Source organism: Streptomyces sp. NPDC044921, assembly GCF_056432865.1.
The window spans coordinates 465,013-522,683 of record NZ_JBWKIF010000002.1; the positions used below are offsets into that span (position 1 = coordinate 465,013).

Annotated in this window: 39 protein-coding genes and 2 pseudogenes (2 of these 41 only partly in view); 17 read left to right on the plus strand and 24 right to left on the minus strand. The window is 74.0% G+C overall.

What is annotated here, in order from left to right; translation table 11 throughout:
- Nucleotides 1-168, plus strand: partial view of a helix-turn-helix transcriptional regulator gene (locus AC07DA_RS04800; RefSeq protein ID WP_479124589.1) — the 3' end only. Its footprint begins 687 nt before the window's first position; only the last 168 of its 855 coding nucleotides appear in the window; its start codon lies off the left edge, out of view; the stop codon is at nt 166-168.
- Between the two features lie 143 nt (nt 169-311).
- Here AC07DA_RS04800 and AC07DA_RS04805 read toward each other — a convergent pair whose 3' ends face one another.
- Nucleotides 312-1,046 carry an NAD(P)/FAD-dependent oxidoreductase gene (locus tag AC07DA_RS04805; protein ID WP_479124591.1) on the minus strand — a complete coding sequence of 245 codons (735 nt, stop codon included), beginning with the start codon at nt 1,044-1,046 and terminating at the stop codon, nt 312-314.
- A gap of 393 nt (nt 1,047-1,439) precedes the next feature.
- Between AC07DA_RS04805 and AC07DA_RS04810 the strand changes: the two genes are divergently transcribed.
- From AC07DA_RS04810 to AC07DA_RS04820, 3 genes are read left to right on the plus strand one after another with little or no spacing between them, the layout of a single operon-like run.
- Entirely contained in the window at nt 1,440-14,645 is a 13,206-nt protein-coding gene (locus tag AC07DA_RS04810; RefSeq protein WP_479124593.1) for an amino acid adenylation domain-containing protein, read from the plus strand.
- 31 nt (nt 14,646-14,676) lie between these two features.
- Nucleotides 14,677-15,396, plus strand: a complete 720-nt coding sequence (locus tag AC07DA_RS04815; RefSeq protein WP_479124595.1) for an RNA polymerase sigma factor — start codon at nt 14,677-14,679, stop codon at nt 15,394-15,396.
- On the plus strand, nt 15,393-16,310 hold the full coding sequence (locus tag AC07DA_RS04820) for a CU044_5270 family protein (RefSeq protein WP_479124597.1): 918 nt from the start codon (nt 15,393-15,395) through the stop codon (nt 16,308-16,310). The genes AC07DA_RS04815 and AC07DA_RS04820 overlap by 4 nt, the downstream gene beginning before the upstream one ends.
- 383 nt (nt 16,311-16,693) lie before the next feature.
- On the opposite strand, the gene AC07DA_RS04825 is transcribed toward AC07DA_RS04820, so the two are convergent.
- From AC07DA_RS04825 to AC07DA_RS04835, 3 genes are all read right to left on the minus strand, one after another.
- Complete coding sequence (locus AC07DA_RS04825; RefSeq protein WP_479124599.1) at nt 16,694-17,374, minus strand: NADPH-dependent F420 reductase; 681 nt, start codon at nt 17,372-17,374, stop codon at nt 16,694-16,696.
- Nucleotides 17,375-17,377: 3 nt separating this feature from the next.
- Nucleotides 17,378-18,406 carry an LLM class flavin-dependent oxidoreductase gene (locus tag AC07DA_RS04830; protein WP_479124601.1) on the minus strand — a complete coding sequence of 343 codons (1,029 nt, stop codon included), beginning with the start codon at nt 18,404-18,406 and terminating at the stop codon, nt 17,378-17,380.
- A 126-nt stretch (nt 18,407-18,532) separates the two neighbouring features.
- Entirely contained in the window at nt 18,533-20,263 is a 1,731-nt protein-coding gene (locus AC07DA_RS04835) for a PP2C family protein-serine/threonine phosphatase (protein WP_479124603.1), read from the minus strand.
- A gap of 183 nt (nt 20,264-20,446) precedes the next feature.
- Here AC07DA_RS04835 and AC07DA_RS04840 point away from each other — a divergent pair, with 183 nt between their 5' ends.
- Entirely contained in the window at nt 20,447-20,914 is a 468-nt protein-coding gene (locus AC07DA_RS04840) for an ATP-binding protein (RefSeq protein ID WP_479124605.1), read from the plus strand.
- 54 nt (nt 20,915-20,968) lie between these two features.
- On the opposite strand, the gene AC07DA_RS04845 is transcribed toward AC07DA_RS04840, so the two are convergent.
- The 10 genes and pseudogenes from AC07DA_RS04845 to AC07DA_RS04890 form a co-directional block, all read right to left on the minus strand.
- Nucleotides 20,969-21,238, minus strand: coding sequence for a VOC family protein (locus AC07DA_RS04845; RefSeq protein WP_479124723.1), 270 nt, complete (start codon nt 21,236-21,238; stop codon nt 20,969-20,971).
- Nucleotides 21,169-21,390, minus strand: a pseudogene (locus AC07DA_RS04850) (OsmC family protein); the annotation flags it as partial. The pseudogene AC07DA_RS04850 and the gene AC07DA_RS04845, both read right to left, overlap by 70 nt.
- A 159-nt stretch (nt 21,391-21,549) precedes the next feature.
- Nucleotides 21,550-22,380, minus strand: coding sequence for an enoyl-CoA hydratase/isomerase family protein (locus AC07DA_RS04855; RefSeq protein WP_479124606.1), 831 nt, complete (start codon nt 22,378-22,380; stop codon nt 21,550-21,552).
- On the minus strand, nt 22,377-23,624 hold the full coding sequence (locus AC07DA_RS04860) for a cytochrome P450 (RefSeq protein WP_479124608.1): 1,248 nt from the start codon (nt 23,622-23,624) through the stop codon (nt 22,377-22,379). Before AC07DA_RS04860 ends, AC07DA_RS04855 begins: the two co-directional genes overlap by 4 nt.
- A gap of 89 nt (nt 23,625-23,713) precedes the next feature.
- Entirely contained in the window at nt 23,714-25,090 is a 1,377-nt protein-coding gene (locus AC07DA_RS04865) for a cytochrome P450 family protein (RefSeq protein WP_479124610.1), read from the minus strand.
- Between the two features lie 11 nt (nt 25,091-25,101).
- Nucleotides 25,102-25,662, minus strand: coding sequence for a GTP-binding protein (locus AC07DA_RS04870; protein ID WP_479124612.1), 561 nt, complete (start codon nt 25,660-25,662; stop codon nt 25,102-25,104).
- A gap of 4 nt (nt 25,663-25,666) precedes the next feature.
- Entirely contained in the window at nt 25,667-26,053 is a 387-nt protein-coding gene (locus AC07DA_RS04875; RefSeq protein ID WP_351362051.1) for a DUF742 domain-containing protein, read from the minus strand.
- Nucleotides 26,046-26,867: a roadblock/LC7 domain-containing protein gene (locus AC07DA_RS04880; protein ID WP_479124724.1), complete on the minus strand. Its 822-nt coding sequence runs from the start codon at nt 26,865-26,867 to the stop codon at nt 26,046-26,048. Before AC07DA_RS04880 ends, AC07DA_RS04875 begins: the two co-directional genes overlap by 8 nt.
- 20 nt (nt 26,868-26,887) lie before the next feature.
- Nucleotides 26,888-27,997: an ATP-binding protein gene (locus AC07DA_RS04885; protein ID WP_479124614.1), complete on the minus strand. Its 1,110-nt coding sequence runs from the start codon at nt 27,995-27,997 to the stop codon at nt 26,888-26,890.
- A gap of 379 nt (nt 27,998-28,376) precedes the next feature.
- Nucleotides 28,377-29,159: a GntR family transcriptional regulator gene (locus AC07DA_RS04890; RefSeq protein WP_479124616.1), complete on the minus strand. Its 783-nt coding sequence runs from the start codon at nt 29,157-29,159 to the stop codon at nt 28,377-28,379.
- A gap of 258 nt (nt 29,160-29,417) precedes the next feature.
- Between AC07DA_RS04890 and AC07DA_RS04895 the strand changes: the two genes are divergently transcribed.
- The 5 genes from AC07DA_RS04895 (at nt 29,418) to AC07DA_RS04915 (ending at nt 35,688) form a co-directional block, all read left to right on the plus strand.
- Nucleotides 29,418-30,677: an extracellular solute-binding protein gene (locus AC07DA_RS04895; RefSeq protein ID WP_479124618.1), complete on the plus strand. Its 1,260-nt coding sequence runs from the start codon at nt 29,418-29,420 to the stop codon at nt 30,675-30,677.
- A gap of 71 nt (nt 30,678-30,748) precedes the next feature.
- Nucleotides 30,749-31,735 (plus strand): carbohydrate ABC transporter permease, encoded by a 987-nt coding sequence (locus AC07DA_RS04900; RefSeq protein ID WP_479124620.1) that lies wholly within the window; start codon nt 30,749-30,751, stop codon nt 31,733-31,735.
- Nucleotides 31,732-32,592, plus strand: coding sequence for a carbohydrate ABC transporter permease (locus tag AC07DA_RS04905; RefSeq protein ID WP_479124622.1), 861 nt, complete (start codon nt 31,732-31,734; stop codon nt 32,590-32,592). The genes AC07DA_RS04900 and AC07DA_RS04905 overlap by 4 nt, the downstream gene beginning before the upstream one ends.
- Nucleotides 32,593-32,639: 47 nt before the next feature.
- Nucleotides 32,640-34,169, plus strand: a complete 1,530-nt coding sequence (locus AC07DA_RS04910; protein ID WP_479124624.1) for a beta-N-acetylhexosaminidase — start codon at nt 32,640-32,642, stop codon at nt 34,167-34,169.
- 85 nt (nt 34,170-34,254) lie between these two features.
- Nucleotides 34,255-35,688 carry a cellulose binding domain-containing protein gene (locus AC07DA_RS04915; RefSeq protein ID WP_479124626.1) on the plus strand — a complete coding sequence of 478 codons (1,434 nt, stop codon included), beginning with the start codon at nt 34,255-34,257 and terminating at the stop codon, nt 35,686-35,688.
- Nucleotides 35,689-35,789: 101 nt separating this feature from the next.
- Here AC07DA_RS04915 and AC07DA_RS04920 read toward each other — a convergent pair whose 3' ends face one another.
- The 4 genes from AC07DA_RS04920 to AC07DA_RS04935 all read right to left on the minus strand — a co-directional run bounded on the left by AC07DA_RS04920 (nt 35,790) and on the right by AC07DA_RS04935 (nt 38,467).
- Complete coding sequence (locus tag AC07DA_RS04920; RefSeq protein ID WP_479124627.1) at nt 35,790-35,915, minus strand: hypothetical protein; 126 nt, start codon at nt 35,913-35,915, stop codon at nt 35,790-35,792.
- A gap of 214 nt (nt 35,916-36,129) precedes the next feature.
- Complete coding sequence (locus AC07DA_RS04925; RefSeq protein ID WP_479124629.1) at nt 36,130-36,411, minus strand: hypothetical protein; 282 nt, start codon at nt 36,409-36,411, stop codon at nt 36,130-36,132.
- A 99-nt stretch (nt 36,412-36,510) separates the two neighbouring features.
- Nucleotides 36,511-37,194: a response regulator gene (locus tag AC07DA_RS04930; RefSeq protein ID WP_479124630.1), complete on the minus strand. Its 684-nt coding sequence runs from the start codon at nt 37,192-37,194 to the stop codon at nt 36,511-36,513.
- Nucleotides 37,166-38,467, minus strand: coding sequence for a sensor histidine kinase (locus AC07DA_RS04935; protein WP_479124631.1), 1,302 nt, complete (start codon nt 38,465-38,467; stop codon nt 37,166-37,168). Before AC07DA_RS04935 ends, AC07DA_RS04930 begins: the two co-directional genes overlap by 29 nt.
- Nucleotides 38,468-38,738: 271 nt before the next feature.
- On the opposite strand from AC07DA_RS04935, the gene AC07DA_RS04940 reads away from it, so the two are divergent.
- Nucleotides 38,739-39,527, plus strand: a complete 789-nt coding sequence (locus AC07DA_RS04940; protein WP_479124633.1) for an ABC transporter ATP-binding protein — start codon at nt 38,739-38,741, stop codon at nt 39,525-39,527.
- Complete coding sequence (locus tag AC07DA_RS04945; RefSeq protein ID WP_479124635.1) at nt 39,527-42,103, plus strand: FtsX-like permease family protein; 2,577 nt, start codon at nt 39,527-39,529, stop codon at nt 42,101-42,103. Before AC07DA_RS04940 ends, AC07DA_RS04945 begins: the two co-directional genes overlap by 1 nt.
- A gap of 33 nt (nt 42,104-42,136) precedes the next feature.
- Here the strand turns inward: AC07DA_RS04945 and AC07DA_RS04950 are convergent, their stop codons facing one another.
- The 3 genes and pseudogenes from AC07DA_RS04950 to AC07DA_RS04960 all read right to left on the minus strand — a co-directional run.
- A complete protein-coding gene (locus AC07DA_RS04950) occupies nt 42,137-44,014 on the minus strand; it encodes a LamG-like jellyroll fold domain-containing protein (protein ID WP_479124637.1) in 1,878 nt (625 codons plus the stop codon).
- 260 nt (nt 44,015-44,274) lie between these two features.
- A complete protein-coding gene (locus AC07DA_RS04955) occupies nt 44,275-44,877 on the minus strand; it encodes a glycoside hydrolase family 71/99 protein (RefSeq protein ID WP_479124639.1) in 603 nt (200 codons plus the stop codon).
- A gap of 31 nt (nt 44,878-44,908) precedes the next feature.
- Nucleotides 44,909-45,097, minus strand: a pseudogene (locus AC07DA_RS04960) (hypothetical protein); the annotation flags it as partial.
- 218 nt (nt 45,098-45,315) lie between these two features.
- On the opposite strand from AC07DA_RS04960, the gene AC07DA_RS04965 reads away from it, so the two are divergent.
- A complete protein-coding gene (locus tag AC07DA_RS04965) occupies nt 45,316-46,782 on the plus strand; it encodes a C40 family peptidase (RefSeq protein WP_479124641.1) in 1,467 nt (488 codons plus the stop codon).
- A 193-nt stretch (nt 46,783-46,975) separates the two neighbouring features.
- On the opposite strand, the gene AC07DA_RS04970 is transcribed toward AC07DA_RS04965, so the two are convergent.
- Both AC07DA_RS04970 and AC07DA_RS04975 read right to left on the minus strand, forming a co-directional pair.
- The gene (locus AC07DA_RS04970) at nt 46,976-48,625 is read right to left on the minus strand and encodes an FAD-dependent oxidoreductase (protein WP_479124643.1); all 1,650 of its coding nucleotides are present in this window, start codon (nt 48,623-48,625) and stop codon (nt 46,976-46,978) included.
- A gap of 40 nt (nt 48,626-48,665) precedes the next feature.
- Nucleotides 48,666-49,580, minus strand: a complete 915-nt coding sequence (locus AC07DA_RS04975) for an AurF N-oxygenase family protein (RefSeq protein WP_479124645.1) — start codon at nt 49,578-49,580, stop codon at nt 48,666-48,668.
- Between the two features lie 220 nt (nt 49,581-49,800).
- Here AC07DA_RS04975 and AC07DA_RS04980 point away from each other — a divergent pair, with 220 nt between their 5' ends.
- Nucleotides 49,801-50,067: a hypothetical protein gene (locus AC07DA_RS04980; RefSeq protein WP_479124647.1), complete on the plus strand. Its 267-nt coding sequence runs from the start codon at nt 49,801-49,803 to the stop codon at nt 50,065-50,067.
- A gap of 67 nt (nt 50,068-50,134) precedes the next feature.
- On the opposite strand, the gene AC07DA_RS04985 is transcribed toward AC07DA_RS04980, so the two are convergent.
- Nucleotides 50,135-51,616: a cellulase family glycosylhydrolase gene (locus AC07DA_RS04985; RefSeq protein WP_479124648.1), complete on the minus strand. Its 1,482-nt coding sequence runs from the start codon at nt 51,614-51,616 to the stop codon at nt 50,135-50,137.
- 357 nt (nt 51,617-51,973) lie between these two features.
- Here AC07DA_RS04985 and AC07DA_RS04990 point away from each other — a divergent pair, with 357 nt between their 5' ends.
- The 3 genes from AC07DA_RS04990 to AC07DA_RS05000 form a co-directional block, all read left to right on the plus strand.
- Nucleotides 51,974-53,419, plus strand: a complete 1,446-nt coding sequence (locus AC07DA_RS04990) for a serine/threonine-protein kinase (RefSeq protein WP_479124726.1) — start codon at nt 51,974-51,976, stop codon at nt 53,417-53,419.
- Nucleotides 53,420-53,795: 376 nt separating this feature from the next.
- The gene (locus AC07DA_RS04995) at nt 53,796-56,597 is read left to right on the plus strand and encodes an ATP-binding protein (RefSeq protein WP_479124650.1); all 2,802 of its coding nucleotides are present in this window, start codon (nt 53,796-53,798) and stop codon (nt 56,595-56,597) included.
- 111 nt (nt 56,598-56,708) lie between these two features.
- On the plus strand, nt 56,709-57,671 hold the 5' portion of the coding sequence (locus AC07DA_RS05000) for an alpha/beta hydrolase (protein WP_479124652.1). Its footprint extends 33 nt past the window's final position; 963 of the gene's 996 nt are visible here — the first part of the coding sequence; the start codon lies at nt 56,709-56,711; its stop codon lies beyond the right edge, outside the window.

Below are 57,671 nucleotides of genomic sequence, written 5' to 3' on the forward strand. Positions count from 1 at the left end.
TACCACTCCGCGGTGGGGGAGATGGAGCTGCGGCACGAGGCGCTCGCCGTCCGCAGCGCGCCGGGGCAGCAACTCGTCGTCCTCCAGGCCGAGCCCGGCTCGCCCTCGGCCGACGCCCTGGCCCTGCTGGGATCCCTCGGGGCGCGGGGCCGGGCCGCCGACGTGTGAGTGGACACCGGGCGCGCGGACCCGTGCCGGCCTTCGCTCCCCTTCGCTCCCCTTTGGTCCCTTCGGTCCATTCAGCCGGCGCTCGATGCCGGCGGGAGGCGTCGCGGTGCCGGACAGCCGCGTCTCGTTGTCGCGGTCGGCCGTCACCTGGACGTCGAACCAGGGCTTGAGGGTGTGCCGTGCCCACCGCGCGTAGGCGTGGGCGAAGGCCTCGTGATCGGTGGCGGTGTCCGCGGTGGCCGCGATGCGCTGTGCGGCCCACCGGAGGAGGGGAACGTCCTCGCCAGGACGTCGAAGACGTGCGGATCGTTCAGGGCGGGGAGCGTCGGATCGGCGGTGGTGCACACGAGGGCCACGCCGACCAGGCCGTTGTCGGACGGGAAGGCGATGCTCAGGGCGTAGGGCGCCGCGGATGTGTAGGGGGCCCGGCTCGGTGGGCGCGTGCCGGGACGCAGGCGGTACCAGCGGCAGGCGTAGGCGAGTCCGACCCGGTGCCGTTCGCGCTCCGGGGCGGGCGCGCCGAGATCCGAGAGCCGGCGGCCCGCGGGGGAGCGCCTGCCGCCGGCGTCGATGACGAGGTCGGCGTCGATCCGCCCGTTGTCGAGCCGTACGCCGGTGACCCGGGGGACGCCGTGCCGGGCCTGCCGTGCCAGCAGTCCCTGTACACGTGCTCCCTGGAGGAGGCGGACGTTCCGCTCCTCGCGCACGGACGACCACAGCGCCGTCTCCAGCAGAACGCGGCGCGTCCGGACAAGGACCAGGTGTTCGTCGCCGTCGCGGTGGGACGGGTGCTCGGTGAACCAGTCGAACTCGTGCTGCTCCCACGCGCCCAGCCGCCGCAGTCGCGCGTAGACGTCGGGGGCCTCGACGGCCAGCACGGCTCGGGCCGGGCTTCTTCTACCGCTACGCGGCCCCCGGGCAGCGGTAGCCCGCCCTGCGCCTCGACCGCCCTGTCACGCCCACGCAACGGACCGGCACCGGCGCGCAGGACCTGCCCCCGTGCGGCTGCCAGGGTTGGGTGCCGGATGCCCGGAGATCCCGGTGACCAGGGCGAAAGGACACCGTGAGTGGGCCGCCTTGATCCCGTAGGGTGGGGGCGGCCGACGAGTCGGCACGCGGCCGCCGTCTCGCCACCACCCCCGGCGACCGAGCCGGCGACGACCCGACGATGCGCGTACCGAACGTCCCAGGCACTGCCTCACGGCTTCCCTTCCGTCGGCGTACGGGCGGACGGCCCGCCCGTGCCGGGGCCCGAACACCGAGAACGGACCATGAGCGACGACACCCTGTGGAACGTCCTGCGGGACGCCGCCCGCGAACGGCCCGGGCAGGTGACCGCCCACGTGCGCGGCGACGGCAGCGAAGCCGAGGTGACCTACCGGGAGTTGCTGACCGCCGCCCGGCGGGTCGCCGGAGGGCTGCGCGCCGCCGGGGTCCGGCCCGGCACGTGCGTTCCGCTGGTCGCCGACCGCAGCGAGGACTTCCAGGTCATGTTCTGGGGTCTCGTCGGCGCGGACCTGGTTCCGGTGCCGCTCGCGGCGGACGTCCGCCGGGTCCGGCCCGTCTGGGAGCACCTGGGCCGGCCGCCGCTGTTCGTGGACACGGCCGGTGAGGACGTGGCGCGGCAGCTGCCCGCCGGGGCGGCCGTGCTGCGGCTGGAAGAGGCCCGGGAGGGCGAGGACCTGGGCGGGCCCACCGAGGACCGGCCCGACGGCCTGGCCTTCGTGCAGTTCTCCTCGGGCAGCACCGGCGTGCCCAAGGGCGTCGAACTCACCCACGCCGCGGTGACCGCCAACCTCCGTCAGATCGTGGCCGTCTCCGACCTGGGCCCCGAGGACGTGGTGGTCAGCTGGATGCCGTACTTCCACGACATGGGCCTGATCGGCACGCATCTCGCGCCCCTCGCCGCCCGTGCCAAGCAGGTCAAGATCGGACCGCTGACGTTCGCGCGGCGGCCCGCGATCTGGTTCGAGACGGCCACCACCCACCGGGCCACGCACCTGTCGGCCGCCAACTTCGCGCTGGCGCTGGCGGCACGGCGCCTGTCCGACGCGGACATGGCACGCTTCGACCTCGCCACGGTCCGGCGGGTCGTCGTGGGCGCCGAACCCATCTCCGCGTCCGTCTGGCGCGACTTCGCCCGCCGCACCCGGCTCGCGGGACTGGCACCGCACGCCCTGCAGCCGGTGTACGGCCTGGCCGAGGCCACCCTCGCCGTGACCTTTCCGCCGCCGGGCGAGGTCGCCGTACCGCTGGCGCTCGACCGTGCCGCGCTCAGCCGGGGACGCGCGGTGGACGCCCCGGACGCCCCGGACGCCCCGGACGCCCCGGACGCCCCGGCGGCCGCCGCCGTGTCCGCCGGCTCCACCGTCGAACTCATGGACCTGGGGCATCCCGTCCCCGGCTGTGCCGTGCGGATCGTCGACGACACCGGGCGGGAACTCGGCGACCGGCGCGTGGGGCACATCCAGGTGCGCGGTCCCCAGACGGCCCGCGGCTACCGGGGCCTGCCCGACGCCACCGCCGCCGCCTTCACCGCCGGGGGATGGCTGCGCACCGGGGACACGGGCTTCCTGCGGGACGGACGGCTGTGCGTCACCGGCCGCTACAAGGACGTGTTGTTCCTCAACGGGCTGAAGCACCACGCCGCCGACCTGGAGGACGTCGCCGCCGCCACGCCGGGACTGCCGCCCGGCACGGTCGCGGTCGTGGGGTCCACCGACCCGGACACCGGAGGCGAGCGCGTGGTGGTCTTCGTCTCCTGGGCGCGCCCGCCGCGCACGGCCGACGAGGTGCTGGCACGGGTCGCCGCCCGGGTGGGGGAGGCGCTCTTCCACGACGACGTGCGGGTCGTCGCCCTGCCGCCCGGCCGGTTCCCGCGGACCACCAGCGGCAAGGTGCGGCGCCACGTGCTGCGGGAACGGTTCGAAGCGGGCCGGTACTCCCGCGTCGTCACGCGCGGAAGCGGCGCCGCCCCGGCCGCGCCCACCGGACGGCGGCTCCCACGGGGCGCCGGCGCGCCGCGGTCGCGGGCGGCGGTCGAGCGGGTGGTGCGCGACGTGTGGGCCGAGGTCCTCGGGACGGACGGCTCCCGGATCGACGCCCACGTCTCGTTCCGCGCGCTGGGCGGCACCTCTCTGAAGGCCATGGAGGTCCTGGCCGCGCTGGAGGACGCCTTCGGCACCCCGCTGGAGACAGCGGCCCTGCGCGCCGGGGCGGACACGGTGGCCGGGCTCGTCGACCACCTCCTGGCCCAGCCGGACAGGGGTGCGGCGAACGCGGGGGACGGCGGCGCTCTGGAGGGCGCGCCCGGCGCGGCGCGGAGCGGTGTGGACGCCGGGGAGGGTGGCGGTCCGGCTGGCGCGCATGGTGTGGGCGTCGGGGAGGGTGGTGGTCCGGCCGGTACGCATGGTGTGGGCGTCGGGGAGAGTGGTGGTCCGGCCGGTACGCATGGTGTGGGCGTCGGGGAGGGTGGTGGTCCGGCTGGCGCGCATGGTGTGGGCGTCGGGGAGGGTGGTGGTCCGGCCGGTACGCATGGTGTGGGCGTCAGAGGGGGTGATGGTCCGGCCGGTACGCATGGTGTGGGCGTCGTGGACGGGGGCGGTCCGGCCGGTACGCAAGGTGCGGGCGTCGTGGACGGGGGCCGGGCCGACGACGTGCAAGGTGTGGGCGTCGTGGACGGGGGCCGGGCCGACGGCGCGCAAGGCGCGGATGTCGTGCACCGGGACGGGCCCGGCGGCACGGTCGGCACCCTTCCCGTCGGCGGTGCGGGCCGGCGGGACCCTGACGGTCTCGCCGTCGTCGGTCTGGCCTGCCGGTTCCCCGGTGCCGACACACCCGAGGCGTACTGGCGGTTGCTCGCCGAGGGGCGTGACCTCGTCACCCCCGTGCCACCGCACCGCTGGGCCGGCGCCCGGGTCCCCGCGGCCCGCTGGGGCGCCTTCCTCGAGGACCCGGCCGCCTTCGACGCCGACCGCTTCGGGATGTCCGAGGAGGAGGCCCGCACCCTCGACCCACAGGCCCGTCTTCTCCTGGAGCTGGCGCACGAGGCACTGGAGCGGGCCGGATACGCCGGCCCGTCCCGCCGCGCCCACCGCATCGGCGTCTTCACGACGGCGGGGGACAGCGGCTACCGGGAGCTGCTGGACCGCGCGGCCGAGGACAGCGGCACCGGCCTGCCGCCCTCGGCGCTCACCGGGAACCTCCCCAACCTCCTCGCCGCCCGCATCGCCCAGCACTTCGACCTCGACGGCCCCGCCCTGGCCGTGGACACCGCCTGCTCCTCCGCCCTGGTCGCCCTGCACCTGGCCCGCCGCAGCCTCACGGCGGGCGAGTGCGACATCGCCCTGGTCGGCGGAGCCAACCTCCATCTCACCCCGACCGCGCACCGGATGCTGCACGCCGCACAGGCCCTGTCGCCGACCGGCCGCAGCCGGGCGTTCGCCGCCGACGCCGACGGGTTCGTGCCCGGCGAGGGCGGCGCGGTGCTCGTCCTGCGGCGGGAGGAGGACGCCCGGCGCGCCGGCGACGACCTGCTCGCCGTGGTGCGCGGCACCGCCGTCAACAACGACGGCACCTCGCTCGGCCTGATGGCGCCCAACCCCGCCCGCCAGCGGGAGGTCATCACCGCCGCCCACGCCGCGGCCGGTGTCGACCCGGCCGACGTGACGTACGTCGAGGCGCACGGCACCGGCACCGCCCTCGGGGACCCCGTCGAACTGAAGTCCCTAGCCCACGCCTTCCCGCCGCTCCCCGGGGACCACCCCCGGCTGCTCGGCTCCGCCAAGACCAACATCGGCCATCTGCTGAACGCCGCCGCGCTGCCCGGCCTGGTCAAGGTCGTGCTGGCGCTGCGCCACGGCCAGGTACCGCCCTCGCTGCACGCCGACCCGCCCTCCGCGCTGGTCGCCGAGTCCGGGTTCCGGGTGCCCGGGCGGCTCGTCACCTGGCCCGTCCCACCCTCACGGGGCCCGCTGGTCGCGGGCGTCAACGCCTTCGGCTTCGGCGGCACCAACGCGCACGCCGTCCTCCAGCAGGCCACCGGGCAGGCGCCGCACGGGCCCCGGCCGGACGGTGGCCCCCATGTGCTGGCACTCTCCGCCGCGACCCGGCCCGCGCTGCGCGCCCTGGTCCGCGACCTGTCGTCGCACCTGGACGCCCACCCCGGGATCTCCACGGCCGACCTGTGCCTGACAGCCGCGACGTCCCGGGACGACGACCGGCACCGGCTGGCTCTCGTCTGCGGCGAGGACGGCGACCTGCGCGCGCGGCTGGCCGCCCTCGCCGCCGCCCAGACCGAAGACCTGGCCGGTCACCCGGCCGACGACCTGGCCGGTGACCGGGCCGGTGACCCGGCCGACGACCTGGCGGCGGAGACCGACCCGGCGGAGGACGGCGCGCCCACGGATCCGGACGTGTGGACCGGGACCGTCCGCACCCGCCCCCGCCTCGCCTTCCTCTTCCCCGGACAGGGCAGCCAGCGCCCGGGCATGGCCGCGCGGCTGTACGCCACCGCACCGGTGTTCCGGGACACCCTCGACGAGGCGTCCGCCGCGCTCGGCCCGGTACGGGGCCGCACCCTCACCCACTGGTGCACCGATCCCGGTGTAGACCCGGCCGAACTGGCCCGCACCGAGATCACCCAGCCCGTCCTGGTCGCCTTCGGCATGGCGCTGTTCCGTCAACTCGGCGTCTGGGGCGTCGTACCGGACGCGGTCGCCGGCCACAGCGTCGGGGAACTGGCCGCTGCCTGTGCCGCCGGCCTGCTGCCGCTGTCCGACACGGTGCGCTTCGCCGCCGCTCGCGGCCGGGCGGTCGCCGAGCTGACCGAGCGCGGCGCGATGGCCGCGGTGCTCGGCGCGGACGACGCCGTCGCGGCGCTGGTGGCCGCTTCGGGCGGTGCGCTGGCCGTCGCGGCCCGCAATGCCCCCGGCCGTCTGGTGCTGTCCGGCACGGTGCGGGCCGTGGAGGACGCCCTGGCGGACCTCACCGCGCGGGGCGTCGCCACGCGCGGGCTCCGGGTCGCGCACGGCTTCCACTCGCCGCTGATGGAGCCGGCCGCCGGGGCGGTGCACGACGCCGCACGCGCCCTGTCGCCGGGCACCGGACGAATACCGCTGCTGAGCACCCTGACGGCCGACTGGCAGCCGGCCCCGGACGCCGACCACTGGCGCGAACACGCCCTGCGCCCCGTCCGGTTCGAGGCCGCGGTCCGACGGCTGGCCGAGGACGGGTACGACACCTTCGTCGAACTCGGGCCCGGCACCGACCTGCAGTCCGCCGTGCGCGGCACCGTCGCGGGCCGCCCCGGCGCTCCCGTGACCGTGCTGCCCGCCCTGCCCGCCGGGCAGCGCCAGGAGGGCGGCGGACGTGGTGAACTGCTGCGCGCCGTCGCCCGGTTGTGGACGCGCGGTGTCGCCGTCGACCACGCCGCGCTGGCGCCGACGGGACGCCGCGTGCCGCTGCCCACCTACCCCTTCCAGCGGCGCACCTACTGGCCCGGCCCGGATCCCGCCCGCCTGCTGCACCGCGTCATCTGGACACCGGCCCCCGTCACCAGGTCCGCTGCAGTCGCCTCCCGCACGCCGTCCCCCGAGGCCGCCTCCCTCGCTCCGTCCGCCGAGGCCGCCTCCCTCGCTCCGTCCGCCGAGGCCGCCTCCCTCGCTCCGTCCGCCGAGGCCGCCTCCCTCGCTCCGTCCGCCGAGGCCGCCCTCCTCACGCCGTCCGCCGAGGCCGCCCCTCTCACGCCGTCGACCGAAGCCGCTGCCCTCGCTGCTTCGGTTCCCTCCGCCCCGGTCACCCTCGTCACGGGCCCCGACGCCGAGGCGGTGCGGGAGCTGTCCGGGTGGCTGGCCGAGCGGGGCGTGCCGGTGGCGCAGCCGGGTACGACCTCCGCCCACACCGTCGTGCACCTGCCGCGACGGGCGGGGGAGGACGCCGACGGACCGGCGGTGGCGGCCGACTTCCGGCACGCGGTGCGGCAGTTCGACCGGGCCGGTGCACGGCGCCTGCTCGTGCTCACCGAGGACGCCCACCGCACCGGCACCGACGGCGAGGCCCGGCCGCGCCCCGAACAGGCCCTGCTCACCGGGCTGGCGCTGGCGTTCCCGCAGGAGACCGAGGGCGCTCGGCTGGTCTGCGCCGACCTGTCCTCACAGGACGCGCGGGAGCGGCGGCTGGACGCCGTCCTCGCGGAAGTGACCGCCACCGCCACCGGCACCATCGCCGCGACCGCCACCAGCGCCTGCGTCACCGCCTGGCGGGGCGGCACCCGGCTGCTGCGCGACATCGAGCCCCTGTCCGGCGCCGACGTGCCGGGTGCGGACGGCCCGCTGCCCGCGGACGGCGTCTACCTCATCACCGGTGGTACCGGCGGCCTCGGCGCGGCACTCGCCCGGGACCTCGCCGGACGCGGCCGCCCCACGCTTGTCCTCACCGGCCGCTCCCCGGAGCCCCCCGCCGGGCTGCTGGCCGAACTCGCCGAGTCCGGCGCCGACGCGCGCTACCGGCAGGCCGACGTGACGGACGAGCGGCAGCTCGACGCCCTCTTCGCGGAGGCTCCCGCACCGGATGTCGTCTTCCACGCGGCGGGGGTGGCCCTGCCGGGGTCGTTGCGCGGCACCGGCCCGCGGGACACCGACCGTTCGCTGGCCGCCAAGGCGCACGGCACCCGGCTGCTGGCTCGTGCCCTGGACCGGCACGGGTACCGCCCGGGCCTGTGCGTCGCCTTCTCCTCGGTGGCCTCGGTGCTTCCCGGCGCCGCGGGCGCGCTCGGCGACTACGCGGCGGCCAACGCCTTCCTCGACGCCTTCGCCGCGGCCGAACGCGCCGCCGGGCGCCGCTGGCTGGCGCTGAACCTCGGCCCCGTCGCCCGTACCGGGCTCGCCGCCGCCGTCGGGGACGGCGTGCCCTCGTCTGCGGGCGGCGCCCCGCTGGCCCCGGCCGAAGCGTTGCGCGCGCTGCGCGCGGCCTGTGCCGTCGACACGGCCCAACTGGTCGTCGCCGACCTGACGGCCGCGCACGGCCGGGCACGGACCAGCACTCCGGCACGGACCAGCACTCCGGCACGGACCAGCACTCCGGCACGGACCAGCACTCCGGCACGGACGGACACCGGGCCCCGGGCAGGGACGCCAGGACCGGCGGTCCCCGCCGCGCACCGCCCTGCCCGCACCGCGGCCGTCTCCGGCGAGACGTCCGGCACCCGCCCGCTGGTGCGCGGCCTGCTGGCCGAGGCCCTGCACCTGCCCGAGGAGGCCGTCGACGAGGACCAGGCCTTCCTCGCGCTCGGCCTCGACTCGCTGGCGGCGGTCGACCTGGTCCGGCGACTGGAACGCGCCCTGGGCCGGGACCTGCCGGCCACGCTGTTCTTCGAGTACCGCACGGTGCGCGAACTCGCCGCCCACCTGGACGCCCGGCCCGCCGCCGACGGCACCCGGCCGGCGGCACCGCACGGCGACGCGTCCGGCCCCACCGCGGTCACCGAGGAGGGCGTACCGTTCCCGCTGACCCCCGTCCAACTGGCCCTGCACACCAGCAGCGCGCTGTATCCGCGGACCCCGGCCCGCGGCTGGGTACGGCACACCGTCCGCGGGCCCCTGGATCCCGCCCTGCTGCGCCGCGCCCTCACCGCGCTGGCCGGACGGCACGGCATGCTGCGGGTGCGCATCGGGCACGACGGCGGGGTACCGCACCAGATCGTGACGCCGGGCCCGCCAGCCGAGGTGAGGTTGGAGACGCGGTCGTGTCCCGGCGGCGGAGCGGCGCTCAGCGCGCTGGAGACGGAGCTCGCCAACCGGCCCCTGGACCTCACGGCAGAGGCCCCCTTGCGGGCCCTGCTGGTGACCGAGGACGCCGAGGTGGCCCATCTGATCCTGGTCGTGCACCACCTGGCCGCCGACGGCTACAGCCTGAACGTGCTCGGCACGGAACTGTGGACCCTCTACACCGACCTCGCGCTCGGCCGCACCCCCTCCCCGCTGCCGCCCGCCGCGGACTTCGCCTTCTACGCCACCGACGCCCGGCGACCCGCCGTCCGCGCCGACGACCTCGCCCACTGGACGGCCCGGCTGGCGGACCACACCCCCCTGTCCCTGCCCTACGACGGCCGCCCCGACCCCGAGGGCGGCCCCGGGCCCCTCGTCGCCGTGCACCGCGCCCTGGACGAAGGTCTCGTCGCCGCCCTGCGCGAACGGGCCGCCGCGTGGCACGTCTCCCTCTTCCATCTCCTGCTCGCCGCGTACGCCCGCTCCCTGACCCGGTGGAGCGGGCACCGGACCGTCGCGGTCAACGTCGCCCGGGCCGGCCGGGACGCCCGGCTGCCCGGACTCGACCGGCTGGTCGGTCCGCTCGCCGACACCTTGCCGCTGCTGCTGGACACGGACCCGGACGAGCCGCTGCCTCGCCTCGCCGAACGCGTACGCCTGGCCTGGCTGGAGAGCGAACGGCACGCCACCGTCAGCAGTCTCGACCTCGCCCGGATGATGCCGGGCGACGCCTCCGGGCCGCGTGCGGTGAGTCCGGCGAGCTTCAGTTTCGCCCGCTTCCCGGCCACCCTGGACGCGGACTGCCCGGTCGACGTGCGGCCGACCGCCGCCGGCACCGGCTCCGCCGCCACCCGGCTGAGCCTGCTGGTCTGGGAGGACGGGCCCGTGCTGCGACTGTCCTGGAACGTCCCCGAGCGTCTCCTCACCGCCGCCACGACGACCAGCCTGGCGACCGACTTCGAACGGGAACTCCGCGCGCTGGCGGGCGCGGACGGTTCTCCCGACGCGCGGAACGGCCTGCGTGCGCCGGCACCCGCGCCCGTTCCCGGGGCGACCGTCGTCGGCCGTCTCGTGGAACGGTTCCGCACCGACCCCGACGCGGTCGCCGTCGACGACGGCCGACTCGCCCTGACCTACCGGGACCTGGACGCCGCCACCCGCGCCCTCGCCCTCCGGCTCCACCAACAGGGCGTCCGGCGGGGGGACTTGGTGGGCATGCTCACCTCGCCAGGGCCCGGCACGGTGATCGCCGTCGTGGGCATCCTGCGCACGGGCGCCGGATGGGTGCCGCTGGACGCGGAGCATCCGGCGGCCCGGCTGACGGAGCAGACGACCCGCTGCGGCGTCCGCGTGGTCGTGCACGACGACCGCACCCGGCAGGCCGCGCGGGCGCTCACGGCCACGACAGCCGTCCCCGTGGCCACAACATGCGCCGACGACGACAACGCGCCCGTCCCCGCAGCAGGGTCCGTCCTCACAACAGCGTCAGTCCCCGCCACCGGATCCGGTCTCGCGAGCGGGCCCGCCCCGGGGGCAGCGGACGACTTCCTCGAAGGGACCGCCGCGGCGGACTCCGACGCGACGGCCTACGTCATCTTCACCTCCGGCTCCACCGGCCGCCCCAAGGCCGTGCCCATCACGTTCCGCGCGATGGAGAACTACCTCGACTGGGCCGTGACCACCTTCTCCTACGGCCCCGGAGACCGGCTCGCCAACACCTCCTCCCCGTGCTTCGACGCCTCCGTACGCCAGCTGCTCGCCCCGCTGCTGACCGGCGCCACGGTGGTGACCGCCGACCGTGACCTGGTGCGCGACCCGGAACTGCTGCTGGAGTACCTGGAGCGGGCGCGGATCACCGTGTGGAGTTCCGTGCCGTCCCTGTGGGAGCGGCTGCTGGCCGCGGCGGAGAACCGCCTCCGGCGCGGCGAGCGACTGCCGGACCTGTCCGCGCTGCGCCTCGTGCACGTCGGCGGCGAGGTGCTGTGGGCGGACTGGGTGCGCCGCTGGTTCGACCTGTTCGGCCCCGAGCAGCGCATCGTGAACCTCTACGGGCCGACCGAGACGACCATCAACGCCACCTGCCACGTCGTCGACGAACGCCCCGCCGACGAGGTGACGGCGCTGCCCATCGGCCGTGCCGTCGCCGGGACGGAGCTCCTCGTGGCCGGCCCCGGCGGTGAGCAGGCCGGTCAGGGCGGCACCGGTGAGCTGCTGATCGGGGGCGTCGGCCTGTCCGCCGGTTACCTGGGCGAACCCGAACTGACGCGGGCCGCGTTCGTGTGGCGGGACGGCCGCCGCTGGTACCGCAGCGGGGACCGGGTGGAGGTGCTGCCCGACGGCGCGCTGCGGTTCGTGGGCCGGATCGACGACCAGGTCAAGATACGGGGCCACCGTGTCGAGCCCGCAGAGGTGGAGGCCGTGCTGCGGGCCCGTCCGGACGTGGCGCAGGCAGCCGTACTGGCCGACGCGGGACGACTGTCGGCCTTCGTCGCGCTCACGGCACCGGACGCGCTCACGGCACCGGACGCGCGCGAGGGCGTGGACGCGGTGGTGCTGCGTCGGTATCTGGCGGACCGGCTGCCGCCCTACATGGTGCCCGCCCGGATCACCGTGCTGGACTCCCTGCCGCTGACCGGGACCGGCAAGACCGACCGGCGGGCGCTCCTGGCGCGGGTCGAGACACCGGCCGCGGGCACGCCGTCGGCGTCGGGCACGCCGCGTGCGTCGGACGGGGTGCCGAAGAGGACGGGCGCCACGGAGGAGCACCTCCGCCGCATCTGGTGCGAGGTGCTCGGCGTCGACCGGGTCGGGCGTCACGACGACTTCTTCGAACTCGGCGGCGACTCCCTGCTGGCCCTCCAGGTCTTCGACCTGCTCGCCCGGCGGCACCGCGGGCCCCTGCCCCGGCCCACCGCCGTCTACCGGCACCGCACCCTGGCCGCACTCGCCGCGGCCGTCGATGCCGCGGCCGTCGATGCCGCGGCCGTCGACGCCGCGACCGTCGACGCCACAGTCGTCGCTGCCACAGCCGCCGACGCCGCAGCCGTCGGCTCCGAAGCCGCCGTTGCGCGGGCGGCAGTCGAGGACGACCCGCACCGCACGGCCGGTGGCGCGGCGCCGGCCCCCGGCGACCGAGACCCGTCACTCCCGGCGTTCCCGGACGCCTACCCCCTCACCCCCGGCCAGCGCGGCTTCCTGCTCGCCGAGGAACTGGCCCCGGGCAGCGGGGCGACCTGGCTGGCCCGGCTGCGGCTCACCGGCCCGCTCGACCGGGACCGCTTCCAGCGGGCCGTCGACACCCTGGTGGCCCGGCACCCCATGCTGCGCACGGTCTTCCCCGCCGGGGCGAGGCCGCCGGTGCAGCAGGAACTGCCCCCGTCGCTGCGGCTGCCGGTCGCCTTCGCGACCGTGTCCGGGCCGCAGGAGCTGGCGCGGCGGGTCGAGGACGAGCGGCGCCGCCGCTTCGAACCGTGGGCCTGGCCCCTGCTGCGCCTGAGCGTGTTCACCCTGACCCCGCAGGAGCACGTGCTCGTCGCGCACGCCCACCACCTGATCGGCGACGGTTACAGCGCCGCCCTGCTCCTGGCGGAACTCACCACCGTCCACGACGCCCTCAGCCGGGGTGCCGTGCCCGAACTGCCCGGGCTGCGCGGCACGTTCCGCGAGCACGCGGAACGTCTCGCCGGACAGCACGCGCACCCGCGGCCGGAGGAGGACGGCGCCCGGCGGCGCCGTGCCCACCTGTGCGCGCCGTACGCCGAACCGGTCCTGCGGGCCAAGCCCGGCGGAGCCGGTCAACGACAGCCGGCCCCGGCCCGCGGAGCCGTTCCGCGGCAGCCGGACCCGTCCGGCACCCTCGGCGTCGCCTCCGACGGTTTCCTCTCCCACGGCTTCGTCCTGGACGCCACCGTCGTCGGCGCGCTGCGCAAGCTCGCCGCCGAGGCGGGAGCCACCCTGTACGCGCCGCTGCTCGCCGCCTACCACCAGGCGCTCGCCGCCCTCACCGGCCAGGAGGATCTGATCATCGGACTGGCGGTGTCGGGCCGCGACCACCCCCTGCCCGACATCCACCGCGTGTTCGGGCCGTTCGCGACCGCCGTCGCCGTCCGGCCCTACGGCCCCGGCCACCAGGCCCCGCCCGGGGAGGACTTCGCGCGGCGCGTGCGCAGGGTCGTCGACGAGACGACCGCCGCCCGTGTCCACGAGGGCATCGTCCCGAGGGACGCCGCCGGACTGCCGCTGACGTCCCGGTTCTTCTTCACCTTCCTCGACTTCGGCGCCCTGGGCCCGCGTGACGGCGGCCTCCTGGCGGTGCGGTGGGACGACGAGGAGGACAGCGACTTCACACCGCCCGTCGCCGGTACGGACGTCTTCCTCGCGGTGCGGCCCGACGGGGACCGGCTGCGGGTCACCGTGCGCGGTGCGGCGGCGGTCTTCGACGAGTCCGCGCTCGCCGCGTTCGCGGAAGGGCTGCGCGACCGGCTCGTCTCCCCGGCGGTGCGACCCGCACGGCGGAGCACCGGCGGGCGGGCCGCGCTGGACGCCGCGCTCGTCGGCTATCTGCCCGCGCCCGCCCATCTGGCGCGGCTCGCGGGTCTTCCGGAGACCGGCACGGCCCGTGAGGACATCCGCCGCCTGCTCTTCCCGGACGGCGCACCGCGGCTGCTGGAGACGACCGCGACCCCGCTGGGCCGGTCCGGGTTCGTCGCCCTCCCGCTGTTCGCCGACGAACTCGCCGGCGAGCGCGCCCTGGCCGCTCACACCGCCGGCGCCGTGGACACGGCCGCGGCGCTGGGCGCCCGCAGCGTCTCCCTGGCCGGCATGATCCCCTCACTCACCGGATACGGCTTCGACGTGCTGCGCGCCTGCCGTGCCCCGGCGGCGATCACCACCGGGCACGCGGCCACGGTCGTCTCCGTGGTGCGCACGGTGCACGCCGCGCTGTCGGCCACCGACCGCGACCTGGCCGACACGGACCTGGCCGTGGTGGGGGTCGGCTCGATCGGCGCCTCCTCGCTGGAGTTGCTGCTCACCCTGGCCGAGCGGCCGCCCGCCCGTCTCGTGCTGTGCGACGTACCGGGCAGCGGCCCGCGCCTGCGCGACCTGGCACGGACGCTGCGGGACCGCGGTCTGGCCGGACAGGTCGACGTGCACGTCTCGGACCCCGGCCTGCCCGACGCGGTGTACGAGGCCGGCCTTGTCGTCGCGGCCGTCAGCGGTCACCGCACCCTCGTCGACATCGACCGGCTGCGTCCCGGCACCGTCGTCGTGGACGACAGCTTCCCGCACTGCTTCGACACCGGCCGGGCACTCGCCCGCATGCGCGAGGACGCGGACGTCCTGGTCCTGGGCGGGGGCCTGCTCACGGTCGGCGCCACCCGGCGCACGCCGGCGGAAGGGCTGCCCGAACGCGTCGCGACCACCGAGGCGGTGGCGCGGCACCTCCTCCCCGGCACCCTGGCCTCCTGCCGGACCGAGTCGCTGCTGCACGCCTGCGGTGCGGACGTGCCCCTGGTACGGGGGCTGGTCGACGGTCCCACGGCCCTCGCCTACTGGCGCGCCGTGGAACAGGCCGGGATCACGGCGGCGCCCCCGCACCTGCTCGGCCGGAACCTGGAACCGCTCACGGCGGCGGTCCGCGCACGGGCGGGCGGATTCCGGTCCCCGCCCTCGCGTCCCGGGCGTGACCGCGACCGTGACCCACATCACTGAGACGCCCCGCGGCGGGCGGACAGGACCGGACGTGGACCTTTCTCTACGCGCCCGGATACGGGCCGGTGACGCACAGGCCTTCGCGCAGCTCTTCCGGGAGCACGCGCAGGCCGTGCACGGCCACGCCGCCCGCTGGCTCGGAGATCCGAGCACGGCCGACGACGTGGTCTCGTTGACCTTCCTGGAGGCCTGGCGGCTGCGGACGAAACTGCTGGACGACGACGCGTTCGCCACGCGGACCGGCCAGGAGGACGACGTCGGCGACGGTCTGCGCGCCTGGCTGTTCGGCATCTCCACCAACGTGCTGCGCAACACGCGCCGCGCCGCCCGTCGGCACAGAGCCGCACTGGACCGCCTGCCCGACCGCCGCTCCGGCACCGAGACGGAGCCCGACTTCGCCGACGCGCTGGTCGGCCGGATGGAGGACACCGAGCGCCTCGCGGCCGCCCGATCCGCCCTGGAGCGGCTGAGACCGCGCGAACGGGAGGTGTTCGCCCTGTGCGTCTGGTCCGGGCTCAGCTACGCCGACGCCGCGGTGGCGCTCGGCGTTCCGCTCAGCACCGTGCGCTCGCGCCTGTCCCGCGCCCGGCAGCGGCTGCGGCGCCTGGCCGAGAACGAACTCGCGCGCCGTGCCGCCCGGCCCCCCGGGCGGCCGGTGGCCGAAGAAAGAACGAGACGCCTCCACTCCCGCGGACAGGAACCGGGTGACCGCGCCGCAGCAGCCCGGTCGACACAGGAGAGATACCGATGAACCCCGCCGAACGTGAAGAGATGGCACGGCTGTTGCCGAGCCCGGGTGACCCGGTCCTGCCCAGCGACCGCCTGACCCAGTTGGAGGCACATCTGATGCGAGAGATCACCCGCGAAGCGCCCTCGCCGAGCGCTCCCGCCACCCGCGAACGCCCCTCCCGCCCCCGGCCGTTGCGGCGTCTCGCCGCGATCGCCGTCCCCGTGGCCACGGCCGCCGCCCTCGTCGCGGCGGTGCTCACCGCGGGCGACGACGGAGCCGGCCGGCCGTCCACCGACCCGGAAGCCGTCCGGCTGCTGGACCGCATCGCCACGGTCGCCGCCGCGCAGGAGGCCCCGCGCGTGCGCGACGACCAGTACGTCTACACCCTGACCGAGGGCACTCGACAGGTCATGGACCAGGGCCGGGACACCCTTCGGCGCTCCGACTGGCACGCCGTCGACGGCACGCGCGACGGACTGGCCCGCATCACGGTGCTGTCCGGCCCTTCCGGCAAGGGCACCGAGGACACGACGCTGAAGGCCGACCCGAACCGAGCGAGTTACCGGGAACTGGAGGCGCTGCCCACCGGCACCGACGAGTTGTACCAGCACATCTGGAACGCCACGAAGGGCCAGGGGCCCACCCATGAGGAAGCCGCCCTGGAGATGATCGGTTCCATGCTCCAGGAGGCCACGCTGCTCCCGGAGGTGGACGCGGCCCTGTACCGCGCCGCCGCCAGGATCCCGGGCGTGACCGTGGTGCGCGACGCCCAGGACGCCGCCGGCCGGTCGGGCGTCGGCCTGTCCTTCGGCGACGGCGAGGACCGGGACGTCTGGGTCTTCAATGAGAAGGACCTGAAGTACCTCGGCTCCGACGAGGTCGCGCTGCTCGACATCGACGTCGTCGACAAGGCCGGACAGACTCCGGCCGGCTGACCCGTCCCCGGGCGGTACAAGCCGCCCGGGCCCCGCCCTCCCGGTCGCCGGCGACCGACAAAGCCCGCCCCGCCACCGCGCGGGCGGGCTCCGTGCTGCCCTCTGCCTTTCCGGTCGTCTCCTACGACGGGGCGGTCACCTGGCGGCCGTTGGCGGACGCCCGGTCCTGGACCATCGCGACGGTGCGGCTCCGTCTCGCTGCGGGCCCCGCCGACCCACGCGCACCGCAACACGGTGACACGGACCCTCAAGCGCGCCCACCTCCCGCGCTGCACCGGCCGGGAGCGGCCCGCCGCAACCGCTCCCGGGCGAGAGGCCCGGCCAGGTGCTTCCGCCGACGGCCGGCGCACCGGGCGGGACGGCGGTGCGCCGGTACGCGGCGCTCAGCCGGCGGTGCCGCGCACCTCGGCGAGGAGGCGGCCGGGGTCCGTGCCGGGGAACCGGTCGAGCATCGCGCGGATCCCGGCGGCGTCGGTGTTGGCGCCGAACAGCTCGGTGCCGGGCTGCATGCGCACGCCCTCGGCCAGCGGGCCGGCGACGACCGGGTCGAAGCCGAGGGCGTCGACGAGCGCGGCGACGGCGGCGACGTCGTCCTCGCCGTCCCCGGCGATCGCGATGGCCTTGCGTCCCGGGGCACCCGCCGGACGGGCACCCTCCTCCAGGTCGTGGTAGCCCATGTGGTTGAACGCCTTGACGACGCGCGAGTCCGGCAGGAAGGCCTGCACGATCTCGCTGGAGGAGGTGCGCGGGTCGGTCAGGTCCTCCCGGATGCCGTCCACCTCCCACCAGTAGTTCATGGCGTCGACCACCAGCTTGCCGCGCAGCGCGGACACGGGCAGGGAGCGGTGCTTGCCGAGCGGCAGGGCGAGCACGACGACGTCGGCGCGTTCCGCCGCCTCGGCCGCGGTCACCGCCACCGCGCCGGGCGTGACGATCTCGACGACGAGGGCGATCTTCTCCGGGTCGCCGGAGCCGGCGATCAGTACGTCGTGCCCCGCGGCGAGGGCGAGCCTGGCGAGCACGGTGCCGACCTTGCCGGCGCCGAGGATGCCGACGGTGGTCATGGCTCAGCCCGCCAGCATGTCGCGGACCATGGGCGCCACCTTCGCGCCGAACAGCTCGACGGCCCGCGTACGGGCGGCCACCGGCTGCGCCCCGGAGCTGTAGATCATGTCGAAGCGCCCGACGCCGAGCGTCCCGACCGCGCCCGCGATCTTGCGTGCGACGGTCTCGGGAGAACCGATGTACAGCGAGCCGTGCTCGACCTCGGCGTCGAACTCCGCACGGCGCAGCGGCGGCCACCCGCGCTGCGCGCCGATCCGGTCCCGGATCACCTTGTACGAAGGGTAGAACAGTTCCCTGGCCTCTTCGTCGGTGTCGGCCACGAACCCGGGGGAGTGCATGCCGACGGGGTGCGCGACGGTGCCGAACTTCTCGGCGGCCCGCTGGTAGAGCTCGATGTAGGGGCCGAAGCGCGCGGGGGAACCGCCGATGATCGCGAGCATGAGCGGCAGCCCGTGCCGGGCGGTGCGCACGACCGACTGCGGGGAGCCGCCGACGCCGACCCAGGTGTCCAGACGGCCGGACTCGGTCTTCGGGAAGACGTCGGCGTTCTCCAGGGCGGCCCGGGTGGTGCCGCTCCACGTGACGGGCTTCTCGTCGAGCAGCCTGACGAACAGGTCGAGCTTCTCCTCGAAGAGGACGTCGTAGTCGCTCAGGTCGTAGCCGAACAGAGGGAAGGACTCGGTGAACGAGCCGCGGCCGAGGATCGCCTGGGCGCGGCCGTGGGAGATCGCGTCCACGGTGGCGAAGCGCTGGAAGACCCGCACGGGGTCGTCGGAGCTGAGCACGGTCACGCCGGAGGCGAGCTTGATGCGCGAGGTACGGGCGGCGATGCCCGCCAGGACGGTCTCCGGGGCGGAGATCGAGTACTCCGGACGGTGGTGCTCGCCGACGGCGATGACGTCGACGCCGAGCTCGTCGGCGATCACCGCCTCCTCCACGACCTGCCGGACGGCGGCCGCGTGCGAGAGGGGTACGCCGGCGTCCTGCGGGACGTCGCCGAAGGTGTCGAGGCCGAGTACGAGGTCTGTCATGGTGCACCCTCTCCGCGTGGTTGATGATTCAACCATCTCGTGTTCCCGTTGACATGTCAACAATGGAGGGAGGGTGCCCATTCCGGGCGTGCGCCCGCCGCGGAGGGCGAGGCGCGCGGCAGGTCCCTACGCGTCCCTCGTCTCGGCCGGGGTCCGCAGCACGAGCAGGGCGACGTCGTCGTCGTTCTCGGTGGGCCGGACCCGGCGCAGCAGCTCGTCGGTGAAGGAGGCGATGGGGCGGTGGGCGAGCGCGGCCGCGTGCCGGCGCAGCCGCTCCAGGCCCTCGTCCAGGGAGTGCCCGACCGCTTCGATGAGTCCGTCGGTGTACAGCAGGAGCGTCGAGCCCGGCGGCAGCACGGCGGAGGCGTCGGGCCGGGGTTTGCCGGCTCCGGTGCCCAGCAGGATGCCGTGGCCGTCCAGGAGGTACCGGGTGAGGCCGTCGCGGCTGACCAGCAGGGGCGGCGGATGCCCGGCGTTGGTCCAGCGCAGCTCCCAGTGGCCCTCCTGTGCTGCTTCGAGACGGGCGAAGATCATGGTGGCCATGGGCACGTTCGTGATGTGCGTGACCGCCTCGTCGAGACGTTCGACGATCCGGCTGGGGGGTTTCTGCTGGGACCAGGCGTAGGCGCGGAGCATGTTGCGCACCTGCGCCATGCCGGCCGCCGCCTCAAGGTCGTGGCCGACGACGTCGCCGACCGCCAGGGCGGTGGCGCCGTCGGGCAGGCGGAAGGCGTCGTACCAGTCGCCGCCGACCTGGGAGGCGTCCGGGGCGGGCAGGTAGCGGGCGATCATCCTCAGCCCGGGCAGGCGCGGCAGCTGGGGGAGCAGGTGGTTCTGCATGGTCTCGGCGACCTTGCGCTGGCGCTGGTAGAGGCGGGCGTTGTCCAGGGCGAGCGCGGCCCGGCGCGCGATGTCCTCGATCAGCGGGAGATCCGCGTCGGTGTAGTCGCCCGCCTTGTCGGCGCGGCCCAGCGTGAGGGCCCCGAGGACCTCACGGGTGCTGCGGATGGGGACGATGGCCGCGGAGTGGATGCCGGTCGTCTTGAACAGGCGCTGCTGCTCGACGGCGATTCCGGAGTCCGGCTCCCGCTGGTAGGTCCCGGGTCCGGCAAGGGTCGAGGCCACCCCGCGCAACGCTCTGGACAAGGGCATGGGCGACTCCTCGGGCACCGGGGGCATGGGCCCCTGGAGCTCCGCGTGGTACACCAGCGTGTCGCCGTCGGCGTGCACCACCGCGCTGCGCCACACCTCGTCGCGCTCGGTGATCAGGTCGACGACCGCCCAGTCCGCCAGCCGCGGCAGGACCAGCGCCACCAGCCTGCGCAGCGCCTCGTCGACGTCGAGGGTGGAGGTGAGGCGCGTGGTGGTCTCCGCCAGCAGGGCCAGCCGCTCCAGCTCGGTCAGCGGCTCGGCCGCCCGCTCCGGCTGCGGGCCCGTGTTCCTGGTCTGCCGGTCACAGTGGAAGACCACGAGCGTCGCGGGCTCGGGCTCACCGATGTCGTAGGGGGTGAGAAGCCACGAGACGGGCAGCAGGGAGCCGTCGCCCTTCGCGAACCACTCCCCGCCGGCCTGCTCCGTGCGCCGGGCGTGGAACGCCTGCCGCATGCTGCACCGGCTGGTCGGCAGGGTCTGGCCGCTGGCGTCCCGGTGCAGCAGATCGTGCGCGTCGCGGCCGAGCATGTCCTCGGCGGTCCGCTTCAGCAGCTGCTCGGCCCGGGCGTTGACCGCGACGATGCACCCCTTGTCGTCCACGATGTACGCCCCCGCGCCGATCGCGGCCAGCGCCCCCTGCGGCGTGATGCCGGCCACCTCGGGGGACCGTGGACCGGTGCTCCCGGTCCGCTCCGGCTCCGCCACGCCCCTGCCTCCTCGCTGATCGCCGGACACCTCTGTCCCGCATTCCTTCCCCGAGTGCCCCCCGCGTGACCACCTCAGCCCCCGTACTTACGCCCGGCCGGGAAGGCATGGACCGCGCCTGTGATGGAATTCGTGGGGTAATCGGACTGCCGTGACGTGAAGGGCGTAGGTGCGAGGCGGCTTATGCAGCAGGCTGCTGACGATGAGGGGCGGGCGCTGTCCCGTCGGTCGACTGCCATGTCGGCCGCCTTCGAGGGCGGTGAGGCGATCGCCCGGGCTCGTGACCACGCGGGGCTGTTCCTGCGCGGGCTGCGGGAAGAGCACGGGGTGCCGGTGCCCGAGCGGATCGTGCACCTCGTGCAGCTCGTGGTGAGCGAGCTGGTGACCAACACCCGCAAGTACGCCCCCGGGCCGTCGTCGCTGACACTGGAGGCGCGCGACGGTTCGGTCTCGGTGACCGTCTGGGACACCGAACCACGACTGCCGGTGGTCCGCGGCGCCGACCCGGTCCGGGTCGGACAGCACGGACTGGAGATCGTCAGGGCGGTCTGCCGGAGCCTGGAGGTCCACCCCGAACCGGTCGGCAAACGCATCACGGCCACCATCGACCTGCCCCAGCCGCCCGAGGACCCTCCCGCCGACGGCGCCTGACCCCGAGGACACGACCAGCACTCGCCCTACCACGCGACCAGGCGCGGGCGGTGTTCACTTCAGCGGAGTGACGAGGCAGAAGGGATGCCCGACGGGGTCGGCGTACACCCGGTACCCGACTGGCTTGTCGGACCCGTCGAGCAGCGTCGCACCCAACGCGAGGACTTGCGGCTCGGCCACGTCGAGATCCGCCACCATGACGTCGATGTGCATCTGCTGAGGGTGCTCCGGCCTCCTGGTCTCGTCCAGCCGCAGCTGCCGTCCACGGTGAGGGCATGGGACAGCGCCATGGAGAAGCAGCCGGAGTGCGCGGCGGCCATCAATTCCTCGGGGCTGGTCCGGCCGTTGGCCTGCTCGGCTCGCGACGGCCAGGTCACGGGCAGCCGTCCGGGACCACAGGAGTCGAGCGTGACGACTGCCTCGCCGTCGAGCAGCCTGCCGTGCCAGACCGTGTGTGCGGAGCGAGTTGCTGCCATCTCCATGCCTTTCGCTGATCCACGACGTGCTCGGGTCGAAGATCACCTTCGGGGCATCCGCCGCTCACCCGCAAGGCCACTTCCGTGCCATGCGGTGCTCACCGCTGCTCACCCCCGGGCCCGACCGCGCGTGTCCGGTCCGGGGGCGCCGGGTACCCGCTAGCGGTGGCCGGTGAGTTGAGCGGCGAGGAGATGGGAGTCCAGCAGGGCGGGATCGGCCGTGCGGGCGGCCTTCGCATAGCCGGTGAGCATGCGTTTGGTCAGCAGCAGGGCCTGTGGGGAGCGCCGGGAGAGGGGTCTGGTCCAGGCGGTGACGGTCTCGTCCAGGGCGTCGAGCGGTGCGACCTTGTGCAGGAGGCCGAGGCGGTGGGCGGTGACGGCGTCGAACGTCTCGCAGGTGAGCATGAGTTCGCGGATCCGGGCGGCGCCCGCTTCCGCGATCAGCCGGCCCATCGCGCCGCCCCAGGCGGGTGCCAGCCCGAGACCGACCTCGGGCATGCGGAAGCGGCAGGTGTCCGCGCCGGCGCGCAGGTCGCAGTGGGCGGCCAGTGCCAGACCGGCTCCCACGACCTTGCCGTGCAGGCGGGCGATGGTGACGGCATGGGTGTTCTCCAGTGCCTGGCACAGGCGGTGCGCCTTGTCCGCGAGGCGCAGCAGCGTGCCACCGGTGGGGTCGCTGTCCAGGGCGTCCTGGTACTCCCGGCGGTCGGCCCCCAGGCAGAAGTCGTCGCCCAGGGAGGAGAGCACCAGGACGCGGACGTCGGGCTGGTCGTGGAGGTCGTCCAGGACGTTGATGAGCGCGTCCAGGACCGCCGTGCTCACCACGTCGTCCTGTGCGGCGGGGTTGAGGCGGACGTGCAGGACGGGACCGCTTCTGGCCAGAGCCAGGGGAGCGGTGGCGCGGGCGGTCTCGAAGGGGTGCGCGGCGTCGGCGGCGGGGGTGCCTACGGGGGCGGGCACGGCGGCGGCGGGGGTGCGGGGCGGGTTCATGCGAGCGCTACATCCAGGTTCAGCAGGCGCCGGAACGCGACCCGGGGCGCCAGCGCGGGGCGGCGGACCAGGGTGAGTCTCGGCAGACGGGTGATGAGGTGGCGGAGCAGGGTCTGTGCTTCGAGCCGGGCCAGGGGCGCTCCGAGGCAGTAGTGGATGCCCCAGCTGAAGGCCAGGTGGGTGGGGTTGCGGAGCGGGTCGAAGGTGTCGGGGTCGGGGAACCGGGCGGGGTCGCGGTGGGCGGCGCCCACCATCAGGTGGACCATCTCACCGGCGGCGACGTCGGTGTCCGCCAGGACCGTGTCCTGCGCGGCGACCCGGCTGATGACGTGCGTGGGCGGGTCGAAGCGCAGGGACTCCTCGACGAACGCGGGCACCAGGTCCGGCTCTCGGGCGAGCCGGGTCCAGCGACCGGACTCCTCGACGAGGCGGAGCGTCATGGTCGACAGCAGGGTCGCGGTGGTCTCCAGCGCCGCCAGCAGGACGAACAGGGCGAGGAAGTAGACGGCTTCGTCCGCCTTGTCCCGGTCCGGTTCGAGCTCGTCCCAGGTGCTGATCCAGTGGGAGACGGGGTCGTCGCCGGGCCGTTCGCGCCGGGCGCGCACCAGGTCCAGGAAGTACGCGCGCAGTTCGGCCATGGCGGCGTCGGAACGGGCGAGCTGGCTGGCGTTGGGGAGCAGTTCCTGGGTGAAGACCTGCTCGTGGGTGAGCTCACGCAGCCGGGGCCAGTCGGCGCTGGGCAGTCCGAGCCAGTCGCCGACGGTCGCGACGGGCAGTTCCTCGCTCACCAGCTCCGAGAAGTCGGCCTCGCCCGCGCGCAGCCGCTCGTGCAGGGTGTCCAGCAGCCGGTCGACGATCTCGGACACCCGCACGCCCAACCGGTCGATGGTGGTGCGGTCGAAGCCGCCGGCCGACCGGCGCACGCGCGTGTGCTCCGGTGGGTTGAGGGCCGGCAGCGTACGGCTGATCTCCCGGGACGAGGGGGCACTCCAGCGGGTCCGCGCGCCTTGCTGCTCCCGCCACCGGGTGTCCGGTTCGAGCCAGACGCCGTTGCGCAGCACCTGCTCACAGGCGGCGTACTCGGTGACGAGAAATCCACCCCAGGGCGCGGGGCTGACAGCGCCGCGCGCCCTGAGTTCTGCGTAGAGGGGGAAGGGGTCGGCCTGTCCGTCAGCCGTCCGAAGACGGGAGAACAGGGAAATGGTGGCCCGACGGTCCGTAGACGGAGTCGTGACACTACCCACGGTAGCGGCTCCTTTCTGCCAGCCGCTATCCGTACCCGAGTGATAATTGAGTCATACAGTAACTCTGTAGTTTCATATGGTTACTTGCGTCACTCGCCGTTCATCCAGGCCCGGAAGCGGCTGAAGAGCCCGCCCTTCGGACGCGGTGCGGCGTGCGCCGGCCGGTGCGCCGCGTGGGGCTGGGGAACGCCGGTGGGCGAGGGAGCCGTCTGCACGGAGGACTGCGGCGCCTGACGCGTGGTGACCGGCTGCGCCACGGTCCGGGGGGTGAACCGGATGGGCACGGTCACCAGCGAGCGGCTCCACGGCGCAGGCACCCACGCCAGTTCGGCGAAGGGGACCCGCATCTCCACGTCCGGCAGCCGGTTGAGCAGCGACTCCACGGCCGTGGCGGCGATCATGAACGCCGGGTCCTTGGCCGGGCAGGCGTGCGGACCGGCGCCGAACGCCAGGTGGGCCTTGGGGCTGAGCTGCTCGCGGTGCGCGGTGAGCTTGGGATCGGTGTTGGCCGCCGCGAAGGAGATCAGGACCGGGTCGCCCGCCCGCAGGGTGCGGTCGCCCAACTCGACGTCCTGAGTGGGGTAGTGCCCCGCGTAGTTGGCGATCGGCGCGTAGTTCCACAGGGTCTTCACCACCGCGTCCTCGACCGGCAGGCCGGTCGGCCAGTCGTCGCTGAGGTACAGCGCGGCGCTGGTGCCGATCGCGGCCGTCAGGGGCGCCGTGCCGCCGGAGAGCAGCGTCACCAGCTGGTGCAGCACCTCCTCGTCGCTCAGCCGGGCCGAATGCACCATCAGCCGGGTGGTGAGGTCCTCGCCGGGCTGGCGGCGCTTGAGGGCGATCAGTTCGCCGAGCGCGGCGCCCAGGATCTCGTCGGCGCCCGCGGTGCCCTGGAAGATGCCGGTGATCCCGGCGATGACACGGTCACCGATCTCGGGCGGGCAGCCGAACAGGTCACCGAAGACGAGCAGGGGCAGCGGCTGGGCGTACGCGGCCATCAGCTCGGCCTGACCGAGGGGCTCGGAGCTGAAACGGCTGATCAGGTAGTCGGCCGACTGCTGGGTCAGGCGGATGAGCCGGCTCTGGTCGACGGTGGCGAGGCTCTCCGTGACCGCCTGCCGCAGCCGGGCGTGCGCCGCGCCGTCGCTGAAGAGGGCGTTGGGGCGGTACCCCATCATGGGCAGGGCCGGGCTGTCCTCCGGGACCCGACCCTCGTTCAGGGCGTTCCAGCGGCGCGAGTCGCGGACGAACAGCTGCGGGTTCTGCAGGATGTACAGGCTCGCGTCGTAGCTGGTCACCAGCTCGACCTGGACGCCCGGCGCGATGTCGACGGGGGCGCTGTGCCCCATCGAGCGCAGCTTGTCGTAGGTGCGCTCGGGGTCGGAGCCGAAGTCGGGGCCGTACAGCGGGATGTTGCCGTGCGCGGGGCATTCGGCAGGTACCCCGGGTGACTCTGGGGGCTGTTGCATGGTGGTGGCTCCTAGCCGAGTGAGGACAACAGGTGCTTCACGAGCGTGATGAGGGCCTCCATCGAGGAGTCCTGGTCGCGGACGTCGCAGTCGATGACCGGGGTGTCCTCGGAGAGGTTGAGTGCCTCGCACACTTCGGGCAGGGGGAAGTGGGTCCTGCCGTCGAAGGTGTTCACGCCGACGACATAGGGCAGGCCGAAGGCCTCGACCAGGTCCAGGATGGGGAAGGTCTCCTCCAGCCGTTCGGGGTCGACCAGGACGAGCGCACCCAGCGCTCCCCTCGACAGGCCCTCCCACATCTGCTTGAAGCGTTCCTGCCCGGGGGTTCCGAAGATGTAGAGGACCAGGTCGTCACTCAGGGTCAGGCGCCCGAAGTCCATCGCCACGGTGGTGGTGGTCTTGTCGGGCGTCTCGGAGAGGTCGTCGAGGCCCACGCTGGCCTCGGTGATCTCCTCCTCGGTCTGCAGCGGCTCGATCTCGGAGACGCTTCCGATGTAGGTGGTCTTCCCCACCGCGAAGTGCCCCACGACCAGGACCTTGACGGAGCGGGAGACCTTGGGATCCAGATACACGGACTTACGCTCCGGTTCGTATGCGCTCCAGGCCATGGAGCACGGCGGTGAGCAGGGCGGGGTCATGGCGTTCGGCATGCGGCACCGGATTGCGCACATGGATCAGGTCGTCCTCGGCCATCTGCGCGAGCAGGATGCGCACGATGCCCAGGGGCAGCTGGGTGTGGGCCGCGACCTCGGCGACCGAGAGGTACCCGTCCGCGAGCAGGTCGATGACCGCGCGAGCCTCCGGGGCCAGGGTCCGCACCGTGGCCAGGGCCGAGTCCTGGGCCGTGATCATGGTGGTGTGCTCGTACTCGCTGTCCCGCGGGAGTACGCGCCCCTTCGCCATGACGAAGAACGGGACTAACGGGGCCGTCAGTTCGAGCTCGTCGGACGGGTCGTCATGCATCGCTGGCCCTTTCTCCCGGCACGCCCGGCTGCGACGCGGGCATCGCGTCAGTCAGGCGTGCGGCGAACTCCTCGATGTCACAGTCGTGTTCGGCGGCCGCCGCGAGGAAAGCACCCTCACCGGCGGCGATCAGGAACACCCAGCCGTGCTGGAACTCGATGACCGTCTGGCTCCACTCGTCGTCCGCTTCGCCGCCCGCGAAGGGCGCGGTCGCCCGGCTGTAGGCGTGGATGCCGGTCATGGCCGCCGAGATCGTGTCCGCGAGGTCCCGGTCGACCCCCGCGCTGGCGCCGCGCGGCAGACCGTCCGCGCCCAGCAGCAGGGCGTGCAGGGCGCCCGGCACCGAGGCCACCGCCCGGTCCAGCCGGTCGAGAACGGCGACGGACCTGCTGTTGTCGGCGGGCTGCGCCTGGGGGCCGTCCCCGGCCTGGGCGGCGTCGGCGGGGAGGACGCGCGGCGGGGCGGTCAGGTTGTTGCCCAACCGGGCGACCAGCCGGTTCATGCGGAACGAGAGCTGCTCCATGTCCACGTCGGGCTCCGCGGCGGCGGCCAGGTAGGCGCCCTGCCCGGCCCCGATCAGAAAGACCCAGCCGTGCTGGAACTCGATGACGGTCTGGATCCACTCCCGGTCCGGAGAGGTGCCGGCGAAGTGGGCGGTGGCCCGGCTGAGGGACTGCATCCCCGCCATGGCCGCCGAGACGGTTCCCACGTCCGCGCGGGTCAGACCGTCCGTGGCACCGCGCGGTATGCCGTCCGCCGACAGCACCACGGCGTGCCGCGCCTTCGGCACGTTGGTGACGATGTCCTGAACCATCCACGACAGGTCGGTCGTACTCATGCGTTGTCGGACCCTTCGGACGTGGGGGTGTCGACGGAGGCCACGTCACGCCCGGTCTGGGTGCCGCGCTGCAGGGCACCCAGGCTGCCGGTGCCGCGGCGTCGCACGGCTCGTCTGACGGGCTGGTCCGCCGCGGGGGAGTCGCCGACGGACGTGATGCGGGTCCCGCGCTTGGGCAGACCGTTGGCCGTGCGCTCCGGCGTGCGCGCCTGCACCGGCCGGATGCTGCTCACGGGCGCGGCCTCCGGGGCCGCGGGGGTCTCCTCCATGGTCCACAGCTCCTCGGGCAGCAGGACGACGGCCCGTACGCCGCCGTACCGGGAGACACCGGTGACGTCCACCTTGAAGCCGTACTGCCGGGCGATCAGGCCGATCACCGGGAAGCCGAACTTCGGCTGGGTGCCCAGCTGGGACAGCCGGGGGACGTCGTCGCCGGACAGCAGCGCGCTCGCCCGCTGCCGGTCCTCGTCGCTCATGCCGACGCCGGCGTCGTCGATGATGATGCAGAGGTTCTGCTGAACCTGGCGGAACGTGACCTCGATCGGCGCGTCGGCCTGGGAGAAGCTGGCAGCGTTGTCAAGCAGTTCGGCGACGGCGAGGGCGACCGGTGCGACGGCGGAGGCCTTCAGCGCGATGCCGCTCGGCTGCATGATCTCCACGCGCTGGAAGTTGCGGATCTGGCTCTGGGCGCTGCGGACGACGTCGTAGACGCTGGCCGGCTGGTTGCGGCGGCCCAGCGGCGCACCGCACATGACGGCGATGCCCTGGGCCTTGCGGGCCATCTGGGCGTTGGCGTGCGTGATGTCCATCAGGTCGGCGAGGACCGGGTGGCCGCCGTACTCGCGCTGGACCCCGTCCAGCAGCGTCGTCTGCTCGGCGGCGAGGCTCTGCAGGAAGCGTGCGGCACCCTTGAGGACCGCCTTGATGTTCTCCTCGGCGGCCTGCTCCGCTTCGCGGATGACCCCGTCCTGCTCGTTCCTGATCCTCGCCAACTCGGCCTGGACGCGTCCCAGTTCGTTCTGGCTGTACTGCAGCCGCGCCTGAAGCTCGGCCTCGGACTCCTTCTTCCTCCTCGTCACGCCTCTGCTGCGGAGCACGAGTGCCACGACGGCGGCGACCGCTGTCACCGCTATCGCAGCCAGGCACCAAAGAAGCACGTCTTGAGTCATGGAAACCTTTCCCGGCGCGTTACATGCGGGCGTCGGGGGTACGCCTCGCAAGGATCCGCAACCCGTCCAGCGCACTGCACACGGGGGGAGTTCAGCGCGTTCGGGGTTCAGGGCCCTGAGCAAAAGTGGATCAAGGTCGCAGACGGCGGAATGCTATCACCGTCAACCCACTGCATCGGAGGTCACTCCTCCGGGTTTCACATCACCAACAAGCCCTGCAGCTCAGGGGCGTTGACGCCCGACCGGCCCCCACTGCCGGGCGGAACCGCAGCCGCTTCCCCGGGTGGCTGAGCCAGCGGCCGAGTCGGGGGCGTGATCACACCGGGTGCCATCCCGGCGTGGTCTGCGCCCGGGGCGTGGGCGGCGAGGTGGCCGACGCGTTCAGGCTGAGCCGGGAGACGATCCGGTAACGGTCGCCCCGGTAGAGGGAGTGGACGTACTCCACGGGCCGGCCGTGCGTGTCGCTGGTGTGGCGCTCGAAGAGCAGGGCGGGCGACAGCTCGGGCACGCCCAGCAGTGCGGCCTCCGCCTGGCTGACGACCGTGGGCTCGATCGTCTGTGTCGCGTCACTGACCCGCACTCCGTGCCGCCGGCGCAGATGCTCGTAGAGATCGCCCGTCTCCAGCTCCCTGGCCGTGAGCGCCGGTACCAGTTCCGCCGGGATGTGCAGGTGCTCGATGGCCATCGGGGCGCCGTCGACCAGTCGCAGGCGCGCCGCGTAGACGATCTCGGCGGCGGGGGACAGGCGCAGTTTGCGGCCCACCCGGGCGCCCGCCGTGATGGTGGCGAACTCCAGCAGGCGGCTCGACCAGGCGCCGGACGCCTGCGGCAGGATCATGCCGTGGGAGTCCGAGACGAGCTCCTGGGTGATCTTCTCGGGGGCCACGAACATGCCCCGGCCGTGCTCGCGCACCAGGAGCCCGGCCGCGACCAGTTCGTCCACGGCCGCTCGAAGGGTCGGGCGGGAGACCTGGAGCGTGGCGCACAGGGACCGTTCGGAGGGGATCGCGTCCCCGGGGCGCAGCGACTCGATCAACTGGAGGATGTGGTCCCGGACGCGCTCCCGTTTGAGCACCGCCCCCGACTCGCCCGCGTTCATGCCCGACCGCTCCCGCCCCGCCGTACCCCGATGGCGCTCGACCCGTTGTGTGGACTGTTTACCATTCGCCCTCGACTGGTCAAGTGCCGGATGTGCCCGTCCGCCGTCCGAGCCGGGAGCGCCATGGCCAAAAGTGGTTGCGACGCGGGGGATTGACGCCTCTATTGGTCTATGCCATTTTCATCGACCAACGAGAGGTCACCTGTCCAGTTGCCCAACTGGTCAGGTGCCGTGGCGCCTTCCCCCCAGAGGTGAACCGTGAAGCACCGCATGCTCGCAGGCCTGTCCGCACTGGTGATCGCCTCCGGCGCAAGCGCCTGCGGCTCCGGTTCCTCCGGGGACTCCGCCGACGGCGCCACGACGATCGACGTCTGGCTCATGCGCGACAGCGTCTCGGCCCAGTTCCAGAAGGAGTTCGTCGCGGGCTTCGAGACCGCCCACCCGGACATCGACGTGCGGATCCAGATCCAGGAGTGGGACGGCATCGGGGAAAAGGTCACGGCCGCCCTCGCCAGCAACGACGCCCCGGACGTCATCGAGACCGGCAACACCCAGGTCGCCCAGTACGCCCAGAGCGGCGGCCTGCTCGACCTGAGCGACCGGATCGGCGAACTCGGCGGCGAGGACTGGATCAAGGGGCTGGCCGAGCCCGGAGCCTTCGAGGGCAGGCAGTACGGCATCCCGTACTACGCCGCCAACCGTGTCGTGATCTACCGCACCGACCTGTTCGAGAAGGCCGGCGTCGACGCCGCCTCCATCAGGACCCGCGAGCAGTGGATCAGCGCCACCGAGAAGCTCGACCGCGGGACCACCCAGGGCATCTACCTGCCGGGACAGATGTGGTACGCCCTGGCCGGGTTCATCTGGGACGAGGGCGGCGACCTGGCCACCCGCTCCGGCAGGACCTGGAAGGGCGCGCTCGACACCCCGCAGGCGCTGCGCGGCATGGCCTTCTACGAAGAGCTCCAGGCCCTGGGCGACGGCCCCAAGGACTCCGACGAAGCGGAGCCCCCGCAGGCGGAGGTCATGGCCAAGGGGCAGGTGGCCCAGATCATCTCCACGCCCGGCGGAGCCAACGTGGTCACCGAGCACAACCCCGACCTCAAGGGCAGGCTCGGCTTCTTCCCCATCCCCGGCAAGACCGCCGAACGCCCCGGGTCGGTGTTCATCGGCGGCTCCGACCTCGTCATCCCGGCCGCCTCCGGCAAGCAGGACGCCGCCTTCACCTTCGTCAAGGAAATCACCGGCGACGCCTGGCAGCGCAAGCTCGCCGCGGCCATGAGCTACGTACCGAACAAAACGACCCTGGCCGACGCGGTCGCCTCCGACCCGGGCGCCTCGGCCATGGCCAAGGGCGCCGCCGTCGGCAGGGCCACCCCCAACACCCCCGGCTGGGCCGCCGTCGAAGCGAAGAACCCCATCAAGGACTACATGACCGCGGTCCTCACCGGCGCCGACGCGGCGGCGGAGGCGGCCCGGGCCTCCGCGGCCGTGACCGCCGCCATGAACGGCTCCTGATCCGCGACCGCGCGGCTCGCCACGGCACCTGCCACCCACCCATGAGACGACACATCCGAGGAGACGGCACCGTGTCGGTCACCCGCGACGCCGGCGCGCCACCCGCCCGGCCCCGCCCGCCCGCACCACCCCCCGACAAGCCCGGGCGCGGCAGCAGGCACCGCGCCGGGCACGCGGGCCCCTGGCCCTACCTGCTGGCCGCTCCCACGGTCCTGGGCATGCTGTACCTCCTGCTGTACCCCCTGGCCCGCGCCGTGCTGATATCGCTCCAGGACTTCCGGCTCCGGGAGCTCATCCAAGGCGACGCGCGGTTCGTGGGACTGCGCAACTACGAGACGCTGCTGACGGACGAGCGCTTCTGGCAGGTGGTGCGCCGCACCTTCGTCTTCATGGCGGCGAACGTCGCCCTGATCATGCTCCTGGCGACCCTGGTCGCCCTGCTCGTCGAACGACTGGGCCGCCGGTGGCGGACGGCCGTGCTCAGCGCCCTCGTCCTGGCATGGGCGATGCCGGTCATCGCGGCCACCACCGTCTTCCAGTGGCTGTTCCACTCCGAGTTCGGCATCGTCAACTGGACGCTGCAGGCACTCGGCTTCGCATCGTTCGACCGCTACCCCTGGTTCGCGCACGGCCCCGCCGCCTTCACCATCCTCGTGCTGCTGATCGTCTGGCAGTCGGTGCCGTTCGCCGCCATCACCCTCTACTCGGCCCTGACGACCGTGCCCACGGAACTGTACGAGTCGGCCCGCCTCGACGGGGCCTCGGCCGGGCGCATCTTCCGCGCCGTCACCCTCCCCATGATCCGGCCGATCTTCATGCTGGTCCTCTGCCTGGAGGTCATCTGGACCTTCAAGGCGTTCGTGCAGATCTGGGTGATGACCAACGGCGGACCCGGGGACGCCACGACCATCCTGCCCGTCTACGCCGTCCAGACCGCCCTGTCGAGCCAGCGCTACGACCTCGGCTCCGCGGCGTCGATGGTCACCGTCCTGCTGATGGCCGCCGTGCTCGTCCTGTACTTCCGCCAGCTGTTGCGTCAGGAGGGCGATACCCCGTGAGCCCCGTGAGCCCGGCCGGAGCGCGGCGTTCCGGGCCGCGCCGGCGCGTCCTGCTGCACTCGGCCGCCGGCCTGACGATCGTCCTCTGCCTCTTCCCCGTCTACTGGATGATCACCACGGCGTTCAAGCCCAACCGGGACATCCAGTCGGACACCCCCCGGCTCCTGCCCCGCACCTGGACGCTGGAGCACTTCCGCACCGCCGTCGACGCCGACGGATTCGCCCTGTTCTGGCGCAACAGCATCCTCGTGACCGTGGCCGCCGTCCTGCTCGCCCTGGTGGTCGCACTCGGGGCGTCGTTCGCCGTGGCCCGCATGCGCTGGCGCGGCCGACGGCAGTTCATGCTGCTGGTGTTCGTCGCCCAGATGGCACCGTGGGAAGCGCTGATCATCCCCGTGTACATCATCTCCCGGGACACCGGGATGTTGGACCGGCTGCCCACCCTGACGCTCGTCTACTTCATGATGACGCTGCCGTTCACCGTCGTGGTGCTGCGCGGGTTCATCGCCGCCATCCCGCCCGAACTGGAGGAGGCGGCCCAGGTCGACGGCTGCACCCGGCGGCACGCCTTCCGCCACATCACCTTCCCCCTCCTCACCCCCGGTCTGATGGCCACCTCCCTGTTCGGCTACATCACCGCCTGGAACGAGTTCGCCTACGCCAACTTCCTCATCATCAAACAGCAGGACAGCCGCACCCTGCCGGTCTGGCTGTCCTCCTTCCAGAACGTCTTCGGCACCGACTGGGGCGCCACCATGGCGGCCTCCACCCTCTTCGCGCTCCCCGCGCTCGCCGTCTTCCTCCTCCTGCAACGCCATGTGACCTCCGGCTTCGCAGCCGGCGCCGTCAAGGGCTGAGCCCTCCCGCGCCCCCCACCCAGACGCGACCTCTTCCGGAGACAGCCGTGACCTCGCCCGCACCGCGGACACCGCTCCTGCCCCGTCCCACCAAGGCCCGCATCAAAGCCGGTCACCTCACCCTCGACGCCGGCACCCGGCTGCGCGTCACCGGCGGTGCCGAACCCGCCGCCGACCTCCTGCGCACGCTCCTCGCCCCCGCCACCGGCCTGCCCCTGCGCCCCGCCGCCGACGGACCGGTCGTCCTCGCCCTCGACACCGCCCTGACGGGCCTGGGCGACGAGGGCTACGGGCTGACGATCGGACCGCACTCGCTGCTCCTGCGCGCCCGCGCCCTCACCGGACTCCTGCGGGGCGTACAGACCATCCGCCAACTGCTGCCCGTACCGGCCCTGGCCCCCTCACCGCAGCGCGGCGTGCCCTGGACCCTGCCCTGCGCCGACATCACCGACGTCCCCCGCCGGCCCTGGCGCGGGGCCATGCTCGACGTGGCCCGCCACTTCCAGCCCCTGTCGTACCTGCTGCGCTACGTCGACCTGCTCGCCCTGCACAAGATCAACGTCTTCCACCTGCACCTGACCGACGACCAGGGCTGGCGGATGCCCGTCCCGGCCTACCCCAAGCTCACCGAGGTCGGGGGCCACCGCCGCCAGTCCGCGACCGGACCGAGCGGCGACCGCTACGACGGCACCCCCCACGGCGGCGCCTACACCCGGGCCGAACTCACCCGTCTCGTCGGCCACGCGGCAGCGCGCGGCGTCACGGTGATGCCCGAGATCGAGATGCCCGGCCACGCCCGGGCCGCGGTCGCCGCCTACCCGCACCTGGGCAACCGGCCGGAGCGGACCCTGGACGTCTGGACGAGGTGGGGGGTGTGCGAGACCACGCTCGGCGTGCACGAGGAGGTCTTCGACTTCTGCCGGACCGTGCTGGAAGAGGTCATGGACGTCTTCCCCTCGCCGTACCTGCACATCGGCGGCGACGAATGCCCCACCACCGAATGGGAGCGGAGCACGGCGGCCAGGGCCCGGGCCCGTGCCGCGGGGCTGGCCGGCCCCGCGGCCCTGCACGGCTGGTTCCTCGGCCGGGTCGGCGCCTTCCTCACCCGGCAGGGGCGGCGGCCGGTCGCCTGGGCGGAGACCGGCACCGAACTGCCCGAGGGATTCACCGTGATGGCCTGGCGCGACCCCGAGCACGCCCTGGCGGCGGCCCGCCGCGGCCACGACGTGATCAACTCCCATTACCGCGCCACCTATTTGGACTACCCCCGCAGCGCGGACCCCGGCGAGCCGCCGGGGCAGTCCGGAGGCGTGGTGGCCCTGCGGGACGTCCACGGCCACGACCCGGTCCCCGCCACGGCAACCGCGCAGACGGCCGCCCGCGTCCTGGGCACCCAGGCCCACCTGTGGACCGAGTACGCCGCGACACCGGCGCGCATCGAGTACCTGACCTACCCCCGTCTGTGCGCCCTGGCCGACGGCGCCTGGAGCGGCCCCACCACCTGGGCCGACTTCAGCTCCCGCTTGGCCGGACACACCGCACGCCTCGACGCGCTGCGGGTCAGCCGCCACCCCTGAGCCGCACCACCGCACGCCCACCACCCTGCCGCCCGGCCCCACCGAGCGGCAGGACCACCAGATCCCACCCGGGAAAGGAACGAGCATGCATCGGCCCACCGCTCCCCGCAGATGGCGCGTCGCCGCAGCCGCCGCCGTGGCCCTGGCCACCGGAACCACCGGCCTCGCCGGCCTGACCGGCACGGCCAGCGCCGCCGGGGAATCCGTCACCGTCCAGTACCGCACCAGCGCCGGCTCCGCCACGGCGGACCAGTCCGAACCCTGGCTGAAGGTCAGGAACACCGGGACCGCCCCGCTCCAGCTCTCCGCCGTCAAGGTGCGCTACTACTTCAAGGCCGACTCGCCCGGTGCGGCCTACCGCTTCGCCTGCTCCTGGGCGGTCAGGGGCTGCGCGCACATCACCGGCACCTTCGGCACCCTCGCCCGTCCCACGGCCACCGCCGACCGCTACCTCGACATCGGCTTCACCGCGGGGGCCGGCAGCCTCGCCCCCGGCGCCGACACCGGGGACATGCAACTGCGCTTCCACCGCGCCGACTGGCAGACGCTCCAACAGAGCGACGACTACTCGTTCAGCGCCTCGCGCACCACGTACGCCGACTGGCCGAAGGTCACCGCCCAGGTCTCCGGCAGCACGGTGTGGGGCACGGCCCCCGAGGGCAACGACCCGACCGATCCGCCCACCGACCCGCCCACGGACCCACCGGCCGGCGGACAGAGCCTCTTCGACGACTTCAACTACACCGGCTCCGGCGACCCCAGGATCTCCGCGAACGGCTGGAGCGTCCGGTCCAACTCCGGCGGACCCGGGGTGCCCGGAGCCACCTGGGCCCCCGAGAACGTGACCTTCGCCAGTTCCGGCGGCAACTCCGTGATGAACCTGCGGACCTCCACGGCCGGCACACCCGAGAGCACCCGGCACACCGAAGTCCTCACCAAGGCCATGAAGTTCAAGAACGGCACCTACGCCGCCCGCGTCAGGTTCTCCGACGCCCCCGTCTCCGGCCCGGACGGCGACCACCTCGTCCAGACCTTCTTCACCATCAACGACCTCAAGGCCCCCATGGCCGACGACTACGCCGAGTACGACTTCGAGTACCTGCCCAACGGCGGCTGGGGCGAGCCCGCCCACATCCTCTACACGACGTCCTGGGAGACCTACAACCCCGACCCGTGGCAGGCCGTCAACCAGCACACCGAGTCCCGGCAGAGCCACGCGGGCTGGCACGACCTGGTGCTCACCATCGACAACAGCAGCATCAAGTACTACCTCGACGGACAGCTCTTCGGCACCCACGACGCCGCCTACCTGCCCGAGCGCCCCATGTCGATCAACTTCAACCAGTGGCTGATCGACCTCGCGGGCCAGACCAGCACCACGCCGCGCGCCTACGACGAGCAGGTCGACTACGTCCTGCACGTCAAGGACCAGGTGCTGACTCCGGCCCAGGTCACCGCGAAGATCAACGCCTACCGCGCCGCCGGAACCACCTTCGAGGACACGGTTCCCACCAGCTAGCCCGGCCGGCCCCCGCGTGAGCACGGCTGCCCGCCCCGGTGCGGGCAGCCTCCCCCGCGGGCCGGCCCGGTGCGCCGGCACCGGAGACCGGTCCGCCCGCCTCACTGCTCTGAACGCCGGGGGCCGGCGAGCATGAGGTTCGGCTCGGTCAGCGTGAGCACCGCGCTGACCGCCCGGCGGGACAGCAGCCGGAAGTCGCCCGCCCCCTCGGCGGGTTCGGCATCCATGAAGCGGTTCACGAGCCGGTAGCAGAGGCGTGCCGTACCGGTGCGCAGTGCCCCTTCACAGTTCCGCGTGGTTGCCCATGCCGTTCACGTTGCGCGTACGGTCACCGAAGGGGAGGGCTCCCGCGGCGGCGTTGCCCGCGCAGAGGACCAGGAGCGTGACGGTGGGCGGCCAGGACGGCCGCCCACCGTACGTTCCCCCGCCCCCGGCTCCGGGTCACTGCCGCAGCCGGTCCACCGCCTGCTTGGCCTCCAGCAGCCCGGCGCCGGTGGCCTCGCGGTACTTCTTGATCGCCGGGACGTGCTGCCCGGCGCGCACCAGGGCCGCCACCTCCGCCAGGGCGGGGTCGTCGTCCGGTACGCCGTGGTGCTCCATGAGCAGGCCGACTCTGTGCTCCAGCCGGGACATCCGCCGCTCCAGCCGGCGGGCCCGGCTCTCCACGGTCGCGATGGTCGTCAGCCCGACGAGCACGACCAACAGCCCTACCAGGGTGGACAAAGCACCCTCCCTTCCTTGCGGGTCGGGACACACCGCACCTCACGGCGGTCCACGGGGTGAGAGGCGACAACCGGGCACGGCGTTGCCCGGTGCCGGGGGTCAGGACGGATCGGGCCGCCCCGGGCGCGGAGTGACGAGCCCGGAGTCGTAGGCGAGGATCACCGCCTGCACCCGGTCCCGCAGCCGCAACTTGTCGAGGATGTGGGCGACGTGGGTCTTCACCGTCGTCTCGCCGATCCCCAGCTCGACGGCGATCTCCGCGTTGGACAGGCCGCGCGCCAGGGTGCGCAGCACGTCCAGTTCGCGGCCGGTGAGCACGTCCAGGCGCGGCGGGACGGGAGGAGCGGCCTGCGAGGGCAGGCCCGCGAACCGCTCCAGCAGGCGCCGGGTGACCCGGGGCGCGAGCACGGCCTCGCCGGCGGCCACCGTACGGATGGCCGCCACCAGGGAGTCGGCGGGACCGTCCTTGACGAGGAAGCTGCTGGCTCCGGCCCGCAGCGCGTCGACCACGTGCTGGTCGAGATCGAACGTGGTCAGGATGATGACCCGGCCGGGCAGCCCGCTCTCGGCGATCAGCCGGGTCGCCTCGACCCCGTCCATCCGCGGCATGCGGATGTCCATGAGGACGACGTCCGGTGACAGCCGCCGGGTCTCCTCGACGGCCTCCCGGCCGTCGGCGGCCTCGCCCACGACCTCGATGTCCGGCTCCGCCTCCAGGATGTACCGGAAGCCGGTCCGGATCATCGGCTGATCGTCAGCCAGCAGGACGCTGATGGACCGCATGGTGGGCCGTTCCTCCGTTGTTCGCGATGCCGTCGTCCTCGGGCAGGTCGAGGACGGCGTGGACGCAGTAGCCGCCGCCCGGCCGGGGACCCGTGTGCAGGGTGCCGCCCGTCGCGGCGATGCGCTCCCGCATGCCCAGCAGACCATGCCCGGCCCCCTCCCCGGCCACGGGGGTCCGTGCGGCGGCGGCGGAGGCGTCGCCCGGCCCGTCGTCGCAGACGCGCACGTGCAGCCGCCCCGCCTCCTCCTCCCAGAGCAGACGCACCCGCGTACGTGTCGCGCCGGCGTGCTTGACCGTGTTGGTGAGCGCCTCCTGCACGACGCGGTACACCGTCAGGTGGTACCCCGCGGGCAGCGGCACCGGATCACCCGACACCTCGTAGTCGACGTCCAGACCCGTGGCGTTCCGTACGGCGTCGACGAGCGAGGGCAGCGCGTCGACGGTCGGCTGGGGCGGCTCCGTCGAGGGCGTGCCCTCCTCGTCGGCGCGCAGCACGTCCAGCAGCCGGCGCAGCTCGGTGACCGTGTCGCGGCCCGTCTGCTCGACGGTGGCGTGCAGTTCGTGCGCCTTGTCGGGCGACCGGTCCTGGACCCGGTCGGCCGCGATGGTCTGCACGACCATGAGACTCACGTTGTGGGCCACGATGTCGTGCAGCTCACGGGCGATCCGCGCCCGCTCCTGCATCACCGCGGCCCGCGCGTTGGCCGCCTGCTCGCGTTCCAGGGCGGCGGCGCGCTGCATGGCCTCGTCCCGGACGGCCGTCCGGGCCCGGGACAGCCGGCCCAGCGCCCACGCCGCCAGCAGGAGCACCGCGTCGGTCAGCAGTGCCGCGAGCCGGTGCCCCGCCGGGGCCAGGAACGCCTCCGCCAGCGCGCTGAGCGGAATGAACACGGCCGCGACGAAGGCCGTCACCCGTGGTGTGCCGCGTACGGCCGTCAGGAACACGGCGGCGGCCACGGCCAGGTAGGTGGGGCCGATCGACGTGCCGTCCGGCCCGGCCAGCTGGGGGACGTAGGACAGGTGCTGCAGCGTCCCGGCCGCGACCGCCATCACCAGCAGGGCGGCCAGGGGCACCCCCCGGTGCACGGCGAGGGGGAGCGTGGACAACGCCACCAGGACGAACCACCAGTGATCCGGCTCCCGCAGCGGGAGGCCGTCCGGGGGGACCGCCTCCGGCAGCGCCAGGCACGCGGCCGCCGCCAGGACGGCCAGCGTCACGTCCGTCACCGCGGCGGGCACCTGACGGCCCGCTAGGGACCCGGGTTCTCTCATGCACCCACGGTAAGGGCCCAGCGCACCCAACCTGCCCGTCCGGGAGTCGGAGCCGTCCCGCCGGCCTTCCTCCTTCCGGTCCCCTCCGTAAGGAGGAGACGCGGCGACGGCGGCGCCCGGGGACGCCGGGCCTCCTCGTCCGCACGGGCGAAGCCGCCGCCCCTCTCCTCCGCCCGGCGGAGGCCGTGATTCGACGTGCGGGGGGAGGTTCCGGGCCGCCGACGCCGGTGGACTGGAGGGACACCGCCCGCGAACGACCTGGAGGTTTGCCATGCTCGGAGCGCGCAGCCGGCAAGAGTCCCCCGGCGCCCCCATCGGCATCGACCCGTCACGCACCGCCGTAGGCCTGACCCGGGTGACCAAGAAGTACGGCCGCGGACCGGGCGCCGTCGTCGCACTCGACGACCTGAGCACCGGCATCCCGGCCGGCGGCTTCACCGCCGTCATGGGCCCTTCCGGCTCGGGGAAGAGCACCTTCCTGCACTGCGCCGCCGGACTGGACCGGCCGACGTCCGGAACCGTCCAGCTGGGCGGCCAGGATCTCGGCGAGCTGGACGAGAAGCGGCTCACCCGGTTCCGCCGGAGCCGCATCGGGTTCGTCTTCCAGGCCTTCAACCTGCTGCCGTCGCTCACCGTGGAGCAGAACATCACCCTGCCGCTGCGGCTGGCCGGAGCGGGAACCGGCCACGACTCGGTCCGCGGGGTCACCGCCGCGGTCGGACTCGAGGGGCTGCTCGGCCGGCGCCCCGCGGAACTGTCCGGCGGACAGCAGCAGCGGGTCGCCATCGCCCGCGCCCTCATCACCGGCCCCGAAGTGATCTTCGCGGACGAGCCGACCGGGGCACTCGACCCGGACACGGCCGAGGACGTCCTCGCCCTGCTGCGGCGGGCGGTCACCGACCTGCACCAGACCGTCGTGATGGTCACGCACGACCCCGCCGCCGCCCAGTACACCGACCAGGTCCTCTTCCTCGCCGGCGGGCGCCTGGTGCGGCGCGCGGACTCGCCGTCCGCCGCCGAGGTCAAGAGCGTCATGACGGAGCTGCGGAGGACCCGCTGATGCTGCGCATCGCCCTGGCCACCCTGCGCGCCCGCGGCGGGGCCTTCGCCGCCACGTTCGCCGCGCTCCTGCTCGGCGCGGCCGTGATCAGCGCCTGCGGTGTGCTCCTGGAATCCGGGCTGCGCTCCGCCCTGCCGCCCGAACGGTACGAGAAGGCACCGCTGATCGTCGCCGGCCGGCAGTCCGTCGACCTCGACGTGAAGTCCGCCGACGGATCCGACTACCGCAGCTCCCAGCCGCTGCTCGAACGGCCCCGGCTCGACGTCTCCCTGGCCCGCGACCTCGCCGCGGTCGACGGTGTCGCCTCCGTGGTGCCCGACCGGCGCGTCGCGGTCCGTCTGCTCGACGCAGACCGCGCCGTCACCGGGGCCAACGGGGCCGTGCCGCAGGCGCACACCTGGTCGAGCCGCGTCCTGGGGGGTTTCCGCCTCACCGAGGGGCACGCCCCACGGGGCACCCGGCAGGTGGTCCTGGACAGCCGTCTCGCGGCCCGGGCGGGGCTGCGGACCGGCGACAGCGTACGGCTCATGACCTCGTCCACCCCGCTCACCTTCGAGGTCACCGGGCTGGTGGCCCTCGACCGGGACCGCACGCCCCGGCAAGCGGTGCTCTACGTCTCCGGGGCCGCGATGCAGCGGCTGGCTCCCCGCTCCGGCGCGTCCGCCGACGCCTTCGGCGTGTTCCCCACGCCCGGCACTCCGCCCTCGGAGGTGGCGCGCGCCCTGGAACGGGTGCTGGCCGGGCACCACGCGGCCGTGTACACGGGTGACGCACGCGGTGAGGCGGAGTTCACCGACATCGCCGTCGGCGCGGCCAACCTCGTGCAACTGTCCACCGCCATCGGCGGCAACGTCCTGCTCGTGGCCGTGTTCGTGCTGTGCGCCACGACCTCCCTCGCCGTGCGCCACCGGCACCGCGAACTGGCCCTGCTGCGCGCGATCGGCACCACCCCCGGGCAGCTGTACCGCATGATCACCGCGGAGTCGGCGGTGGCCGGCCTGGTGGCGGGCGTGCTCGGCTGCCCCCTCGGCGCCGGAGTCGTGTACTGGCTGAGCGGGCAGTTCGCCGGGCGCGGACTGGTACCGCCGGACTTCCGGCCGGCCGTCGGCCCGCTGCCGTTCCTCGCGGCCGTCGGCGCCACCGTCCTGACCGCGGTGATCGCGGCCCTCGTCGCGGCCCGGCGGGCGGCACGCGTGCACCCGACGGAGGCCCTGCGCGAGGCCGCCGCCGAGCCCGCCCGCCTCGGCCGGGGCCGTCTGATCACCGGCGGTGTCCTGCTCGCCCTGGCCGTGTCCGTACTGGGCCTCGGCCTCGGCTACCGCACCGACTTCCTCACCCTGGTCGGCCTGGCCAACTCCCTCGTCCTGCTCCTCGTCATCGCCGCCGCGGTCCTCGGGCCCCTGGTCGCCCGCGCCGCCGTGGACCTCCTCGCCCCGCTGCTGCTCCGCACGGGTGTCACCGGCTGGCTCGCGGCGGTCAACTCCCGCGCCCGTGCCGCCCGGACGGCGGCCGCGGTGACCCCTCTCGTCCTGGCCGTGTCCTTCGCCGCGACGGTCGTGTTCACCCAGACCACCCAACTGGACACGGCCGCCGAGGAGATCCGCTCCGGCACGGTCGCCGATCACGTGCTCAGCGCTCCCGCCGGCCTGTCGCCGGACCTCGCGCGCCGGGCCGCGGAGCTGCCGGGCGTGACGGCCGCCACCGGCGTGGTCCGCTCCAAGGCGGTCGGCGTGGGCTCGCTCCTCGGCACGCAGGAGACCGTCTCCCTGACCGCGCAGGGCCTTCAGCCGTCGGCCCTGTCCGCCACCGTCGACCTGGACGAACAGAAGGGCGACCTCTCCGCCCTGGCACCGGACACGGTGGCCCTCAGCACCACGGCGGCCTCGTGGCTGGGGCTGGACGTCGGCGACCGGGCACGGCTGTACCTGGGGGACGGCGCGCCCTTCACCGGCGAGGTGATCGCCGTGTACGGCAGGGGACTCGGCTTCGCCGACCTCACCTTCGACCACGACCTGCTCCTGGCCCACACCACCGCCCAAGTGGACCAGTCGGTCCTGATCCGCTCGGCGTCCGGCGCGGCCGCGGCCACCGGACGTGAACTCTCCGCCCTGGCAGCGGCCTATCCGGGCACCGCGCTGAGCGGGGCACTGGCGGCCGACGCCCAGGTCGAGGAACAGCGGGCGACGGCCTGGGTGAACTACGTGGTGGTCGCTGTGATCATCGCCTACACGGCGCTGACCGTCCTCAACACGCAGGCGATGAACACCGCGAGCCGCCGCCGCGAGTTCGCGCTGCTGCGGCTGACCGGCAGCAGCCGTGCGCAGGTGCTGTCCATGGTGCGGCGCGAGAGCCTCACGGTGGTCGCCGTCGGTGCGGGCCTGGGCACCCTGCTGTCCGTTCCGCCGCTGGTCCTGATCGCGCTGGCGCTGACCGGCGGCCCGTGGCCGACGGTGCCGCCGGTGGGCTGGCTCGCGATCGTCGGATCGACGGCACTGCTGACGGTGGCGGGCGCGATGCTGCCCACCCGGCTGCTGCTCCGGGTCCGTCCGGTGGACGCCATCGGGATGAAGGAGTGACGAGCGCGCCGCCGCGGAGGGGCGACACCGGGGTCAGTCGACGGGAGCGAGGAACTCGGCCGGGCGCAGCGGACGCCCGACGATGCGGGTGTCGCCCATCCAGCCGTAGAAACCCTGCCCGAACTTCTCGTCGAACGGGGTGGCACCGAGCACGAAGGGCTTGCCGAGCGTGGCGATGCCGGTCGACGGCTGGGTGGGGTTGCGGGCGATCCTGGAGCCGTCCACGTACACGACGGTGCGGCGGGCGTCGTTGACGACGGCGATGTGCGTCCAGCGCCCGACCGGGATCGCATGGCTCCACGAAGTCGGGTCGGCGTCCTGCCGCTCCGGGTAGACCACGAACTGGAGGAAGCGCTCCGGGGAGACGTTGAGGCTGCACGTGGGCTCCAGCGGGGACCAGCCGGTGGTCTTGCCCGCGTCACCGCTGCGGCCCTGCCAGCTGAGGATGCCCATCCACGCGTGGTCGCCCTCGAACGGCTCGGGCAGCCGCACGAACGTCTCGATGGTGTAGCCGCGCAGGAACTTCTCGCTGTTGAGACGGGCGCGGGGCCCGGTGGTGAGGACGGCCGCGCGGTCGGGGTTCTTGCCTCCGCCGAAGCGGAGACTGGCGTGCGCGGGCTGCCCGGGGTGGTGATCGGCCGAGACGGTGAGCAACTGCGGGTCCCCCGCGTGCGGCCGGCTGACGGTGAGGTCGTTGCCGTTGCCGGACAGGTCACGTACGACGGTGCCGTCCGGGACGGGCACGCCCGCCGCCGGCAGGGCCGCTCCGGAGGCATCGAACCGCCAGTAGGCGAGCGTGCCACGCGGCATGACGGCGGACGCCGGCCGCGGCTTGGGCGCGGCGGGGGGCGCGAAGCGCCGGAAGCGGTCGGCGAAGTCGATGTCCAGGCTGAACCGGTCCACGGGACCGGTCAGTTCGAGCGTCTCGGCCTCCAGCGGGGTGCGGTCGGCCGCCTCGCGTCCCAGGAACCACGGGGAGAACGTCTCCACGTCGATGACACCGCGTACGAGGTCGAAGCCGTAGAGGCGGATCATGCCCGCGCCGCCGTAGTACCGGTCCTGGTAGTTGGCGATGTGCAGGTGGACATCGTTGTCGAAGTCGTTGGCCAGGATGGTGCGGCCGGGCGGCCAGTAGTGCCCTCCGAGCGCCAGGAAGATCTGGTCGTTGCCCCGGATGAGCTCGTTCCACATGCGGGAGCCGTGGTCCGACAGATGCGCCGTGCCGTCGTCCTCGGCCCACACCAGGTCGTGGGTGGTCAGAATGGCGGGGAGGCGGCGGTGCTCGTCGAGGATGCCCTGGGCCCAGCGCAGGCCGGCGTCGGACACCCGCCAGTCCAGGGCGAGGACCAGCCACTGCCGGCCGGCCGCGCGCAGGACGTGGTAGCTGTTGTAGCCGTCGGGGGAGGCGCCGCCGAAGGTGGGCGCTGACGCGAACCGGTGCGGTCCGAAGGCCTGCAGGTAGGGGGTGTCGCCCCGCTGGTCGTCGCCGGAGGCGATGTCGTGGTTCCCGGCCAGGACGCTGTACGGCAGGCGACCGTCGATCAGGCGGAAGGCGCGCGCCGCGAGTTCGATCTCCTCGCGGGTGCCGTGCTCGGTGATGTCGCCCAGGTGCGTCATGAAGGCCAGGTTGGCGTCCCCGCGCCGATCCACCAGGTACCGGAACGTGGCCCGCAGCGGCTCCGGGTCGGCGCTGTCGGCGTCGAACAGGTACTGCGTGTCGGGCAGTACGGCGAGGGCGAACCGCGGCGAGAGGGGGTCGAAGCGACCCGGGCGCGCCGCGTCGGCGGCGGCGTGCGCGGGCACGGCGCCGGCGGCCGACACGGTGGTGCTCACGGCGCCGGCGGCGGGCATCGCCACGGCGGCCTGCAGCAGGCTGCGTCTGTGGGGTCGAGGGGAATCGGCGGGAGTCATGCCGCGCTCCTTGTCGCAGGTGGTGACCGGTCCGCGGACACTGTCTCCCGCTGCCGTGACGGGGCCGGGACGGTCAACTGAACGCGTCCCGAACAAGGAAGGCGCCGGACACGGGACCGAGGGCACCCGCGCCGACGGGCGCGTCCGACGCGTGGCCCTCGCCGCTGTGCCGGGCGTCGCGGTGACGGCCGACGGTGGCCGGCCGCACCGCACCGCCCGGCCGCACCGAAGGCCGCGGCCGGGCAGTCCCCTCGTCGGCCCTAGTCGGCGGTCACCTCCCGGAAGCGGCCGGCCCAGTACGCCGTGCGGTCCAGATAGGCCGTCTGCGCCGCTTCTCCCGTCTGCCCGTAGGCACCGCTGTGCGTCCGGTAGCCGTGGCCGGCGGGCGGGGAGGAGTCGGCCGGTTCGATGGAACTCCCCTCGTGCCACTCGTTGAACGAGGTCACCGACACCCAGGTCGGGGACCCACCGACCGCCGGATCCAGGGCGTTGGACCACTGCCGGTCGTACGCCGCGCCGTCGGCGCGCTCCACGGTGGGCGTGGCATCGCCCGGCACCGCCCGGTCGTCGAGGTAGCCCGGCGCGACGGACGGGGCCCAGATCAGCCCATGGGCCCGGGCGTGGTCACCGGCCTGCTTCCAGCCGGGTGCCGTGGCACCCGCGATGCCGTCCGCGATGCCGTCGTAGGTGTACATGCCGGAGAAGTGCGCGATCCGCGTGGTGTCCGTGGTCTGGGCGAGGACGATGTCCGTGCCGGTCACCCGGTCCAGCGCCGCCCAGTCGGCGATGTCGAGGCTCTGGAAGACGGAAGAACACGCCCTTGCCCCCGTGGTCCGCCGAGCGGTGGAACGCCGGGTGGTCACCGTGGGTGCTGTTGAGGTACGCGATGTCGGCGGCCGTCGACGCCCCGGTGCGGCCCGGATACGGTTCCAGGTGCCAGGCCACCTCGATGCCGTGCTCCCGGGCCGCGTCGAGCACGCCCCGTGCCAGCCGGTTTGCCGGCCGCGACGCCGCGCACGCCGGCGCTGCGGAAGGGGCCAAGGTCACAGCATCATATCGGGCGTTTCGGGCTTCGATCTTCACGGAAGGCTCACAAGTTGGCTAAGTTGGCCACTGCGTGCACGACTTCCATCGATCGACAGGCGAGTTCGTGCACTCCTGGACGGAAGGAGCGCGCTTGCCCATGGCGTCGGAACGAATCTCGCGCCCGCCGATGGCCGGCTGCGCGGCCCAGGTCGACTTCCGTGCCGCGGAGGTCCCCACCGCCGTGGCGCGGCCGGCGCGGTCTGGTGGTGCCCGCGTTGGCGACTGAGATCGAGGGGCCGAGCCCCGAGGAGGTCCGGCGGTACGTCGACAGCCTCTACGACCGGGCCGAGAACGACACGGGCACCTTCAACGCCACCCGCGCAGCCGCCGCCATTCCGCGCCAGCGCGGCACGGTGGCCCGCGGCCGGTCCCAGGAGGAGGCGGAGCCGGCGATCGGAACCCTGGCCCGCCAGTGGTTCGACGCCGCCCGGGCCAAACTCGGCACCACGGTGTCGGCGTCGCAGCCGGAGAGGCGGTCACCGGTCCGTCCCGACCGGCCGCCCCGGCCGGCGGACCCCGTGCGCCCGGTGGAACGCGCCCCGGAGTCCCTCGCCCTCGAAGCGGCCAAGGCGCCCGCCGGTGGCCTTCGGGAGCTGACCGGGGGACCGGGACAGACGCCGCCCACCGGTTCCCTGCCCCAACTCCCGGGACCGCGCGCAGAGTCGACCGTGGCAGGGGAGGCCCGGCGGGACGAGGGCGAGTGGCGCACCGGCGCGCAGCCGGTTCTGGGCGGTGACGACGCGACGGCGTGGCCGCTGTACGAGCCCGTGTCGGCGTCCGTCCCGGAGCCCGGCGCGCTGCCCGGCGCGCGGCCGGCCGTGGCGCCGCCCGTCGCCCCGGACCTCGGGGCGGGTACCTACCGGGCGGAGTTCCCGGCAAGCGCGGCGGAGACGTTCGGGGACCTTCCCCCGACCGTCGCGACAGCGCCGTACGCCACCGCCGCGCCGGCCGATCCCACCGCTTACCGCCCCTCCGGTCCGTCGGCCGACGCACTCGGACCCACCGCGGCCCATGACGCCGTCCTGCCGGACATCTCCGTGTCCGCCTTCGCGGCCCCCGCCCCGGCGGTACCGTCCGAGCCGGCCACCATGCCCACGCCCTTCGCGCCGCCCGAGCCGGACATCATGCCCGCGCCCGTCCCACTGCCTGAGACGGCCATCATGCCCGCGCCTCTCGCGCCGCCCGAGCCGGCCGGCATGGCGGTCCCCGCCGTCCCGCCCGGGCCGGTGGCCGTGCCCGCCTCCGCCGCACCGGCGGTGACCGGTGGCTCCTGGCCCGCGCCGGACGCCGGTCACCGTACCCAGGCCGAGCGGGTGATCGCCTTCGCGCGGGCACAGATCGGCCGGCCCTGTGTCTGGGGCGCGGTCGGGCCGGGATCGTACGACGGGCCCGGGCTCGCCCAGGCGGCGTGGAGGACCGCCGGTGTCACGCTGCCCCGTACGGTCCGGGCCCAGTGGGAGGCGGGCGTGCAGGTCTCGCTCGCCGACGTCCGGATCGGGGACCTGGTCTTCTTCCGCGACGCCAACGACGCCGACGATGCCAACGACGCCCTCGGCCACGTCGGCATCTGGAGCGGCGACGGCAGGATGATCCACGCCCCGGGGCCGGGCGCGCTCATCCGCGAGGAGTCGGTCTTCTTCGCCGGCCAGTCGGCGATCAAGGGGGCGGTCCGTCCGGCCTGACGCGGTCCCTTCGTGCCGCCGGCCGCGGATGCGCACCCGCATCCGCGGATCGGCCTGCGTCCGCATCGTGTTGCCGATGCGATGCCGAAGGGACGGCATGTGCTGGGCTCCGGCCCTGTTGATCCGAGTGCCGCCGGGCCCGCGCCGGTCCGGCAGCGCCCGTGGCACGCCTACCGGGGCGGGCGTCCGTCCCTCACCGCACTGAGCGGCGCCGGGACGCCGCGACCAGGTCCGTGACCGTCGCGAGTTTGCCGCGTGGTCTGCCGTCGCGTCCGCCGCGCAGACGCTCGGCCCGGTCGATCGCCGCGAGGCCGCGGGCCTCCACGAGATGCGGAGCGCGGCGCCGCGCCAGACGCGGGAAGGCCCTCGCCGGGTGGGCGGGCGGAGTGAGCACCCCTTCGACGGCGTCGGCCAGCAGACTGGTCACGGTTTCGGCGGCGCACGCCCGGTTGGCGCCGATGCCTCCCGACGACCCCCGTTTGATCCACCCCACGACGTAGGCGCCGGGCACCCCGGCCACCCGGCCCTTGTCGTGGGGGACGGTTCCGGTCTCCTCGTCGAAGGGCAGTCCCGGCACCGGCGTTCCCCGGTAGCCGATGGCCCGGAACACCGCGGTGGCGGACAGCACCGCGTCGCCGCTCGCCCCGGTGACGCGCACGGCCCGCACCCGGGCGTCGTCGTCCCCGACGAGCTCCGTGGGCGCGGAGTGGAAGCGCAGCACGATACGGCGGCCCGCAGCGGGCGGCTGCGACCAGTCGACCTTCTCGCGCCGCACCCCCCGCAGGACGGCGGCGGGCCCCTGCGGTCCGGCCGTGTCGATGGCGCCGCCGACGCGCGGGTCGTGGTCGTCGACGACCAGGTCCACCCCCGGCAGGTGGGTGAGGGCGAGCAGTTCCGGCCGGGTGCAGGCGGCGTTCTCCGGGCCCCGGCGGCCCAGGACCACGACCTCGCGGACGGCGGAGTCGCGCAGGGCGCGCAGCGCGTGATCGGCGATGTCGGTACCGGCGAGCCGCTCCGGGTCGGTGACCAGGAGGCGGGCGACGTCGAGGGCGACGTTGCCGTTGCCCACCACGACCACGCGCTCGGCGGACAGGTCGACCGCGTCGGGGGCGACATCGGGATGGGCGTTGTACCAGGCCACGAATGTCGCGGCGGACACACTGCCCGCCAGGTCCTCCCCGGGCACGCCCAGACGCCGGTCGCCCGACGCTCCCACCGCGTACACGACGGCGTCGTGGTGCGCGGCGATCTCCTGCGCCGACACCTGTGCGCCGACCTCCAGCCCCAGCAGCATCCGCACCCGGGGATGACTGTGGAAGCGGGCGAAGGCGTCACCGATCTTCTTGGTCGCGGGGTGGTCGGGGGCGACTCCGTACCGCACGAGGCCGCCCGTGACCGGCAGCCGGTCCACGAGGGTGACCTCGGCGTTGGTGTGCAGGAGCAGGTCCTGGGCGGTGTACATCCCGGCCGGTCCCGTGCCCACGACGGCTATGCGCAGGGGGCGGAAGTCGGCCGGCAGGGCCCGGTCGAACACCGGCCGGTCCCACGCGTGGAAGTTCGGGCTGTCCTCGGCGGCCTCGGGGGCCGGGGTGCCGGCGAAGTAGGCGGCGTTGATCTCGGCGTACGCCTTCTGCGGGCCGGTCAGCCGGTCCACGGGGACGATGGCGTCCACCGGGCACGCGTCCGCGCACGCGCCGCAGTCGATGCAGGCCCTGGGGTCCACGTGGAGCATCTCGGTGCTGCCGAACGCCCGTTCCTGGGGTGTCGGGTGGATGCAGTTGACGGGGCAGACGGCGACACAGGTGGCGTCGGCGCAGCAGGTCTGGGTGATGGCGTAGGTCATGGGGGTCCGCTCTGTTCGAACAGCGCTGCCGGTGGGCCGGTCAGATCAGGTGGGCACGCTGGTAGAACGCCAGGGCCGGCTTCGTGAGCAGCCCGGCCGAGGCCAGGAACTCCATCAGGCCGGCGCAGCTGGAGCGCATCATCGCCTTGTGGTGCTCGTTGGCGCGTGCCTCGGCCAGCGCACGCTCGGGGTCCAGTCCGGCGTTGGCGTACACGGACTTGTTCACCATGCTGGTCACGATGACGTAGGCGGCCACGGCTATCACGAACGCGTGGATGTGCCGGCGGACCCGCCCCGCCTTCGCCAGGTGCCGCCGCGTCTCCTCGCGGGCGAACTTCATGTGGCGCGACTCCTCGACCACATGGATGTTGTTGATGGTCCTGACGAACGGCACGACCCGCTCGTCGCGCATCCAGTCGCGCTGCATGACGTCGAGGACCTCCTCGGCGACGAGGATGGCCGCGTAGGCGGCCTCGCCGAACGCCAAGGTCTTGAAGGCGCGGCCCAGTTCGAGCGCCACGCGGGGCGGGCGGTAGGCCGGCGCCTGCAGCTTCCTGGCGCCGCGCGCGAACATGATCGAGTGCCGGCACTCGTCCGCGATCTCGGTGAGGGCCCACTGGACCCTCTCGTCGGTCGGGTTCTTGGCGTAGACGTCCCGGAGGATCAGCTGCTGGAGGATCATCTCGAACCAGATGCCGGTGCTGGCCACGGAGGCGGCTTCCTGCCGCGTCAGCTCCTTGCGCTGCGCCTCGGTCAGCTCGTTCCAGTACGAGGTCCCGTACAGGGTGCTCCATTCCGGGCTGGCGCCGTGGAAGTCCTTGTCCAGCGGGGTCTCCCAGTCGACCTCCGTCAGGGGGTCGTAGGAGAGTGTCGCGGCCGAATCGAGCAGTCGGCCGGCGACCTCACCGGCCTGGGTGTCGTGCTCGGCGCCCGGCCGGGCCGTGCTGCTTGCCATGCTCCCAACTCCTCAGTCTCGAGTGACGGTCCGTCCCCGTCCGTGGCGCATGCGATCACGAGGCTCCGGCGGCGTCGTCGGCGCCCCGGGCTCTTGTTAGACGGAATGTATAACAAGGGGGCGCGCTGAGCCTACCCCCGAGTAAGGAGGAGGGCGCCCGGGTCTTCCGCGGGTGTTCCGCGGGCACGTCGTTGTCAGTGGCGGGTGCGATGCTGCCCGCATGGACTGGGCGGAGATCATGCGGGGCCGGGTGTACGGCGCCGACCACGACGACGCCGGGCCCCGGCCGGACCGTGTCTACGCGGAACTGGTCGGCGGCCCGCTGGACGGGCTGTTGCTGGACGTCACCGGGCGCCCCGAGCGGGAGCTGCGGGAGGGGGTGGCCCTGCGTACGGAGATAGGGGCGCACGGCCCGGGTGGCCGGGCGCGGTACGCGCTCCGTTCGGCCGACGGCCGCCGCCTGGACTGGCGGGGCGACAGTCCCTGACCGGGCCGCTCGGACCCGCGGGCCCCGCCCGTCCGGGCGCGACGGGCGGGGCTGGTTGCGGAGGCGGTCAGCTGGTCGGGAAGTCGTCGGGGGTGCGGATCTGGTCCCTGATCCACGCCCCGGCCGGCTTCAGCTGCGCCGTGCCGGTCCAGGGTCCGTCGGCGCGGCACGTGCCGGGCTTGAACACGGCCCCGGAGCGCTCGTCGTCGGAGAAGTTCCAGTTGACCCAGCTGATCTTCTTCGCCGCCATCAGGTCGAGGTAGCGCTTGGCCATGGCGAAGTCGTTCTCGCCCTCACCGGCGGAGTTCTGCGTGCCGAACTCGGTCACGAACACGGGCAGCTTGTCGGCGGCTCGCGACAGGGTCTCGAGGTACTCCTCGCGGTGCGAGGACGCGTAGAAGTGGAACGTGTACAGGATGTTGGAGGCGTTGACGGGGCTGGCCGTGATCTCGCTCTCGTTGCTGCCGTCGGAGACGCCGAGTGAGGACCAGGCGCGGGTGCCGACGAGGACGGGGGTCTCGGGATCGTGCTGCCGGATCACGGGGATCAGCTGTTCCGCGTAGGACTTGATCCTCGCCCAGCTCACGCCGTTGGGTTCGTTGGCGATCTCGTACAGCAGGTTGGTCTTGCTCCCGTGGCGCTGGGCGATCTCGGTGAAGAAGGTCCTGGCGCGGGACAGGTTGTAGTGGGGGTCGCCCGGGGTGAGCTGGTGCCAGTCCACGATCACGTAGAGACCGCGCGCGGTGGCCTGTTCGACCAGGCTGTGCACCAGGTCGGTGAAGCGCCGGGGGTCGGTTTCGTAGCCGCCCTCCTGCACGTAGGTGGACACCCGCAGGACGTCGGCGTTCCAGTCCTTGGCCAGGGCGTCCAGTGATCCGCTGGTGAGGCACTGGCTGTACCACTGGGTGCCGTGGCTGCTCATGCCGCGGAGCTGTACGGGCCTGCCGTACTGGTTGCACAGCCTGGTTCCGCACACCCGCAGCTGTCCGTTGACGGCGGCGGGTGTGTCACCGGCCGGCCCGCCGGGGGCGTCCAGGGAGACGTGGTCGACGTTCGGCCCGCCGTGGGCGGTCGTGGCGGTCGCTCTGATGGTGTTCGCCCCGGCCTTGAGGTTCACGTTGAGCGTGGTGGTGCTCCAGTTGGCCCACGCGCCCGTGCCCTGGAAGGCTCGGCCGGCGGCTGCCACCCCGTTCACCGCGATGTCCATCGGGCGGTTGGTGGCGGTGCCGTTGGCGAACCGCAGGGTGAGGGCGGCCGGTCCGGCCTGCGTCGCGTTGACGGTCCACTGAACATAACTGCCCTGGACGTTCTCGTAGTTGACGAAGCCGTGCCCGGTGAAGCCGGGGTGGTTCGACTCGACCGCACCACGGGAGACGGTGGCGGATTCCGCTTCGTGCACGGTGGCGGCGCGGGGTGGGGCGGAGGCCGGGGCCGCTTGTTCCGCCGAGACGGCGGCGGTGGCGGGGAGCGCGGTGGCCAGGGCGAGGGCCAGTGCCACGGCGGTGCCGGTGCCGCGCGGGGCGGGAGGGGACGAGCGTAGCCAACTCATGGTCAGACTCACTCCATCGGGAGGGGGGTGGGGATCCCGCGGCCGCGGAAAGCAGGGGGGGACGACCGCGTTCCACTGGAAGGAAACGTTCCTAATGATTCCAGAAGTAGCGCAGGTTCAGCGTGCCGGGCAAGAGGCGGGAGCCGCTGTCATGTGCACGTACCGCGCGCCCCGGTGCGGTGCGGTGTCTTACCGCGGGTCGCCGCGGAGCGGCCCCGTGCCGCCCGTGCCGCCCGTGCCGCCCGTGCCGCCCGGGACGCCGGGGGTGCAAGCGGCGGCCGGCTGGGTACCTGCGTCCGGCGGCCCGTCGACGGCGGGTGCCTGAACGGTGCGAGTGTGCGGAATGGGGACGACGAGGTGGGATTGCGCGAGGTGGGGGACGCCCGGGTCCTTCGAGGCTGCGCCCGGATCCTGGCGGGCCGTTACCGTCTGGACGCCCTGATCGGTTCGGGCGGCGCTGCCGATGTGTACCGCGGTCTCGACCTGCGGTTGCGGCGCCCGGTCGCGGTCAAGCTCTTCCGCGCCGGAACCGGCTTCGACACGGAGGACGCCTTCCGGAGCGAGACCGTGATCCTGGCGCGGCTGCAGCACCCGGGACTGGTGACCGCGTACGACGCCGGGCACCACGACGGTGACGCCTTCCTCGTCATGCAGCTGATCGACGGGCCCACGCTGAAATCCCGCATCGCCGAGGCACCCCTGTCGTGCGAAGCCACGGCCGCGCTGGGCGCCGCGCTGGCCGATGCCCTGGCGCACGCCCACGAGGCGGGGATCGTCCACCGGGACGTCAAACCGTCCAACATCATCCTCGACTCCTCCGGCCGCCCCCACCTGACGGACTTCGGCATCTCCCGGCTGCTGGACGCGACCACCCGCACCGCCACCGGCACCCTGACCGGCACGGCGGCCTATCTCTCGCCCGAGCAGGTGCTGGGCCGTCCGGTCGGCCGGCCCGCGGACATCTACGCCCTGGGCCTGGTCCTCCTCGAAAGTCTCACCGGCCGGCTCGAATACGACGGCGGCCCCCTGGAGTCCGCCATCGCGCGCCTGCACCGGAGCCCCGCCCTCCCTGACGTCCTGCCCGACGGCTTCGCCACCCTGCTGCGGGACATGACCAGTCTGGAAGAACACGAGCGCCCCACGGCGTGCGACTGCGCCCAGGCCCTGACCCGTCTCGCCGGCGCGACCACGGCAGTCCCCGCCGCGTCCGGTGCCCGGCCCGTGCTCGGCGTCATCACCCCCGCGGGCGCGGACCACGTCGGCACCACGCACCGGAGGTCGTCGTCCGCCGTGCAAGCGCCCTGGGCCACGGACGCCTCGGCAGCCGTCCCCCGGCGGGCTCCTCGCTCCCCCTCCTTCCGAGGCCGTCTCCGCGTGCAGGGAGCGGCAGCCGCCCTGGCGGCGTTCGCCGCCGCCGGTCTCCTGGCGACCGACGGCTCGTCACGTCACGACGCGGCGGACGGAGCAGCCCCGGAAGCGGCCCCCACCGCCCCTGATCCGTCGGCCCCCGCCACACCGTCGGACACTCCGGCGCGCAACGACGACACCCCCTCGGCATCGGCGGCCCCTCCCTCGCGCGGCCCCTCCGTGCCCGCCCGGCGGGACGGCGAACCCGCCCCGCGGCGCACGGAGCCCGCCACCCGTCCCGACGCCACGTCCCACCCCTCGACGCACAACGCGGCCAACGCCAACGCCCACGCCCACGCCCACGCGGCGGGCAAGGGCCGGAAGAAGACCGGCAGCCACCCGCCGGGTGAGGCGCGGAAGGCCCAGTCGGGCAAGAAGGCAGCGCACGCCAGGTAAGGACGGGGCGCGCTCGCCGACTCCCGCAACGGCCTGACCGGTTCCACCGAGTGCGACCCGCGGCGCGTCCGCAGGCTCCGGGGAACGCTCCCGGAATCCCGCAGTCTGGGCGGAGTCCGGCACGCCGCTGCGGTCGGGGCGGTCACAGCGCACCGCGCACAGTGACCGCTCCCTGCCACACGAGGTCCCGCCCGCGTCGGCAGAGCCGTGTGATGCGCGGACGGCGGCTTGTGACGATGATGGGGAGGTGGTCGAGAGAAGTGGCAGGCGGGGGGAGGCGCCGGGTGCAGCGGCGCGCGGAACGGTGGCCGCGGCGGACACCGCGGCGGGGGCGGGGAACGAGCCGGCGGCCCAACCGGCAGGACCGGCCACCGGGGTGGGCGGGGGGAGCGCCGCCGCGCACCGGCCGGTGACCGGCACCACGCTCCTGGGCCGGCAGGCCGAGGTCGCCCAGGTCCTCGGCCTCGTCGAGGAAGGACGTACCGAACAGCGGATGCTGCTCCTGCTCGGCGACGCGGGCACGGGCAAGTCCAGACTGTTGGCGGCCGCCGCCGATCACGCACGGGGCAGCGGCATGCTGGTCCTGGCGTCCCAGGGCATCGAGGCCGAGTCGCGCCAGTCCTTCGCGTCCCTGCACCAGTTGCTGCTCCCCGTCCTCGCCGATGCCGCCGCGCTGCCCGGCCACCTGCGCACGGCCCTGGAGACCGCGTTCGGCATCGCCGTGGACGAGGGGCCGCCCGACCCCATGCTGCTGCGGACGGCGGTCCTGACGCTGCTGGGCGGCGTCTCCGCCCGGCGGCGCGTGCTGCTGGCCCTCGACGACGCCCAGTACATGGACCGGGACTCGCTCGACGTGCTCGGCTTCGTGATGCGCCGCCTCACGGCCCAGGACGTGACGGTGCTGACGACCGCACGCGGGCACACCGCTCCCGCCGGGCTCCCGTCCGACCTGCCCGCCGTTCTGCTGGGTCCGCTGACCGAACAGGCCGCGGCCGAACTCCTGGACGCCCAGCCGCACGCGCCCACCGGCCGGACCCGCATCGAACTGCTGCGCCAGGCCGGCGGGAACCCGCTGGCCATCATCGAACTGTGCCGCGCGGCCGGAACGGGCGGCGCGGGCGTCCTGCCCGGTGGCGGACTGCCGCGCACCGAGCGCATCCAGGAGCTGTACGCCGCCCGGCTGCGCGCCCTGCCGGAGACGGCCCAGCGGCTGATCCTGTACGCCGCGGCCTCGCAGGGCGAGGACCTCGCCACCGTCATGACCGCGGCGGGCGCCCGGTCCGACCTGTCGGCGTGGGCCCCCGCCGAGGAGATCGGCCTCGTGGCCGTCATGGACGGGCAGGTCCACTTCCGGCACCCGCTGGTCCGCGCGGGGGCCTATCACGCGGCGCCGGCCCACGTGCGGCAGCGGGCACACCGGGATCTGGCGGCCGCCCTCACCGCCGACCCGGCCCGCCGCGCCTGGCACCTGGCGGCAGCGTGCGTCGGCCAGGACGAGTCCGTGGCGGCGGCCCTGGAGGACACCGCCGAACTCGCCGAGCGGCGCGGCGGCTTCTACGCGGCGGGCCAGGCGTTGCAACGCGCCGCGGAGTGCAGCCCGGCGACGGCCGACCGGGCGCGCCGGTACACCAAGGCGCTGAGGGCCGCCCAGAACATCGGCGACCCCGTGTGGGTGTCGGAGCTGTACGACCACGTCACCTCGCTCACCGAGGACCGGGACCTGCTCGGGATGGCGGCCTGCGGAGCCGGGATGGGCCTGTCCCTGTTCGGGCACCAGCGGCAGGCGTTCCGGGTGGTGATGAGGGCACTGGAGCCGGATCCGCCCGCCAACGCCATGACCGTGGTCGCTCTGACCAGCATCCTCGCGGCGATCGGCTACCAGTCGGGCCTGCCCGAGATCAGGCGCCCGGTCACGGCCGTGCTGGCGGGCGCGACGGCCGGCGACCACGAGACGCCCTACGCCGAACTGGCGACGCGCGACAGCTCCGACGCCGTGCGGGCCGCCTCCCTGGCCGGGGCCGACCCCACCCGGGCACCCGAACTGCTGCGGCGCGTCCGGCCCGAGCCGGCGGTGCGGCAACCGGCGGCCGACCTCGCCGAGATGACACGGCTGCTGGGGCTGGGCGGGGTCTCCTGGTACGCCGACGAGTCCGACCTGTGCATCGAGGCGCACCGGCAGGGATACGCCATGCTCAGTGCCTTCGGCGCCATGGGCTCGGCGGCACCCTCACTCGCCGCGGTGGGCGCTGCGCTCATCGACACCGGCCGCTGGGCGGAGGCCGACGAGCACCTCGACAGGTCCGCCGCGTTGGCGGCCGTGCACAAGTGGGCGCATCTGCAGAGCGACGTCGAAGCTCTGCGGGCGACACTGAGGGCCCTGCGCGGCGAGAGCGCCGTCAGCCCGGCCGGCTCCGCCTGGACGGCCGTCGGCCTGGAGGAGAACCGCGCGACCCACGCCCGCCTCCTGCGGGCCGCGGGCACCGCCGCCGCGGCGGCCGGGGACTTCGACGGCGCCTTCCGGCACTTCCGCTCGCTCTTCACCGAGGACGGCACACCGCTGCACTACTACCTGTCCCCCCGGTCGGTCGCGGACCTCGCCGCCGCCGCCCAGCGGACGGGCCGGGAGCGGGAGGCCGCGCCCGTCGTCGCGGCCGTGCGCGCCGCGGTGGGACCGCGGCCGACGACGCGGATGACGCTGCTGCTGCACCACGCCGCCGCGCTGACCGGGGCGCTCAAGGACGCCGAGCACCATTTCCGGCTGGCCACGGTCAATCCGGTGGGCGACCAGTGGCCCCTGGCGCGGGCACAGGCCAGGCTGCACTACGCGCAGTGGCTGCGCAGGCGGCGGCGCCCGCTGGACGCCCGTCCGCTCCTGGCCACGGCACTGGAGTCGTTCACCCGGCTCGGCGCGGTGGTCCTCGCGGACGAGGCGCGGGTGGAGCTGCGGGCCAGCGGCGTGACCACCGGCACCACCCCCGCCCAGACCGACCCACTGGCCGAACTCACCGCCCAGCAACAGGAGATCGTACGACTGGCGGCGCGAGGGCTGCGCAACCGCGAGATAGCCGAGCAGCTGCTGCTGTCCCCCCGCACGGTCAGCTCCCACCTCTACCACGTGTACCCGAAGCTCGGCGTCAGCAGCCGCAACCAGCTGCGCGGTCTCTTGGAGGACCTATGAGCCCGGCACGAGGAGCAGTAGGGTGGCGGCACTTCCGCGGCGCGGCCTGGTACGCCGTGGCCATCGGCGTGAGGTCATGGTGCGACCGCCCGTGACCGTGCAGGGAGTGGCGTGAACCCCGATCCCCCCACGGACGACGGCGGACGCGATGCTCGCGCCGTCGTCCTCGACCCTCTCGTCCAGCGGCTCGTCGACGCCTCCGCCGCGCCGCCGTACCTGCACCAGCTGGGTCCGGCCGACGGGCGTCAGGCGCTGCTGGAGATGCAGGGCCGGGCCCTCGACGACTTCGCCGTGGACGCCGAGTTCAGCGTGGCGCCCGTCGGCCCCTGCGGGCTGGTCGGCTTCTGGCTGTTCCGCCCGGCGCGGACGCCCGGGCCCCTGCCCGTGGTGATGTACCTGCACGGCGGCCGGTGGATGCTCGGTGACGCCCGGACCCACGCGCGGATGATCGGCGAGCTGGTGTCCCTGAGCGGCGCCGCGTTCGTGGTGCCCGAGTACACCCGCACGCCGGAGGCGCGCTACCCGGTCGCCCTGGAGGAGTCGTACGCGCTGCTGACCTGGCTGACCGGGCAGGCCGCCGAACTGGGCCTGGACGGCCGCAGGCTCGCGGTGGCCGGCGACTGCGCCGGTGCGACCGTCGCCACGGCCCTCACCCTGCTGGCCAAGCAGCGCGGCGGCCCCCGCCTGCGCGCGCAGTTGCTCTACTACCCGCTGACCGATCCGGACTGCGACACCGTGTCGGCGGAACAGTTCGAGGTCGGCTACCTCCTGACGCGGGCCGCCGTCGCGTGGTACTGGCGGCAGTACACCGCCGACGAGCGTGAGCTGGCCGAGCCCACGGCCGCACCGCTGCGAGCCACCCCCGAGGACCTCGCGGGGCTGCCTGCCGCCCTCGTCGTGTCGGCGGAGGCGGACGTCGTACGGGACGAGGGCGAGCACTACGCCCGCCTGCTGCGCGAGGCCGGCGTGCCGGTGACCGCCGTACGCTACCTGGGCACTGTGCACGACTTCGTCTGCCTGGACCCCCTGCGGGACAGCCCGCCCACCCGGGCCGCGATCCGGCAGGGCGGCCAC

Bases quoted from the DNA above. Each gene is read 5' to 3' on its own strand.
- AC07DA_RS04810 (WP_479124593.1), top strand. From the start codon at position 1,440: ATGAGCGACGACACCCTGTGGAACGTCCTGCGGGACGCCGCCCGCGAA.
- AC07DA_RS04820 (WP_479124597.1), top strand. From the start codon at position 15,393: ATGAACCCCGCCGAACGTGAAGAGATGGCACGGCTGTTGCCGAGCCCG.
- AC07DA_RS04825 (WP_479124599.1), bottom strand. From the start codon at position 17,374: ATGACCACCGTCGGCATCCTCGGCGCCGGCAAGGTCGGCACCGTGCTC.
- AC07DA_RS04830 (WP_479124601.1), bottom strand. From the start codon at position 18,406: ATGACAGACCTCGTACTCGGCCTCGACACCTTCGGCGACGTCCCGCAG.
- AC07DA_RS04840 (WP_479124605.1), top strand. From the start codon at position 20,447: ATGCAGCAGGCTGCTGACGATGAGGGGCGGGCGCTGTCCCGTCGGTCG.
- AC07DA_RS04855 (WP_479124606.1), bottom strand. From the start codon at position 22,380: ATGAACCCGCCCCGCACCCCCGCCGCCGCCGTGCCCGCCCCCGTAGGC.
- AC07DA_RS04865 (WP_479124610.1), bottom strand. From the start codon at position 25,090: ATGCAACAGCCCCCAGAGTCACCCGGGGTACCTGCCGAATGCCCCGCG.
- AC07DA_RS04875 (WP_351362051.1), bottom strand. From the start codon at position 26,053: ATGCATGACGACCCGTCCGACGAGCTCGAACTGACGGCCCCGTTAGTC.
- AC07DA_RS04880 (WP_479124724.1), bottom strand. From the start codon at position 26,867: ATGGTTCAGGACATCGTCACCAACGTGCCGAAGGCGCGGCACGCCGTG.
- AC07DA_RS04890 (WP_479124616.1), bottom strand. From the start codon at position 29,159: ATGAACGCGGGCGAGTCGGGGGCGGTGCTCAAACGGGAGCGCGTCCGG.
- AC07DA_RS04915 (WP_479124626.1), top strand. From the start codon at position 34,255: ATGCATCGGCCCACCGCTCCCCGCAGATGGCGCGTCGCCGCAGCCGCC.
- AC07DA_RS04920 (WP_479124627.1), bottom strand. From the start codon at position 35,915: ATGGATGCCGAACCCGCCGAGGGGGCGGGCGACTTCCGGCTGCTGTCC.
- AC07DA_RS04930 (WP_479124630.1), bottom strand. From the start codon at position 37,194: ATGCGGTCCATCAGCGTCCTGCTGGCTGACGATCAGCCGATGATCCGG.
- AC07DA_RS04935 (WP_479124631.1), bottom strand. From the start codon at position 38,467: ATGAGAGAACCCGGGTCCCTAGCGGGCCGTCAGGTGCCCGCCGCGGTG.
- AC07DA_RS04940 (WP_479124633.1), top strand. From the start codon at position 38,739: ATGCTCGGAGCGCGCAGCCGGCAAGAGTCCCCCGGCGCCCCCATCGGC.
- AC07DA_RS04945 (WP_479124635.1), top strand. From the start codon at position 39,527: ATGCTGCGCATCGCCCTGGCCACCCTGCGCGCCCGCGGCGGGGCCTTC.
- AC07DA_RS04950 (WP_479124637.1), bottom strand. From the start codon at position 44,014: ATGACTCCCGCCGATTCCCCTCGACCCCACAGACGCAGCCTGCTGCAG.
- AC07DA_RS04970 (WP_479124643.1), bottom strand. From the start codon at position 48,625: ATGACCTACGCCATCACCCAGACCTGCTGCGCCGACGCCACCTGTGTC.
- AC07DA_RS04975 (WP_479124645.1), bottom strand. From the start codon at position 49,580: ATGGCAAGCAGCACGGCCCGGCCGGGCGCCGAGCACGACACCCAGGCC.
- AC07DA_RS04980 (WP_479124647.1), top strand. From the start codon at position 49,801: ATGGACTGGGCGGAGATCATGCGGGGCCGGGTGTACGGCGCCGACCAC.
- AC07DA_RS04985 (WP_479124648.1), bottom strand. From the start codon at position 51,616: ATGAGTTGGCTACGCTCGTCCCCTCCCGCCCCGCGCGGCACCGGCACC.